We start from the raw sequence: 42,753 nt of genomic DNA on the forward strand, positions 1-42,753 counted from the left end.
TGCTGCTGAAAAGCAACCTAATGGTTTCTCTCAACTGCAAAGAGCGTCAATTGTAGCAGAGCAATTTTGAATTGTGAATCCCCCAGACGCTCAATTGCACTCCTGGCCAGGGCGGCTTCACGCACCGCCCGCTCGCGCGCGTGCTCCAAGGCACCGCTGCCGCGGATCGCTTCGAGCACAGCGGGGAAATCGTCCCGCCCGCCTTCCTCGATCGCTTTGCGTACACAGGCCGCCTGCTCCGGCGTGCCATGCTGCATGACGTAAATCAGCGGCAGGGTCGGCTTGCCTTCGGCCAGGTCATCACCAAGGTGCTTGCCGGTATCGGCTTCCTGGCCTGAATAGTCGAGGACATCGTCGACCAGTTGAAAGGCGGTGCCGAGGTGCATGCCGTAAGCCGCCAACGCCTGCTCGATCTCCGGACTGGCCTGGCCGAGAATGGCACCCAGTTGCGCCGCCGCCTCGAATAGCTTGGCCGTCTTGTAATGGATGACCTGCATGTAACGCGCTTCATCGACGTCGGCATCGTGGCAGTTCATCAACTGCAGAACCTCGCCTTCGGCAATGATGTTGGTCGCATCGGACAGGACGCGCATCACGCGCATATCGTCGACCGCCACCATCATCTGGAAAGCGCGCGAGTAGAGGAAATCGCCAACCAGGACACTGGCAGCGTTACCGAACATCGCATTGGCCGTATCACGACCACGGCGCAAGGCCGATTCATCGACCACGTCATCGTGCAGCAAGGTGGCGGTATGAATGAATTCGATGACCGCCGCCATTTCATGGTGCCGGACACCCTGATAGCCCATAGCCCCAGCGGCGAGCAATACCAGCGCCGGGCGCATGCGTTTGCCACCGCTGTTGATGATGTATTCGGCCACCTGACGGACCAGGACGACGTCGGAGTGGAGGCGGTCGCGGATGACCGCATCAACGGCCTTCATGTCAGGCCCGATCAGGGCGTAAAGCTGTTCCAGTGTCACGGTAGGGAATTCTTTGAATAAGCGCGGAATCTTAGGTGGCGAAGAGGGGGCAGTCAAGGCCGACAAATCAAGGATAGGCTCTGATTTGACGGGACTTTGGGCTAAACTCGCCAGATCAAAAATACACAGGGGGAGACAGGCATGGACATTCGCTCGATCATAGCGCCGGTCATTCAGGACCGCGAGGCGCTGGAAGAGTTTGCCGATGCCCTCAGCGACCGCGCACCACAGATTGAAAACGACGTTGCCCGCCTGAAGAAAACCCCGGCCGATCGCGAGATAACTGCCGATCTCTTTCGCGCCATCCATAACATCAAGGGCGATGCCTCGCTCTGCAAATTCGAATTGGGCGCCGCCATCGCCCACCCGATCGAATCGATGATGTCCCGCTTCCGGGAAGGCGAAATCCCTTTCTCCGATCTACTGGCCGAACTGATCCTGCTGACCATCGATCGCCTCGAGTTGGCGACCGATGCGCTACTCGCCCGTAAGTCACTTGAGAACCTGCATCTTGGCGAGCTTGTTGAGGGACTGGAAAAGCTGGCCCAGATCCCGGCCGCCGAGGTCGACCACCATTGTGCCGACCTGATTGAACTCGTTACCGGATTCGCATCGGTGATCGGCGACATTTCCAGTCGCCCGCCGCGTGTTGCCACCCCGAAAAGCGAACAAAAAAACGCCAGTACCGACCTGCATTTTTTCAGGTCGCTCGCCCTGCAACTGGAAAGCCGCTCGCCGCTCTTCAAAGGACGGACGATGCGCATCCTCCGCCTGGCCTTGGAAACCAACAAGGCAGCCCATCTTGCGGTAGATCCGGTGCAACTGGAGGCCGCAGTCTATCTGCACGATATCGGCATGATGCTGCTCCCGGAAGCCGTCTGGCTCAAAGTCGGCAAAATGACCGACGAGGACAAGCTGGCGCTACGCAACCACCCGGGTTTCGCGGCTGGCATTCTGCAGCGGATGCCGGGCTGGGAGGCGGCTGCGGAAATGGTCGCCCAGCATCATGAGATGCCCAATGGTGGTGGCTATCCCAAAGAGTTGCAAAGCTCCGAGATTTGCCCGGGAGCCAAAATCCTCTCCATCGTCGATGCCTTCGAAGCCGTGATGCTCAAGCATATCCACCGCGGCAAGAACCGCTCGGTATTGCGGGCCATCGCTGAAATCAACGCCTGCGACACGCAATTCGCCCCGGAATGGATTGCCCCGTTCAATAGCGTCATCCGAAAAACCATAGAAAGCTGATGTCAGTCGATCACGAACGCCGTTTTGGCGGTGTCGCTCGCCTTTATGGCGCAGAAGGCGCCGAGCGTCTACGTAACGCCCATGTCTGTGTCGTCGGCATCGGCGGCGTCGGCTCATGGAGCGTCGAAGCCCTGGCCCGAACCGGCGTCGGCCGGATTACTGCGGTCGACCTCGACATGGTGGCCGAATCCAACACCAACCGCCAGATTCAGGCGCTAGGAGAGATTTATGGCATGGCCAAAGTCGATGCGATCGCCGAGCGCGTGCACGCCATCAATCCGGATTGCCAGATCAGTCGCATCGAGGACTTCGTCACCCCTGACAACGTTGAGCAAATACTCGGCCAAGGCTTTTCGGTAGTCATTGACGCCATCGACCAAGTGCGCGCCAAGGCGGCGATGATCGCCTTTTGTCGGCGCCAGAAACTGCCCATCGTGGTCGCTGGCGCGGCCGGCGGCCAACTCGACCCCACCCAGATCCGCACCACCGATCTCAGCCAGACGGTGCAGGACCCGCTACTCGCCAAAGTTCGCTCGGTGCTACGCCGGGAGTATGGCTTCCCAAAGGACGGCAAGAAAAAATTTGGCGTATCGGCCGTTTTCTCGACCGAGCCCCTGCGCTACCCCAGTAGCCCAGCCACTTGCGCCACCGACCAGGGGCCAACCGGCCTGAATTGCGCCGGTTTTGGCTCGTCGGTCTGCGTCACCGCGGTCTTTGGCATGGCAGCGGCAGCCCAGGCAATCAACAGGATCGCCCTCGCTCAATGAGCAAGCCGCGCAAACTGCGCTCGCGCAAGGCCGGCCTGCCACCGGGCTCGCTGGTGCACATTGGCGAAGTCAAAGTCAGCGCGCCGAGCTACTCGATCATTGACTATGACGAGTATGGCCTCAGTGAGGAAAAGTTCGCCGATGCGAACAGTTTCGGGCTGTTGCCAAGAAAGTTCGCAACCCGCTGGGCGAATGTCTATGGCGCCAAAAGCCCGGCCGATCTGGCGGCCGTCGGTACCACCTTCTCGCTCCACCCACTGGTTCAGGAAGATATTCTGAACAATGCCCAGCGCCAGAAAATAGACGCCTACGATGACTATCTTTATCTTGTTCTGCACCGTTACGAATTAACGCCCGGACCACTTGAACTGAGCCAGGACCAGATCAGCCTGGTGATTGGCCGAAACTACGTCCTGAGCTTCCAGGAGCGACAATCCAAGACCTTCGAGCCGGTGCGTCAGCGCCTGCGCGCTGAGCATGCCAGTCTGCGCAAGGGCGGCGTCGACACCTTGGCATACTCCCTGATCGATTCGGTTGTCGACAGCTATTTTGGCGTCATCGAGCAACTCAACGAATATGCCGAAGAACTGGAAACAGACATTCTGGGCAAGCCAACACCGGTCACACTGGAGCGAATTCACCAGTTCAAGCGCTGCGTTTCCCAGCTCCGGCGCAATCTTCATCCGTTGCGCGAAGTGCTCGGCAGCCTGCACCGCGATGCGGGTGATTTTTTTCGCCCGGACATTCAGATCTATTTACGCGACGTCTATGACCACACGGTGCACATTCTTGAGTCGCTGGAAGATCTGCGCGACCAGGCCACCGGCTTGCTCGACGTCTATCTATCGACCATCAGCCACCGGGTAAACCTGGAAGTTCGCACCCTGACGGTGGTTGCCACGATATTCATGCCGGCAACCTTGATCGCCGGCATCTTCGGCATGAATTTCCATGAAATGCCCTGGCTAGGCCTCGCCAACGGCTTCAACTACGCCCTCAGCCTGATGGGCCTGATTGGCGTGATCATGCTGATCCTCTTTTGGCGTCGACGCTTCGTCTGAGCCTAAGTATCCAGCCATACACCCAAACCTTGGGCGTTCAGTTCAAGATCAGTTTCCCATATTTCCAGCAAGGCATCGTCTGACAAGCGACAGCCATGGGCACGAATTTGCTGGAAAAGATAATCGCTGATCGCAACCTTGATCCGTTGGTGACGTTCAGCCCCGGCACTCTTTTCAGCCAGCGCCAACTCAACCAGAACATCCAGATGCCGTAGCAAATCAGCCGCCTTTTGCTGCGGTTCATCGATCTGGCTGTAGTGCGTCAGATACATCGCTTCGGGCTCAAACGACAGGAGCCGCTGGATCGACATCCGCATTTCCTCCGGCTCGAACTGGGTCGGCGTGGTGGTCGGGAAAATAAACTGACGACCATCGACATCCAACTCGCGGTAGGAAAGACCGAACATGTCACCGGTAAATATTCCCTTCGTTTTTCTGTCGACAATACAGATGTGATGGCGTGCATGGCCCGGCGTATCCAGGCACAGCAGTTCACGACCGGCCAGCGAAACAACCAGCCCGTCGGGCGCTTCGATAATCCGCTCGGCCGGGATCGGCACGATCTCGCCATAGACGCGCTGCACATATTCGGCACCATAAACGGCAGTCACACCGGCAACCAGCCTGGAGGGCTCCGCCATATGACGCGCCCCACGCGGGTGAACCACTAGTTGTGCATTGGGGAAGGCTGCCATCATGCGGCCGCCCCCCCCCGCGTGATCCAGATGAATATGCGTTAAAAAAACATAGTCCACCGCAGCGGTGTCCAGGCCCAGAAGCTCAAGCGCCGCCAGAGCATTGGGCAGGGAATCATTGCTTCCAGTATCGACAATGGCGACCCTACCCGCCTCAACAATCATGTGAATTGCAGCCAGGATTGGACGCACATAGCCGGAATCGAATGCCACAATCCCGTTTTGATAATCTCGCCAGTCAAACATCGCCTTGCCTCTAGATATTGATGGCCGGATTATACTTTGTGCATCTCAACACACCCGGCCGCCATGACCCACTTCCTCGCCGATGACGGCACCAAAATTCACGTCAAAGTTTCAGGCGAGGGATCTCCGCTCGTACTCCTCCACGGCTGGACATCCAGCCATGAGGAATGGCTTCCATTTCTCCCGGTGCTCCAGCAAAAACATCGGGTATATCGCTGGGATGCGCGCGCTCATGGCGGCCATCCCAGCGCTGATCAAACACCAGCCACTGCACAGCGCATGGCGCGAGATCTGCAAAACCTGCTCGAACATTTCAATTTGGAAAATGTCTGTGCCGTTGGCCATTCGATGGGCGCCTTGACCCTCTGGCAATACATCCGCGACTTTGGCACCGAACGTTTGTCCCGACTTTGCATCATTGACCAGTCACCCAAACTGCTGACTGATGGCAGCTGGGAACACGGCATCTATGGCAAGTTCGATCAGAGCCAGGCGAACGAACTGTTGAATTTGCTACGAGAAGACTTTGCGGAAGGCGTACTCAAGCTCACCGCATTTGGCCTGAATCGTCGGGCGCGTGACAAGTACCTGGCGAATGCCAGCGGCTGGGAACGCTCAAGGCTAGCCCTTCGCACCCAAAATCCGGAACCGCTTATCGCCTGCTGGAACAGCCTGACAGCCGCCGACTATCGGGATGTCCTGAACCAAATCGATATCCCGGCCATGCTGGTGTATGGCGGCGAAAGTAATTTCTATCGGGTAGAAACTGCGCACTATGTCGCCAGCCAGATACCGAACGCTGTGCTGCATATCTATGAAGGAACAGATCACTCCCCGCATCAATGGCAACGCGAGCGTTTCGCCAAAGAGCTAATGGAGTTTATTGATCCACTGCCTTGAGCAGTCGAGAAAACACAGCATGTGCTTTCGCCACTTTGGGCGCCACAACAAAGGCACAATACCCTTGTTCCGGATTCGCTCGAAAATACCCTTGGTGATAGCTCTCGGCTGGAAAGAACGCTCCGGCCATTTGCACAGTTGTCACGACCGGCGAAGCAAATACTGCCCCAGCATTCAACTTTTTTATCAAATTCTGGGCGATATCCAACTGTTCGGCCGAACAAGCAAATATCGACGAACGATACTGCGTTCCGTGGTCCGCACCTTGTCGATTCAAGGTCGTTGGATCATGAATGGCGAAAAACACATCGAGTAACTGGGCATAGGAAATCTTGGCCGGATCAAACTCGATCCGAACTACCTCGGCATGCCCCGTCAAGCCTGAACACACCTGCTCATAGGTCGGATCAAGCTGGGTGCCGCCAATGTATCCGGAAACCACACGTTCAACGCCAGTCAACTGCTCGAAAACCGCCTCCAGGCACCAAAAGCAACCACCACCAAGAATCGCCACGGCCATTCAGCCCCCCAGAAATAGTACTCAACGGATTGAGCCTATATCGTATTTCTAAAAGCCGAAAGCCCCGCCTGCGTAAGCAGAAGGGGCTTTGGGTATTGGGAGCCTGGCGGTGACCTACTTTCGCGAGCGGAAGCTCACTATCATCGGCGCTCATCTGTTTCACGGTCCTGTTCGGGAAGGGAAGGGGTGGGTCCAGAGGGCTATAGCCGCCAAGCGTAACTTGTGTGTTTGTCGCGGGTTGAATCGCGCCAAACGCAAAATAGGAGAAGGTTGTTTGTTGTGACTGCTATGAGTTGCTGCAGTATTACAAGGTTATAGGATCAAGCCACACGGGCAATTAGTATCAGTTAGCTTAACGCATTACTGCGCTTCCACACCTGACCTATCAACGTCGTGGTCTTCGACGACCCTTTAGGGAGTTCAAGACTCCGGGAAATCTCATCTTAAGGCAAGTTTCACGCTTAGATGCTTTCAGCGTTTATCTCTTCCGAACATAGCTACCCGGCGATACGACTGGCGTCATAACCGGTACACCAGAGGTTCGTCCACTCCGGTCCTCTCGTACTAGGAGCAGCCCCCTTCAAATTTCCAGCGCCCACGGCAGATAGGGACCAAACTGTCTCACGACGTTTTAAACCCAGCTCACGTACCTCTTTAAATGGCGAACAGCCATACCCTTGGGACCGGCTACAGCCCCAGGATGAGATGAGCCGACATCGAGGTGCCAAACACCGCCGTCGATATGAACTCTTGGGCGGTATCAGCCTGTTATCCCCAGAGTACCTTTTATCCGTTGAGCGATGGCCCTTCCATACAGAACCACCGGATCACTATGACCTGCTTTCGCACCTGCTCGACTTGTGGGTCTCGCAGTCAAGCACGCTTTTGCCATTGCACTTTATGGACGATGTCCGACCGTCCTAAGCGTACCTTCGTACTCCTCCGTTACCTTTTGGGAGGAGACCGCCCCAGTCAAACTGCCCACCATGCACGGTCCCCGATCCGGATTCACGGATCAAGGTTAGAACCTCAAATAAATCAGGGTGGTATTTCAAGGTTGGCTCCACCGAAACTAGCGTCCCGGTTTCACAGCCTCCCACCTATCCTACACAGACCGATTCAAAGTCCAATGCAAAGCTACAGTAAAGGTTCATGGGGTCTTTCCGTCTTGCCGCGGGGAGATTGCATCTTCACAAACATTTCAACTTCGCTGAGTCTCAGGAGGAGACAGTGTGGCCATCGTTACGCCATTCGTGCAGGTCGGAACTTACCCGACAAGGAATTTCGCTACCTTAGGACCGTTATAGTTACGGCCGCCGTTTACCGGGGCTTCGATCAAGAGCTTGCACCCCATCACTTAACCTTCCGGCACCGGGCAGGCGTCACACCCTATACGTCCACTTTCGTGTTTGCAGAGTGCTGTGTTTTTATTAAACAGTCGCAGCCACCATTTCACTGCAACCCCATCGGGCTTTCGTCGCGAGGACTTATACCCTACCGGGGCACACCTTCTCCCGAAGTTACGGTGTCAATTTGCCGAGTTCCTTCTCCTGAGTTCTCTCAAGCGCCTTAGAATTTTCATCCTGCCCACCTGTGTCGGTTTGCGGTACGGTCGAATCTAGACTGAAGCTTAGTGGCTTTTCCTGGAAGCTTGGTATCAATCACTTCAGTGCCGTAGCACCTCGTTATCACGCCTCAGCTTAGCCCCCCGGATTTGCCTAAGGGGCACGCCTACACGCTTGAACCACCTATTCCAACAGATGGCTGACCTAACCTTCTCCGTCCCCACATCGCATCTAGAATCGGTACAGGAATATTGACCTGTTTCCCATCGACTACGCATTTCTGCCTCGCCTTAGGGGCCGACTCACCCTACGCCGATGAACGTTGCGTAGGAAACCTTGGGCTTTCGGCGAGGGAGCTTTTCACTCCCTTTATCGCTACTCATGTCAGCATTCGCACTTCTGATATCTCCAGCATCCTTTACAAGACACCTTCACAGACCTACAGAACGCTCCCCTACCATATCTTTCGATATCCGCAGCTTCGGTGCACAGTTTGAGCCCCGTTACATCTTCCGCGCAGGACGACTCGACTAGTGAGCTATTACGCTTTCTTTAAAGGATGGCTGCTTCTAAGCCAACCTCCTAGCTGTCTATGCCTTCCCACTTCGTTTCCCACTTAACTGTGTCTTGGGGACCTTAGCTGGCGGTCTGGGTTGTTTCCCTCTTGACAATGGACGTTAGCACCCACTGTCTGTCTGCCTTACTCGCACTTGACGGTATTCAGAGTTTGCCATGGGTTGGTAAGTCGCGATGACCCCCTAGCCATAACAGTGCTTTACCCCCGTCAGTGATATAAGACGCACTACCTAAATAGTTTTCGGGGAGAACCAGCTATTTCCGGATTTGTTTAGCCTTTCACCCCTATCCACAGCTCATCCCCTAATTTTTCAACATTAGTGGGTTCGGACCTCCAGTACCTGTTACGGCACCTTCATCCTGGCCATGGATAGATCATCCGGTTTCGGGTCTACGCCGTGCTACTAAACGCCCTTATCAGACTCGCTTTCGCTACGCCTCCCCTATTCGGTTAAGCTCGCAACACAACGTAAGTCGCTGACCCATTATACAAAAGGTACGCAGTCACCGAACAAGTCGGCTCCCACTGTTTGTATGCATGCGGTTTCAGGTTCTATTTCACTCCCCTCCCGGGGTTCTTTTCGCCTTTCCCTCACGGTACTAGTTCACTATCGGTCGATCACGAGTATTTAGCCTTGGAGGATGGTCCCCCCATGTTCAGACAAGGTTTCACGTGCCCCGCCCTACTTTTCGCTAACTTAGTACCACGGATTGGTTTTCATGTACGGGGCTATCACCCACTACGGCCGGACTTTCCATTCCGCTCCATTAACCATTCCGCTATCACTAGCAGGCTGCTCCCCGTTCGCTCGCCACTACTTGGGGAATCTCGGTTGATTTCTTTTCCTCCGGCTACTTAGATGTTTCAGTTCGCCGGGTTCGCCTCCCACACCTATGTATTCAGTGTGGGATACCTCAAAAGAGGTGGGTTTCCCCATTCGGATATCGGGGGATCAAAGCTTCATTGCCAGCTCCCCCCCGCTTTTCGCAGGCTTGCACGTCCTTCATCGCCTGTGATCGCCAAGGCATCCACCACATGCACTTAGTCGCTTGATCCTATAACCTTGTGTTCTCGTCAGAGAACGGCTACAGGCAAACTCATATTTGTGCTGTCTTGTCCGGGCTAAGGGACAAGAACAGATGCAATCACAACGTGTTGCCAACGCCTCATCAGCGCTGCAACACAACCTTCTTCCATTTTGTTAAAGAGCGTAGCAATTGATTGCTCAAAAGCTAAAGATAAACAACCCTGCTTATCTTTAGGTTTTGGTGGAGGATGACGGGATCGAACCGACGACCCCCTGCTTGCAAAGCAGGTGCTCTCCCAGCTGAGCTAATCCCCCTTGATTTTGACGTTGGTGGGTCTGGTTGGAATCGAACCAACGACCCCCGCCTTATCAAGACGGTGCTCTAACCGACTGAGCTACAGACCCTCGTCTGTTTGCTACTACTGAACAACCGATAGGTTGTGGGTGCCAGAGATGCTTTCTCTAGAAAGGAGGTGATCCAGCCGCAGGTTCCCCTACGGCTACCTTGTTACGACTTCACCCCAGTCACGAACCCCGCCGTGGTAAGCGCCCCCCTTGCGGTTAGGCTACCTACTTCTGGCGGAACCCGCTCCCATGGTGTGACGGGCGGTGTGTACAAGACCCGGGAACGTATTCACCGCGACATGCTGATCCGCGATTACTAGCGATTCCGACTTCATGCAGGCGAGTTGCAGCCTGCAATCCGGACTACGATCGGCTTTCTGGGATTGGCTCCACCTCGCGGCTTGGCAACCCTCTGTACCGACCATTGTATGACGTGTGAAGCCCTACCCATAAGGGCCATGAGGACTTGACGTCATCCCCACCTTCCTCCGGTTTGTCACCGGCAGTCTCGTTAAAGTGCCCAACTAAATGATGGCAATTAACGACAAGGGTTGCGCTCGTTGCGGGACTTAACCCAACATCTCACGACACGAGCTGACGACAGCCATGCAGCACCTGTGTTCCAGCTCCCTTTCGGGCACACCCAAATCTCTTCGGGCTTCTGGACATGTCAAGGGTAGGTAAGGTTTTTCGCGTTGCATCGAATTAATCCACATCATCCACCGCTTGTGCGGGTCCCCGTCAATTCCTTTGAGTTTTAACCTTGCGGCCGTACTCCCCAGGCGGTCAACTTCACGCGTTAGCTCCGGTACTAAATGGTTTTACCCACCCAACACCTAGTTGACATCGTTTAGGGCGTGGACTACCAGGGTATCTAATCCTGTTTGCTACCCACGCTTTCGTGCATGAGCGTCAGTATCGACCCAGGGGGCTGCCTTCGCCATTGGTGTTCCTCCACATCTCTACGCATTTCACTGCTACACGTGGAATTCCACCCCCCTCTGCCGTACTCTAGCCTTGCAGTCACAAGCGCAGTTCCCAGGTTGAGCCCGGGGATTTCACGCCTGTCTTACAAAACCGCCTGCGCACGCTTTACGCCCAGTAATTCCGATTAACGCTCGCACCCTACGTATTACCGCGGCTGCTGGCACGTAGTTAGCCGGTGCTTCTTATGCCGGTACCGTCATCCGCACAGGGTATTAACCCATGCGATTTCTTCCCGGCCGAAAGAGCTTTACAACCCGAAGGCCTTCTTCACTCACGCGGCATGGCTGGATCAGGCTTGCGCCCATTGTCCAAAATTCCCCACTGCTGCCTCCCGTAGGAGTCTGGACCGTGTCTCAGTTCCAGTGTGGCGGATCATCCTCTCAGACCCGCTACAGATCGTCGCCTTGGTGAGCCTTTACCTCACCAACTAGCTAATCTGATATCGGCCGCTCAATCAGCGCAAGGCCCGAAGGTCCCCTGCTTTCCTGCGCACAGAATATGCGGTATTAGCGTAACTTTCGCTACGTTATCCCCCACTGAAAGGTACGTTCCGATACATTACTCACCCGTTCGCCACTCGCCACCAGGATTGCTCCCGTGCTGCCGTTCGACTTGCATGTGTAAGGCATGCCGCCAGCGTTCAATCTGAGCCAGGATCAAACTCTTCAGTTCAATCCAACTAATACTCACAATTCACTGACGGTAGATAATTAAATCTACCTCGATGGATCTCTCCATCCGTGTGATTGCCTTTAATACTTTTGTGCAACTTGCGTTGCTAGCATCAAGACACCCACACCTATCGGTTGTTCAAGTTGTTAAAGATCAATTCCGCCGCGCCGTCGTTTTCACTTCGTCTGCAGCAGAGAGGCGAGATTATGAAGAACTTCTTACAAACCGTCAAGCTTTTCTTCAAACCTTTTTTGCCGCTCTTTACTTCCACTTCCTTCTCCAACCACCCCGAAAAGCCCGGCGCCGCTGAAGAGGTGCGCATTCTATAGATTTGTCGGAAGCCGTCAACGTCTTTTTGAAAACTTTGTATTTCCAAAAAGGCAGCATGCCTTCGAAGCCCATACAGAACCACCTCTCCTGCACTTAGCAAGCACAATTAGGTAAAAAAACAGGCAACAAAAAGCCGATCAGGAAAATCCGATCGGCTTTTTGTCATTGAGGCAAAATAAGCGCCCCAAATATCTACCCTAGACTATTTGGCTTCCAAGGCAGCCTGGTTGATCTCAACCTTGTAGCGATTACGCAAGGCGGCAAGGTAAACCTGCACGTCTTCCTGCGCGCTCAGCTGCCCCAACTGGCGAAGCATGGCCTGCTGGCGCGCATCATCCAGTTTTGCCCCTGCCTCCAAGCGAGAAAGCTTGAATAGCGTAAACCCGCTACCCGGCAACTCAACCCCTGCGTAAGCCGGCAGCTTACCTGCATCCATTTTGAACACGGTCGCAACAGCCACTGGCGGAATCAGGCGAGCATCAAGACGCGATACGCTCTTCGGTGCCCCCCAGGCCAACTTGTCCTCGCCTTTCTTAAGGGATTCAAGGCGTGCCTCGCCATCCTGGACCGCCAGTGCTTGCGCCTCTTTGCGCTTGAGCAGGGTTTCAATGCTGCCCTGAACACCTTCAAAAGCCTGCAATGCAGCTGGCTTGTATTCCACCAGGCGTGCCGCGACAAGCGTGTTCTGGGCAATTTCGACGGCTTCGGTATTGCGCTTGCTCTTGACCGAATCGTCAGAGAACAGGGCGGCCAGCAATTTCTCATTACCCAAGGGGCCGTTGGCGGGATTCGGTTGACGACCAATCCACTCGGATTGCTTGACCGTCAGCTTGAACTTCTCGGCCGCCGGCTTCAGGCTATCAGGCTGCTCATAAACGATATTACTGAACGACTCGGCTGCTTCGGCAAATTTGCGCGAGGCAGCAGCCTTCTTCAGCTCTACTTCGATCTCTGCCTTGACGTCGGCCAACGGCTTTTCCTTGGCTGCATGAACACCGGTCAGCTTGATGATGTGAAAACCGAAGTCTGATTCGACGATCCCTGAAATCTCGCTCTCCTTGAGGGCATAAGCGGCTTCCTCAAAGGGTTTGACCATCATGCCCTTGCCAAAGAAGCCCAGGTCGCCCCCCTTGGAGGCCGAGCCCGGATCATCCGAGTTTTTCTTGGCCAGATCGCTAAAGCTGGCCGGATTTTTCCGGATTTCCTTGAGCAGATCTTCGGCCTTCGCCTTGGCTTTATCCTTGCCGAGTTTTTCCGAGGCGACCAGAATATGGCTGGCGCGACGCTCCTCCGGCTGCTGGAAACGCTCCTTGTGACCATCGTACCAGGACTTGATTTCAGCCTCGGTTACCGCCAGTTGGGCACCAATGGTTTCCATTGAAAGCACGACATATTCGACTCGAGCCTGTTCCGGCAATTCAAACTGCTTGCCGTTTTCGTCGTAGAATTTTTTCGCCGCATCGCCAGCCAACTTGACCTTGTCAAGATAAGCATCAAGCGGCAGGCGGTATTCCATGACTTCGCGCTTTTCCGTTTGCAGCGCCAGCACACGCTCGGCAACCGTACGTGCCATCAAGCCTGACTGGCCGACAGCCCCGGCCAGTTGCTGAAGGGTCAGATCCTGACGCAACTGCGCCTCGAAACCGGCCGGGGTCATTCCCTGAGCGCGCAAAGCTGCCTCATAACGCTCGGTCGAAAACCTCCCGTCCACCTTGAAAGCATCGATGCCACCGATGGTGCGGCGAATCGCCTCGTCACTGGCAAACATGCGCTTCTTGCCGGCTTCCAGCATCAGCAAACGCTGGTCGACCAAGTCATCAATGATTGCCTTGCGCGCTTCCGGCGTATCCAGAAGCTTGGGATCAACCTGCCCCATTTGCGCCCGCAAACGCTCCTGCTGCTCACGCAGCGCCTGCTGAAACTGCTGCTGGGTGACTTTGATATCGCCAATGGTGGCCACATCATCGCCAGAGCCAACACTGCGGACGTAGGACTCGACACCGAAAAAGGCGAACGGCAGCGTAATCAGCGCCAGAAATATCTGGACGATCTTCTTGTTATTCCGGACTGCGTCAAACATGAGAGGAAAAACCCTTTGGATGCAAAATTAAAGCGAACCCTTGTTCGCCTTCAATCAAAACACGGCCAAGTCGACCAAACGTAAATGATACCGTAGTTTGGACAAGGTCCATTTGATGTAGTCAGCCCTTTGCCATCAACGCCCCGAGACGACGAATGGCATCCTCGATTTCCGGCGTATGCGGGTTGCCACAATTCAGACGCAGGCAGTTTCGGTACATGCCGCTGGCGGAAAATAGCTCGCCGGGCACAAAAGCCAGATTCTCTGCGATCGCCCTATCGTAGAGTGCCGTCGCATCGATCTCTTCCGGCAGCTCCACCCACAACACATAGCCGCCCTGCGGCTGGGCGATCCGGGTGGTGGCGGGGAAATACCGGGTCGCCGCAGCCCGCATGCTATCGACCTGTCGCTCATAACTGCGCCGCAAGCCGCGCAAGTGACGCTCATACGAACCTGATTCAAGATACTCGGCCAACACATGCTGGGTAATCGGATTGGTGGCACCACTGGTGATCGTTTTCTGCAAGGCAATCGCCGAACGATAACGCCCCGCCGCCACGAAGCCGATACGCAAGGAAGGCGACAAACTCTTGGAAAAGGACGAGCACAACATGACATTTCCGGTCTTGTCGAAGACCTTGAGCGGCCAGGGGCGCTGACTACCGAAATGCAGGTCGCCGTAAATATCGTCTTCGATGACCGCCACCCCTCTTGCCGCGGTCAACGTCGCCAAAAGGCGCTTTTTCTCATCAGGCATCGCACTACCCAAGGGATTGCTGCCATTGGGCACCAGCAAACAGGCCGCCACACCACCATTACGGGTCGCCAAGTCAAGGGCTTCGACCGACATGCCATCCCTCGGGTCGGTCGGAATCTCCAGCGCCTTCAAGCCCAGGGTTTCGAGCAACTGCAGCATCAAGTAATAAGCCGGCGACTCGACGGCTACCGTATCTCCCGGCTTGGTGACCGCACGCAGGCAAAGCCCGAGTGCTTCGGTACACGAATTGGTGATGACGATGTCCTCAGCTGCCAGCGGCCCGCCCCAAGCCAGAGAGCGACGCACCAGCTGCCGAACCAGTGCCGGCTCATCCATATTGATATGACTGCCGCCGGCCAGCAGTTTCGGATGTCGTCGAGCGACGCCGGCATAGAGCCGCTGCAGCGCCGCCAGAGGTAACAACTCTGGCGCCGGCAAGGCTGCGGCAAGGGGTGCCACCCCGGGCTTCATCCCGGCCTGCAAGACCCGCACGAGACGTTGCGAAATATCGACCGGCATCGGCGCCTCAGGCGTTGACCGCAGACGGGGCTCCGCGCGGAGCATCATCGGCCGCTTAACAAAGCAGCCTGACTGCGGCCGCATTTCGATCAGGCCACGATCCTCGAGCTGGCGCAACGCCTGCACCACGGTCGACACCGAGAGCCTTTTCTCCTCGGCGAGGCGACGTACCGAAGGCAAGCGGTCGCCGTACGACAAAATACCGTTCGCAATCATGCCAGCCAGTTCGCCAGCCAAGCGCTCGTAACGCAACAAGTCTTCAGACATGGACACCAATACAGTTGAGGGCAAGCATAAGCAGCACAGTTGTAAAAACTCACAACTGTGCCGATCACAATATATCTCTATTGCAACTGTATTGGCAATTAACCGCGTTCTAGACTCTCCTCTAAAGCAAGTCTGGAGAGAGCCATGAAAATCAATTTGCAATCAGGTGAGTACGAGCTCAGCGACAACACGCCGATCCGGCTGAAAAACGCCCGTGGCATCAGCGTTCAATGCACGGCCGGCACGATCTGGATCACGCTGACCGGTGAGGCCGGCGATGTATTTCTGCAGGCCGGAGAGTGCTGGGCAATCAAAAGCAACGGCCTGGCATTGATCGAAAGCATCGGCACTGGCTGCATCCGTCTTGAAAAACCAGCCAGGTTAACGCTGGCGAACCTGGGCAAATCGATCAAGCGGCTGCGCCAGACGACTCTTGCTCAAATCGGCAACACTCAACGACAGCAACGTCTGTCGTAAACACTTGGGCACATCGCGCCCCAAACACTACCCCAGATCGAACAAGCCCGGCGGCAAGGGCCTGAGGTTTTCCTGCTTGACCGTCAGGCGAACCGGAAAACCCTTGCGCCCGATGGCCTCAACCACCATTCGCCCGGCCGATGCCTCGGCCAGCACCCTGACATTGCGGGCCATTTTCGGATTCCGGCCAACATAGGCGGCCACGGTGCCGGCACAAGGCAGCCATGAAGATTGGGCACGGAGCATAGCGTTTCTTTCCATCGCGATCAGGAGCCTGAAGGCTAACGCGAGCGCTAAAATTTTCGAATACTGTACATTTATACAGTATTCGATTAATCTGTCCACTCACTAAAGCGTCAGACACCAATTCAGCCTCGACAACAGGAGCACTGATCATGAAACGCCTTCAGAAATGGTTTGAGCAAATTACCGGCGTCACCCAGGACGAACTGGAGCGACTGGCCCGGGCCAGAGAAATCTTCGGCGACACCGCACCGGATATTTCCGAACTGGAAAAACCGGCCTGCTGGCGCCGGAAACGCCGCATCGGCGCCTGAAACCCCCGTTACGCCGTTTTCCTTCCATAATGAAAACCTCGTATTTGTCACTGCATGGAAATGACATCAGCCAAACACGTATTCATGGCAGGCCGCATACGGCTTTACCTGGGTGACCTCACGGAGCAGGCGGTCGACGCAATCGTCAATGCCGCGAACGCCTCCCTGCTCGGCGGCGGTGGTGTCGATGGGGCCATCCATCGCCGCGGCGGCCCGGCCATTCTGGAAGCCTGTAGACAAATACGGCGTACACGCTGGCCGGAAGGCCTGCCTACCGGCGAGGCCGTAATCACCATTGCCGGGCAGTTGACCGCCGGCTTCGTAATCCATACGGTCGGGCCCATTTATGGCGAGCACGGCGGGAAAGAAGCGCAACTGCTGGCCAACTGCTATCGCAACGCGCTGCTCCTGGCCAATCAGCATGCGCTGGCCAGCATCGCCTTCCCGGCCATCTCGACCGGTGTTTACGGCTACCCGGCTAACGAAGCGGCCGAGATAGTCTCCCAGACTTTGCAAGAATCGTTGCAGCGGGATACTTCAATTAGCGAAGTCAGGCTGGTGTTTTTTGCCCAGCACGACCTGGACACCTTTCTCCAGCACCAAAAATTTACCGGCTAGAAATGATAAAGGCGGCCGCAGCCGCCTTTGTTTATCCAGCAATTCGAGCGATTTAGCCGACCCAGCGCCGCGCGTTGCGGAACATGCGCAGCCACGGCGAATCCTCGCCCCAGTTTTCCGGGTGCCAGGACATCTGCACGGTACGGAAGACCCGTTCCGGGTGCGGCATCATGATCGTAAAGCGGCCGTCGGCTGTGGTTACTGCCGTCAAACCGCCCGGCGAACCGTTCGGGTTGTAAGGATAGACTTCGGTCGGCTCGCCCTTGTTGTCGACATAGCGTACGGCCGACAGCACCTTGGCCTGGTCGCCGGCATTGTCGAATACCGCCCGGCCTTCGCCGTGCGAGACGACGATCGGTACTTGCGAACCTTCCATGCCGGCAAAGAAGATCGACGGCGAATCGAGAATTTCCGTCATCACGAAGCGCGCTTCAAACTGCTCGACCTTGTTGCGACGGAAGGCCGGCCAGTGTTCGGCACCGGGGATGATCGACTTGAGGGCGCTCATCATCTGGCAACCGTTGCAGACGCCCAGCGCAAAAGTATCCTTGCGCTGAAAGAAAGCGGCGAATTCATCACGGCAACCGTCGTGCATCAGGATGGTCCGTGCCCAGCCCAGCCCGGCACCGAGCACGTCGCCGTAGGAGAAACCGCCACAGGCGACCAGGCCCTTGAAGTCCTTGAGGCTGACGCGGCCACTCAAAATGTCGCTCATATGGACGTCGACCGCAGCAAAGCCGGCCTTGTCGAAAGCGGCAGCCATTTCGTAGTGGCTATTGACGCCCTGCTCGCGCAGGATGGCGACGCACGGCCGGCCGCTGAGCTGAGCATAAACCTTGGTGAAATCGTCCTGCGGGTCGAAGGTCAGCTTCGGCGTCAGGCCAGGGTCGGTGACGTCGAGGATGCGGTCGAATTCCTGCTGGGCGCAGCTCGGGTTATCGCGCAGGGTCTGCATCTGGTAGCTGGTTTCGGACCAGGCCCGCTGCAGGTCGACACGCTTTTCGCGCAGCACGCGCTTGGCGTTACGGGTGACGCGAATTTCGTCCCACTCGTTCAAGGTGCCAACGAAGTGGTAGGGCACGCGCAGGGCGCGCAGCACCGGCGTGACCTTTTCGCGATCGGCGCGGCGAATCTGGATCAGCGCACCGAGCTCTTCGTTGAACAAGGCGCGGACGATATTCTCGAAATCGCGACCGGCCAACAAGTCCGGACGCTTCTCGGAACCATCAACATCGCCGGCGCCGGCGTCGTAACAGATGCCGTCGAGATCGAGCGACACGCCGCGACGGGTAGCGAAGGCCATTTCGCAGGCGGCGACAAACAGGCCACCATCGGAACGGTCGTGATAGGCAAGCAGCAGGCCATCGCGGTTCAGCTTTTGCACGGCATCGAACAGGCCCTTGAGCTTGGCCGGCTCGTCGACATCCGGCGCATCAGAGCCGGTGGCGTTGTACACCTGCGCCAGACAGGAGCCGCCGAGGCGGTTCTTGCCCAGATCAAGCAGCAGCAATTCAGTTTCGCCCTGATCGATTGCCAGTTGCGGCGTTTTGGTCTTCCGCACGTCGTCGACCGCAGCAAACGAGGTGACGACCAGCGACAACGGCGACACGACCTGCTTCTTCTCGCCTTGATCTTCCCAGGCGGTACGCATCGACAGCGAATCCTTGCCGACCGGGATCGAGACGCCAATCGCCTTGCACAGCTCGGAGACGGCCTCGACGGTGTCGAACAGGCGGGCATCTTCACCAGCGACGCCGCACGGCGCCATCCAGTTGGCCGACAGTTTGACCTTGCCGAGTTCGCCGACATCGGCGGCGGCCAGATTGGTCAGCGCTTCGCCGATCGCCATGCGGCCGGAAGCCGGGGCGTCGAACACGGCGAGCGGGGTGCGCTCGCCCATGGCGAAGGCTTCGCCGAGATAGCCCTGGTAGCCCATCGTCGTCACCGCAACGTCGGCGACCGGCACCTGCCACGGGCCGACCATCTGGTCGCGCGCCGTCATGCCGCCGACCGAGCGGTCGCCGATCGAGATCAGGAAGGTCTTGTCGGCGATGGTCGGCAGACGCATCAGGCGATAGGCGGCGTCTTTCAGTTCGATGGCGGTGGCTTCGAAGGAGACGAAGGTTTCCGGCTCGTGCTTGACGTCACGGGTCATGCGCGGCGGCTTGCCGAGCAGCGCTTCCATTTCCATATCGACCGGATTGACGCCGAAATGCGCGTCGGTGACGGTCAGGTGGCCGTCGCCGGTGGCTTCGCCGACTACCGCGAACGGGCAGCGCTCGCGCTCGCACATGGCTTGGAATTCGGCGATGCGGTTCGGCGGAATGGCCAACACGTAGCGTTCCTGCGACTCGTTGGACCAGATTTCGGCCGGCGACATGCCCGGCTCTTCGGTCGGCACTTTGCGCAGATCGAAAATGGCGCCGACACCGCCCGAGTGGGCCAGTTCCGGCAGCGCATTGGAGACACCACCGGCGCCAACGTCATGCACCGACAGGATGGGATTGTTCTTGCCCATCTGCCAGCAACGGTCGATGACTTCCTGGGCGCGGCGCTGGATTTCCGGGTTGCCGCGCTGCACGGACGCGAAATCGAGATCTTCGGCATTGGAACCGGCCGTCATCGACGAGGCGGCACCGCCACCAAGACCGATCAGCATGCCGGGGCCACCGAGCTGGATGAACTTGGTACCGACCGGGAAGGTTTCTTCCTTGAACGACTGCTCGGCCTGGATGGAACCGAGGCCGCCAGCGATCATGATCGGCTTGTGGTAACCGCGCACCGTGCCGGCAACATCCTGTTCGTAGGTACGGAAGTAGCCGGTCAGGTTCGGACGGCCGAATTCGTTGTTGAAGGCGGCAGCGCCGATCGGGCCTTCGAGCATGATGTCCAGCGCCGAGGCGATGCGCGACGGACGGCCGTAGGCGTGTTCCCACGGCTGCGGGGCATCCGGCAGATTCAGGTTGGAAACCGAGAAACCGCAGAGGCCGGCCTTCGGCTTGGAACCCTTGCCGGTGGCGCCTTCGTCACGAATTTCGCCGCCGCTGCCGGTCGACGCGCCCGGGAAGGGCGAAATCGCCGTCGGGTGGTTGTGCGTCTCGACCTTGGTCAGGATGTGGGTCAGCTCTTCCTTGTAGCTGTAGCCGCGGTCGGCATCCGGATAGAAACGCTGGATGGTCGCGCCTTCGATGATCGAGGCGTTGTCGGCGTAGGCCATGATCGTGCCTTGCGGCGCGGCAGCATGGGTTTCGCGGATCATGCCGAACAGGGTCTTATCCTTCTTCTCGCCGTCGATCACCCACGAGGCGTTGAAAATCTTGTGCCGGCAGTGTTCGGAATTGGCCTGGGCGAACATCATCAGTTCGACGTCGGTCGGATTGCGGCCGGCCTTGGTGAAGACGTCGAGCAGGTAATCGATTTCGTCGTCGGACAGGGCCAGACCGAGCGAGCCATTGGCGTCGACCAGAGCAGCCTTGCCGCCCTTGAGCACGTCGACCGTATTGAGCGGTTTCGGCTCGAAATGGCGGAACAGTTCGCCGGCGGCCTCGAAGCCGGGCAGTACGGAGTCGGTCATCCGGTCATGTAGCAGGCCGGCGACGGTTTTCTTTTCATCGGCGCTCAGGGCGCGGTTGTTCTTGGTAACGACATGGAAAGCAATGACCCGTTCGATGCGCTCAATGGCATCCAGATCGCAGTTCCAGGCAATGTCCGTGGCTTTCGACGACCACGGCGAAATGGTGCCGATGCGCGGTGCGACCAGGAACAGCTCGCCGGCATCGGAACCGGCGGCCTTCTCTTCCAGCAGCGTCGCCAGCTTGGCACGCTCATCGGCATTCAGGACGCGCTTTTGCGCCACGACATGCCAGTAATCGGCACAGACCCGTTCGATATCCGAGACGGCCGCGACCAGGCGGGCTTGCAGGCGTTGCAGACGGAAGGCGGAAAAGGCGGCGTCGCCCTTGAGGCAAAGAATGTCGGCCATTGGGAGTGGGGTCTGGTTAGGCGGAGAGGCGGGCATTATACCTGAGCCTGCTTGGCTGCCGGGATTTGGGATCGGATCCCGGCAGACCCAGAGGAAGCGGCGGGCGAGTCGCGGCGCCGGTCGCCCCCTCCTTCCCGATCAGCCCCCGGCAACCGCCTTCAGAATCAGCGGCAACAGCGCTTCCGGCAGCTTGATGCCGCCGCTGGTGGCGAAGGCTTGGGCGTCGGCCGACATCTTTTTCCAGGTCTTGCGGATGATGTCCAGCCACTTGTCTTCGCTGTATTCGGCGTGCTGGCCGGCGAAGCCGAGCATGTAGTGTTCGAGGAAAACGAGGCTGGTGACATCTTCCAGCATTTGCGTATCGGGGTTGGTCTTGATGCCCTGCTTGCCGACCGCCGCCTTGACCTGCTCGATCATCGCCGCGTCGTAGCCGGCCTGCTGCATCAGGGCGCCCGCCGTCTCGGCGTGAAAGCGGTAGAGACCGGTACGCCACGCGAAGTAGCCCGGCTTGCCGAGCGGATAGTTGCTGCGCGGCACGGTCCAGCGCTGGATGTGCTGGGCGCGCACGGCCAGTTGGGCGACTTCGCTGGCATCCGGCGCGAAACGGCCGATCATTTCGGTCATCCGTTGGGCGTAGAGCAACTCCTTGGGCTGCCCCTCTTCCTGATTCGGGTCCTGTGCATTGGCGGCATCGAACAGGGCGATGGCTTGCTTGAAACGTTCCTGGTTGGCGATCATCGGTCTTCTCATGACTATGGCTGGCTTAAGCCGAATAATAGCGGCGAAGCTCCTGTTGCAGCGACTTTCCGGCAGGCGCGACTTATACTGGAACGAAGCAGGCTACTGCCTGGGAGCATCGACCCGGCCACCCCGCATCGATACCAATGGCATGCTGACGATTTCTGTTAAGGTATTTGCAGCCCCAACCGCAGCGGACAGGAGGTTCAAATGTCACAAGCCACCATCGAGCTATGCGAGAAATTCCTTTACACACTGGAATGGCTGCTGGCCGTCACCAAGCGCTACACCAGCCAGGTTCACTTCGGCCTGGTGCACATCAACTTTTCCAATCCCCGCTTGCTTGGCGACACCTATGGCGCCCAGGAAGCAACGCACAAACTCGATCAGATTCTGATCAACCTGCAGGCCGCATTTCGCAAGACCGATCTGGTCGCGCGTGACGGGGTCGATTTCTGGGTGCTCGTGCCGTTTACCCCGACCGACGAGATCCTTGCCGACAAGATCCGGGAAATCATCGCCATCGCTTCGCAAAGCAGTCTGGAGATCGTCGAGCGCGATATTTCGATTTTCTCCTTGCCGTTTTGTGTGCCGGAATTGAACCAGGACTATACGGCTGCCGAGTTTCTGGCCTATCTCAAGAAAAACCATGTCCGGCTCGCCAGCCACAAAATCGTGTTGCCGCCGGTGACCTCGTAGGCTGGCCTGACACCGCTTGCCGGAGTCCGCCATGACCGCTCGTTCCGACCAGTTCATCCTTGCCCTCGACCAGGGCACGACCAGCGCCCGCGCCATCCTGTTTGATCGGGCCGGCGATATTCACGGTGTCGCCCGCCAGGAAATCACCCAGCACTACCCGCAGCCCGGCTGGGTCGAGCATGACGCCGATGAAATCTGGCAGGCGCAGTTGGCCGTGGCAAAAACCGTACTCCGCGAACACGACGTTACCGCGGCGCAGATTGCCGCCGTCGGCATCACCAACCAGCGCGAAACGACAGTCCTTTGGGACAGACGCAGCGGCCAACCGTTGCACCGCGCCATCGTCTGGCAGGACCGGCGCACCGCCGGCATCTGCGACGAACTGACGGCGGCCGGCGACGCCGAACTGTTCCGCCAGCGCACCGGGCTTGTTCTTGACGCTTACTTTTCCGGCACCAAACTGAAATGGCTGCTCGACCACATCCCCGGCGCCCGCGCCCGGGCCGAGCGCGGCGAACTGGCCTTCGGCACCATCGACAGCTGGCTGGCCTGGAAGCTCACCGGCGGGCGCGCCCATGTCACCGACCCATCGAACGCCTCGCGCACCCTGCTCTTCGATATCCACCGCCGCGGCTGGGACGAGGAATTGCTGGCCCGGCTCGACATTCCGGCCGCGCTACTGCCGCGCCTCGTCGACAGCAGCGGCCTGATTGCCGAGATCGATAGCGCCTGGCTGGGTGCGCCGATTCCGCTGGCCGGCATCGCCGGCGACCAGCAGGCTGCCACCTTCGGCCAGGCTTGTCTTGAACACGGCATGGCCAAGAACACCTACGGCACCGGCTGCTTCCTGTTGATGAACACCGGCCAACAACCGATGGCCTCCCGCCACCAACTGCTCACCACCATCGGCTGGCAACGCCAGGGGCGCACCACCTACTTGCTCGAAGGCAGCGTTTTCATGGGCGGCGCCACCGTCCAGTGGCTGCGGGACGGCCTTGGGCTGATCAGCAGCGCCGGCGAAGTCGAAGCGCTCGCCGCCTCTGTGCCGGACAACGGCGGGGTCTATCTGGTGCCGGCCCATACCGGCCTCGGCGCGCCCTACTGGGACCCGTTCGCCCGCGGCGCGCTGTTCGGCATGACACGCGGCACGACGCGCGCCCACCTCGCCCGCGCCGCACTGGAAGCCATAGCCTTTCAAAGCGCCGAGGTCCTGCAGGCGATGGCCAGCGATGCCGGCCAGCCGATCACGGAACTGCGCGTCGACGGCGGCGCCGCCCACAACGACCTGCTGATGCAGTTCCAGGCCGACCTGCTCGGCGTGCCGGTGGTCCGGCCGCAAGTCACCGAAACGACGGCGCTCGGCGCCGCCTACCTGGCCGGCCTGGCAGTTGGCTTCTGGCAGGACGAAGCCGAACTGACGACCCTCTGGCGGGCCGAACGCCGTTTTGAACCGGCCATGGCCGACGCCCGGCGAAGCGCGCTGTTCGCCGACTGGCGCCGCGCCGTCGAGCGCAGCCTGCACTGGGCCAGACCCGATGCCGAGAAAGGCCCATGATGGACAGCCCGGTCACGCGCGAAAGCAGCCTCGCCAGCCTGCGCGATAAGCGCGAGTGGGACATCCTGATCATCGGCGGTGGCGCCAGTGGCCTGGGGGCGGCGGTCGACGCCGCTGCCCGCGGTTATCGCACCCTGCTCGTCGAAGCGCGCGACTTCGCTTCCGGCACTTCGTCGTGCAGCACCAAGCTGATCCACGGTGGTGTCCGCTATCTGCACCAGGGCGACTTCGCGCTGGTCCGCAACGCCCTGCGCGAGCGCTCGCATCTGCTCGCCAATGCGGCGCACCTGGTGCATCCGCTGGCTTTCGTCATCCCCGCCTGGCGCAGCCTGGACCGCATTGTTTATGGTGCCGGCCTCAAGCTCTATGACCTGCTGTCCGGCGGGCACGCCTTGGCTGCCTCAAGCAGCCTGAGCCGGCAAGCGGTGATCGACGCCCTGCCCGGCTTGCGCCGCACCGGCCTGTGCGGCGGCATCCGTTACTGGGACGGCCAGTTCGACGACGCCCGGCTGGCCATCACTTTGATGCGCACGGCCAGCGAACTCGGCGCCACCTGCCTCAACTACCTGCCGGCGGTCCGCTTGCTGAAAGCCGGCGGCCGTACCGTCGGCGCGCTGCTGCGCGATGCGGAAAGCGGTGAGAAATTCGAGATCGCCGCCCGCGTCGTCATCAACGCCACCGGCGTCCATGCCGACAGCGTCCGCCGGCTCGACGAACCAGGCGCAGCGCCGCTGCTGACGCCCAGCCAAGGCATCCATCTCGTCGTCGATGCCGACTTTCTGCCCGGCCAGCAGGCGCTGCTCATCCCGGAGACCGAAGACGGCCGCGTCATGTTCGCCATTCCCTGGCAAGGCAAACTACTGCTCGGCACCACCGACACGCCGCGCCCCGATTTGCAACAACTGGACGATCCGCAGCCGCTGGCCGAGGAAATCGACTTCCTGCTGCGCACCGCGGCCGGCGTGCTGAGCCGGCCACCAACGCGCGCCGACATCCGCAGCGCCTTCGCCGGCCTGCGCCCGCTGATCCATCCCGACAACACCGACGAAAAAAACACCGCCGCCCTGTCGCGTGAACACGCCGTGCTGGTCAGCGCCAGCGGCCTGATCACCGTCGCCGGCGGCAAATGGACAACCTACCGATTAATGGCCGAACAGGTCGTCGACCGTGCCGCCGAAGTCGGCGGCCTGCCGAGGGAACGCTGCACAACCCGGCTGCTGAAACTGCACGGCTGCCCGGCCAAGCCCGGCAGCGACGTGTACGGCACCGAGGCACCGCTGCTCGTCACACTTCCCGGCCACGACCGGCCGCTGCATCCAGCACTCCCCTACACCGAGGCGATGGTGCGCTTCGCCTTCCGCCACGAAGCGGCGCGGACGATCGAGGATGTCCTGGCCCGCCGCACCCGCGCCCTTTTTCATGATGCCGCGGCGGCCGAAGCGAGTATCGGGCGCATCGCCGAAATTCTTGACGAGGAACTGCAGCCAGCACCGGAACGGCTGGCTGCGATGATCGCAGCGGCACACGCCGCCGCCCGGCGCTTCAGGCCCGGAGCCTAGCTGGACAAACCAACCGCCTAGGCCGTCGGCTTGCCGCCGAAACAGGCCTTGCAGGAATTCGAATTGAAGCCAAACACGGCGTAAGCCGGGCAGAAGCTGAACGCTGCCGTCGCCAGCGGGATCAGGCCAATCCAGCCCCACATGCCGATGACGCCAGTCAGGGTCGCCACAATCAAAGCCACGCCCAGCACGGCACGGGCGATGCGATCCATGTTGCACATATTCGATTTCATCTGATTCTCCTCAACGATGCCAGCGGAACGCTCACTTACCGAGAGTTCTCCAAGGAGAGTAGATGAACTGCAATCAACACTGAAACAGCTTGGCCGGACTACTGATGCATGAGCTATTCGCTCAATGACTAAGACCCGACGCAGGGTCGATGGTTCGCTGCCCGGCAACGGCATAGCTGGCGACAGATCGAATGGGTATAGTGCGCGCTCGACCACGGCCGGCAGCTTCCCGATGCCTGCGGTCGACACCCTGTTTTCACCCTTTTTCAGCCCCTTGAACCGATGCGCATCCTCCACACCTCCGACTGGCACCTCGGCCAGCACTTTATGGGCAAGAGCCGGCAGGCCGAGCATCAGGCGCTGATCGACTGGCTGCTAACGCAGGTCGACGAACAGGCCGTCGATGCCGTGCTGATCGCCGGCGACATTTTCGATACCGGCACGCCGCCGAGCTACGCCCGCGAGCTGTACAGCCAGTTGGTCGTCCGCCTGCACGCAGTCGGTGTCGCCCTGCTGCTGCTCGGCGGCAATCACGATTCGGTGGCGACGCTGGGCGAGAGCCGCGCACTGCTGGCCCGGCTGGATGCGACGGTGGTCGCCGCCGCCGACAATCCGCCGGCCCAGGTCGTCGTCCTGCCCCGGCGCGATGGCGAAGCGGGCTGCATCGTCTGCGCCATACCCTTCATTCGCCCGCGCGACGTGCAGCAAAGCCAGGCCGGGCAAAGCGCCGAAGACAAGCTGCTGTCGCTGCAATCGTCGATCCAGGCGCATTACCAGGCCGTTTATGCGGCCGCCAGCGCCCGCCAGCGCGAGCTTGAACAGCAACTCGGCCGCCCGCTGCCGCTGATCGCCACCGGCCACCTGACTACCGTCGGCGCCAGCAGCAGCGAATCGGTCCGCGAAATCTACGTCGGCGCGCTGGAAGCCTTTCCGACCAGCGCCTTCCCGCCGGCCGACTACATTGCGCTCGGCCACATCCACCGGCCGCAGCGGGTCGGCGGCCTGGAACACATCCGCTATTGCGGCTCGCCGATCCCGCTCAGTTTCGACGAGGCGAAACATCAGAAGGAAGTGCTGCTCGTCGATCTCGTGGCCGGCGGCCCGCCGACCGTCACCCCCTTGCCGGTGCCGCGCTTTCAGGGGCTGGTCGCGGTCAGCGGCAATCTCGACACCCTGCGCGGCGCGATTGGTGCCGCAGCCGCCGAAGGCACGCGCGAACGGCCGGCCTGGCTGGAAATCACGGTGGCCGAAGACGACTACCTGGCCGACCTGCCGGCCCGCATCGAGGCGCTGACCGAAGGCTGGCCGGTCGAGGTGCTGCGCATCCGCCGCCAGCGCGGCAACGCCGCCGCCCGCCTGGCCGCCGAAGCCCGCGAGACGCTGGACGAACTCAGCCCGCACGACGTCTTCGCCCGCCGCCTGCAACAGGAAGAACTCAGCGAAGCGCTGCAGCAGGCGCTCAACGAACGCTACCGCGCCATCGTCGCCGGCCTGCAGGGAGAAACTGAAGGGGAAGCAGCATGAAAATTCTCAGCCTGCGCCTGAAGAACCTCAATTCGCTGAAAGGTGAATGGCGCATCGACTTCACCCGGCCGCCCTTCACCGACAACTGCCTGTTCGCCATCACCGGCCCGACCGGCGCCGGCAAATCGACGCTGCTCGACGCCATCTGCCTCGCCCTCTACCACCAGACGCCGCGCCTGAAAACCATCTCGGCCAGCGACAACGACATCATGACCCGGCACACCGCCGACTGCCTGGCCGAGGTCGAGTTCGAGGTCAAGGGCGCCGTCTACCGCGCCTTCTGGAGCCAGCGCCGCTCGCGCGACAAGATCGATGGCGCACTGCAGGCGCCCAAGGTTGAGTTGGCAACCGGCGACGGCACCATCCTCAGCACGCAGACCAACGACAAGCTGAAGCGCGTCGCCGAGATCACCGGCCTCGATTTCCCGCGCTTCACCAAATCCATGCTGCTCGCCCAGGGCGGCTTCGCCGCCTTCCTCAACGCCAGCGCCAACGAGCGGGCCGAACTGCTGGAAGAACTGACCGGCAGCGAAATCTACGGCGACATTTCGCGCAAGGTATTCGAGCAGGCCCGCGACGCCAAGGGCCAGCTCGACCAACTCAAAGCCCGCGCCGAGGGCATGGAACTGCTCACCGACGACCAGCGCCAGGAAATGCAACAGGAAGTCGGCCGCCTCGATCGCCAGTTGAGCGACATCCAGCGTCAGCACCAGCATGCCCAGGCGCAACGCCAATGGCGGATCGACCTCGCCCAGAGCGAGCAGGAACACAAGGCCGCTGCCGCCAGACAGGAAGAAGCCAACACCGCACTCGCTGCCGCCGCGCCCGAACTGCGCCGGCTGGCCGACAGCGAACCGGCCGAAGCCCTGAAGCCATTGCACCAGAACTGGCAACAGGCGGCCGCCGCCTGCCGGCAAAGCGAAGGCGAACTGCAGGCCCTGCACACCCAGCGCACCACGCTGCATGGCGAACAGCGCCAGCAACACAATCAGGCCCGCTACCTCGCCACCGGCCTGGCCGAACAGGCGCAAAGCCGCTGGCAGCAACTCCAGCGCGAAGGCAAGCAGATCGACGATTTCTGCGCCGCCCACCCGCAGCGGGCCCAACTCGGCGAACGCCTCGGCGTCTGGCGCCAGCAGTTCGAACAGCGCGCCAAGCTGCAGCAGGAGATCGCGGCGCAGCAGCAGGCACTGCAAAAACTCGAACAGGAACAGGCGGAACAGGGCCGTCGGCTCGGCGCGCAGAGTGCAGCGGTCGACGCCGCCGAAAAGGCAAAAACCGCCGCCGAGAGCGCGCTGCAAACGGCGCAGACCGAGCAGAACCAGCGCCTGGCCGGCCAGACGTTGGCCGAACTGCGCCAGCACTGGCAAACCGAACAAACCGCCCTCGCCCGCTGGCAGCAACTCGATAATCTCGCCCGCCGCCAGCGCGAACTGGCCGCCCAGCAGACGACGCAGGCCGCGCTGTTACAGCAGGGCCGACTCAAGATCGAAGCCCAGGAAAAAGCCCTGGTCGCGCTGCGCGAGCAGCACAAGGAACTGAACGGCCAGGTCGCCGACAAGCAGAAGCTGCTTGAGCAGGAACGCCGCATCCAGAGCCTGGAAGCGCATCGCCAGAAACTGCAGCCGGGCGAGGCCTGCCCGCTGTGCGGCTCGGCCGAACACCCGGCGATCGGCGCTTATCAGGCGCTCGATGTCTCGGCCACCGAAGCCGCCTTCCGGGAAAAACAGGCAGCACTCGAAGCGCTCACCCAGAAAGGCCTGCAAGCCAAGGCCGAGCAGGCCGCCAGCCAGGCGACGCAGCACGAACGGCAAACCCAGTTCGACAAGAACCAGCAGGAAATCGAGCGCAACCAGACCGAATGGCAAGAGCGCAGCGCTGCACTGAACACGGTGCCGGTGCTCGGCGCCAGCGACTGGCAAAACCCCGACACCGTGCAGGCCGGCCAGCGTGCCGCCGAGCAGGCCATCGCCCGCCTGGCCGAGCGCCTGCAGGCGGCCGACCGCGGCGAACAGGCGCTGACCCAGGCCCGCAAAACCGCCAACGACAGCGCCCTGGCGCTGCAAGCCGCCCGCAACCAACTGACCCAGCTACAACAGGCCGTGCTCAGCGGGCAAGCCCGGCAGGCCGAACTGAAACAAGCCGAACAGACCCGCCGCCTGGAACTGGCCGACCTCGACAACCGCCTCGCCGGTACGCTGGCCGCCGCCGGTTTCGAGCCACCCGCCGACCCCGCTCCCTGGCTGCAGGACCGCGATGGCGAATGGCAGCACTGGCAGCAGACCCAGCGCCGCCGACAGGAACTGGGCGAAGCGCTTACCCGCCAGCAAGGCCTGTGCGAAACCGCGCAGGCGCAGGCCGCCTTGTGGGAAGAACGCTGGCAGGCGCTGCCGGCCGAAGCAGTCCTGCGGTCGACCGATGAAAAAGGGCAAAATCCGCCCGCCGACCTGGCCGCCGCCCTCGCCCGCTGCGCCGACGAAGTAGCTCGCCTCGGCCAGGCGCTGGCCGCGCTGCGCGGCCGGCAGACGCAACTGGAAAGCAACCTCGCCCAGCAGAAAAAAGCCCTGGCCGAGGCGTCGACCGCCTGGCAGACCGCGCTCGACGCCAGCCCCTTCGCCGATCTCGCCGCCTTTGTCGGCGCGCTGTTGCCGGCCGAGGAACGCCAGCGCCTGCTACAACTGAAGGAACAACGGCAGCAGGCGACACAGCAGGCCGCCGCCCTGCTCAAGGCCACCAAGGAAAAACTGCTGCGCCTGCAGGCGACGCCGCCGGCAAGCAACGAAGGCCAGGCCGCCGTGCCCGGCTTGCCGGAACTGGACGAGCGACTAATAACACTCGACACCGCCCGCCGCAGCATCAGCGAGCAGCTCGGCGCCCAGCGCGCCCTGCTCGCCAGCGACGAGCAGCGCCGCCAGAACCAGCAGGCGCTGTTCGCCCAGATCGCCGCCCAGACGGCCGAAGTCGATATCTGGCAGCGCCTCGACAGCCTGATCGGCTCGGCCAAGGGCGACAAGTTCCGCAAGTTCGCCCAGGGCCTGACCCTCGACCACCTGCTCCACCTCGCCAACCGCCACCTCGGCCGGCTGCACGGCCGCTACCTGCTACGGCGCAAATCGACCGGCGAACTGGAACTCGACATCATCGACAGCTGGCAAGGCGAAGCCGCCCGCGACACGCGCACCCTGTCCGGCGGCGAAAGCTTCCTGGTCAGCCTGGCGCTGGCCCTGGCCCTCTCCGACCTGGTCAGCCACAAGACCTCGATCGACTCGCTGTTCCTCGACGAAGGCTTCGGCACACTCGACGGCGACACCCTGGAAATCGCCCTCAACGCGCTGGACAGCCTGAACGCCAGCGGCAAGATGATCGGTGTGATCAGCCACGTCGAAGGCATGAAGGAACGCATCTCGGCGCAGATTCGCGTTGAAAAGGGCGGCGGGGTCGGCTATTCGCGGTTGAGTATTTAGGCGGGGGAACGGCTGCGGCAGACCTGAATCAGTTGTGCTCAGCCGGTGGCAAATGCCGTTCCAAGTCCATGCTGTCATGCAGCAGTCGGAGTACATCAATGACGTCATTCCCCTCAATGCTCCCGATGCGAAACATCACGAAGTGTCGGCCCTTGCGCCCGTTTCGCGCCACATGGAGTGTCCTGATATTGTTGCCGATGTCCGACCGCTCCTTGACCCCGATGATGGCGGGGCCGGCGCTTAGCGCATTCAGTGCAGATGACAGGGTATCGGCATAACTCCGCACCTGCGCCGAACCGAAATTCTCCATTGTCCAGCGCAGAATTTGACGGTAATCCGCCTCGGCAGCAGCCGATAGGCGAACCGTCCAGGAATTCCCACCCACTATGCGTCGATCACTTCGGCAGTCAGCGCTGCCAGATGCCGACCAAGCATGTCGGCAGAGTCAAAGCTACGGAAATTACCTGCTTCAATGTCAGCAATGCCTACTTTGGCTGCATCGCGCAGTGCCGACAGGCGCATTTCATCTTCGGACTCCCGGCGCTCGATCAGTCTCAGTCCTTCGCGCAAAACCTCACTGGCGTTCTGGTAACGCCCGGAGCTGACTAGCTGCTCAACAAAGTGGGCCTGATGGTCAGTAAGGACAACGTTTCGGGTTGGCATGTGGGGGCCTCCTGAGCCAAGTTTTCATATTGGCATACTATGCCATGACCTCGAAGGTAACAAGAAGTTGCTGACTGGCTGAATAGGCTTGATCACCCAAATTTCATCCACGCCCCTCTCCTGGCTGAATGGCATCGTCGAGAGCTGGCAAGTGGAAGTTGCCCGCGACACCCGCCCCCTCTCAAGGCGGCGAAAGCTTCCTGCTCAGCTTGGTGCTGGCCCACTCCGATCTGGTCAGCCAAAAGACTTCGATCGACTCGCGGTTCCTCGACGAAGGCTTCGACACGCTCGACGGCGGCCCCCTGGAAATCGCCCTCAACGCGCTCGATCAAGCCGGACCTTGAAACATTGATTTGTCACACTAGACTGACATCTCCAATGCATATTTTTAGAGGGGCCACGAGAATTACGGCTTACCTCAACAGTGATTGGTCGCCAGCGACCAACAGCCCACGGAGACAAATCATGCCGCATCCGCTTATTGCCCCCACCCCGCCCGGCCTGGCGCGGCGAGCCGGCATTTTTGCCGTGCTCGTCACGCTGGCCAATCTGGCCATCGCGGCCCCGCCGCTGCCGGCCCTGAATATCGACGTCAAACAAACCTCGGTTTCCGGCATTTCCTCGGGCGGCTTCATGGCCGTGCAGTTCCAGATCGCCCATGCCTCGACCGTCAAGGGCGCCGGGGTGATCGCCGGCGGGCCTTTTTACTGCTCAAGGGACGATGTGCTGACCGCCGTTTCCAGATGTTCGTGCACCGGCGAACCCAGCGTCCCCTGCAGCGTGACGGACAGCAGCGCCGATGTGCCCGGCCTGCTCGCAGCGACCCGTGAACTGGCCAACCGGGGCTTGATCGACCCGCCCAGTCATGTCGCGACGCAAAAGGTGCTGACTGTTTCCGGCGCCCGGGACACCCTGGTGCCGCCGCCCATCGCCCGCCAGTTGTCGAATTTTTATAGCGCCCTCGGCCTGCCGGCCGCCAATCTGTCCGCTGTCACGCTGGCCAATGCCGCCCACACCATGCCGACGGCGAATTTCGGTATCGCCTGCGGCAAGGAAGATGCCCCGTATATCGGCAAATGCGGCTTCGACAGCGCGAAAAACATCCTGAGCTGGATCTACGGCCCGCTCAAGGCGGCGCCCACCGGCCAACCCAAGGGGCGCTTCATCGAATTCGATCAGCGTACCTACCTACCGTCGACCGCCCAGAGTGGCGCCTCCTGGAAGACGGGACTCGACAGCACCGGCTGGCTCTATGTTCCGAACAATTGCGCCAAAGGCGAGCCATGCCGCCTGCACATCGCGCTGCACGGCTGCAAGCAGGGTCAGAACTTCCTGCCGCTGCACCCGCCCCCCGGCGGCGGCCTGTACAACGGCACCACCTTCGTTAAGAACACCGGCTACGACCGCTGGGCCGACAACAACCACCTGGTGATCCTCTACCCGCAGGCCGTCTCGATTCCCATGCTCAACCCGAATGGATGCTGGGATTGGTGGGGCTATAGCGGCGCCGACTACGCGACGAAGAATGGCGTGCAAATCCAGACGCTGAAGGCCATGGTCGACCGGTTGGGCTCGGCCCGCCACTGACCCCGGTGCGGATGCAGGTTGCAAAAGGCGGCGGCATCGGCCATTCGCGGCCGGGCATCTGATATCGCCGCCAGCGTGAGAAAATGGCGGCATGCGACCCTTAGCCTTTGTTGACCTGGAAACCACCGGCGCCACCGCCACCCACGACCGCATCACCGAAATCGGCATTGTCGAAGTCGATGCCGACGGTGTGGTGCGCGAATGGCAGCAGCTGGTCAATCCGGGCATGTCCATCCCGCCTTTCATCGAACAACTGACCGGCATCAGCAACGCCTTGGTGGCCGACGCGCCGCCCTTCGAAAGCGTCGCCAGCGAAGCCCTGCGCCGCCTCGAAGGCCGGCTGTTCATCGCCCACAACGCGCGCTTCGACTACGGTTTCCTGAAAAACGAGTTCAAACGGCTCGGTATCCCCTTCCGGGCGCCGGTGCTGTGCACCGTCAAGCTGTCGCGCGCCCTGTTCCCGGAGCATCACCGACACAACCTCGACTCGCTGATCGAACGGCACGGCCTGCAGGCCGCAGCCCGCCACCGGGCGCTGGCCGATGCCCAGCTGATCCACCAATTCTGGCAAAAAATCCACGTCGACCGCAGCCCCGAGGCTATCGAGACAGCCATCCAGGCACAGAACGGCAAGCTCAGCCTGCCGCCCCAGCTCGATGCCCGCCTAATCGACGAACTGCCGGAAACGGCGGGCGTCTACCTGTTTTACGATGCCGACGGCCTGCCGCTGCATATCGGCCCGGCCACCGATCTGCGCAAGGGCGTCCTCGCCCACTTCAAGCACAAGCGTCCGTCGGCCAAGGAGGCCCGGCTGGCGCAACAGGTCAGTCGCATCGACTGGGTCGAGACGAGCGGCGAGATCGGCGCCCTGCTCACCGAAGCGCGCCTCGTCCGGCAACTGCGGCCCGGGCGGCCGCAGACGCCGGAGCAGCCCGACGAAATCTGTACCTGGATGCTGGTCGACGAAGGCAACGACTGGCTGCGACCGCAACTGCTGCCGGCCCGCGATCTCGAATTCAGCTTGCGTAGTGCGTGTTACGGCCTCTACCGCAATGCGAAGGAAGCCCATTCCCGACTGCGGGCGCTGGCCGATAGCGAAAAGCTGTGCCGCAGCCTGCTCGGGCTGGAAAAGCACGCCCCCGGCCAGCCCTGCGCCGGCTACTCGAGCAAATCCTGCAAAGGCGCCTGTTGTGGCAAGGAAAGCCTGGCCCGGCACACGGTCCGCCTGCTTTCGGCACTGACCCAGCAGAAGCTGGTTTCCTGGCCTTTCCCCGGCCCGGCGCTGATTCGCGAAGGCGACGAAGGCCACCTGCTCGACGGCTGGCGTTACCTCGGCACAGTGCGCCGCGACGAGGAAATCGACGCCCTGCTCGCAGCCGGCCGGCCGCCTTTCGACCGCGACACTTACAAGATCCTGGCCAAATACGTTGGCAAGATGACGCCGCTCGCTGTCCAACGCACCGCCTCACCGGAGTAAACCGATGAAACGCCTTCTCCCCCTGCTCCTCGCCGGCCTCGCCCTGCCCGTCATGGCCGAGGAAATCAGCTGCGTGACAACCGCCTGGATGTTGATCGGCGCCAACCACCGCGTCTGCGTCTATGCCTTCGACGACCCGAAAATCCCCGGCGTCACCTGCCACGTCAGCCAGGCCAAGACCGGCGGCGTCAAGGGCAGCTTCGGGCTGGCCGAAGACCCGTCGCAATTCTCGCTGGCCTGCCGCCAGACCGGCCCGATCACGCTGCCGGAAAAGCTGCGCAAGGACGAAATCGTTTTCAGCGAAGACACCTCGCTGATGTTCAAGGAAACCTCGATCCACCGCTCTTACGACGAAAAGCGCAAGGTGCTGATCTATCTGGCGATCAGCCGCAAGATCATCGAAGGCGCCCCGGCCAACTCGATCTCGACGGTACCGATCCAGCCCTGGAACAAGTAGCAATGCAGAAGACTGCACGGGCGGAAATCACGCCCTACATCACCAAGGACGGCTCGAAAATCCGCGAACTGCTGCACCCGAGCCAACACGCGCTGCACCAGCAGAGCCTGGCCGAAGCCGTCGTCGCCATCGGCGCCCGCACCGAACTGCACCGGCATCATGTCACCGAAGAGATCTACCACGTGACACGCGGTCAGGGGCTGATGACACTGGGCGGGGAACGCTTTGCCATCGCCGCCGGCGACAGCATCGCGATTGCGCCGGGCACGCCACATTGTGTCGAGAACACCGGCAGCGAAGCGCTGCACATCCTTTGCTGCTGCGCGCCGGCCTATGCTCATGAGGATACTGAGCTGCTTTAGCGGGCTGCTTCGAAAATCTCGGTGCTGTCTGAGAGGCTGCCGTCATCCCCGCGTAGGCGGGGATCCATAGATCGCCTGGATTCCCGCCTGCGCGGGAATGACCGGGTAGTTTTCGACAGTTTTAGCAATTCGAAAGCACAGCAGCACCTGCAGCCCGGCCCCGCTCAGCCGCGCGGCTTTGCCGGCAACTGCGCCAGCGCCTCGGCCAGCCCGCCGATCACAATCTGCGCCGGCACCGCCAGCATCAGGTTGAGCGGCAGGCCGAAGTCCTCGACATGCAGACCCCGGCGGTCGACCGGTCGCCCGGCCCGATTTTCCAGCGGCCCGCCTTCGATCCGGGCAACGCGCTCGATCGTGTTCTCTTGCTCGGCGAGATAGCCGATCACCGGTTTATCGAGGGCCAGGGCGAAGCCGACCTCGACGCAGGTGCCGGAATCCGGCTCGCAGCCGCGGAAGGGATTGAGATTGGCGAGCACCGCGTCGGCGCTGCGGATCAGCTCGATATTGGCGTGGTAGATGCCCGGCGCCGTCGTTTCGACGCCATCGAGCGGAATCAGCGCCGTGTGGCCGAAGCGCGCGCACGACTGGCGGGCTGCGTCGGCCCAAGCCATGGCATCCGGGCGAAAAACATCGGGACCGGCCAGGTAGAGTTTCATGGGAGTTGCTCGTCGAAACGGGGCCGGCCCGGCCCCGGTGAATCTCAGTTCAGCTTTTCGGGCGAGCCGCAGCACTGCTTGAACTTGCGACCGCTGCCGCAGGGGCACGGGTCATTGCGACCGGATTTCGGCTCTTCGTGGCGGACCGTGCCGCCGCTGCGCTTGTTACGCCAGAAGTTGTACAGGGTCTGGATGATGACCGGCAGGTTTTCCTCGATATCGGCGACCAGGCGGGCTTCCTCGGCCGGCGCGAACCAGCGCTCGCCGCTCTTTTCGACGTCTTCCTTGAGCATGCCGTTGAGCATGAACATCGGTTCGAGCAGTTCGGACAGATCTTCGGCATGCTTGCCGGCCAGCTCGAACCAGTCGCCGGCCAGGCCGGCGCCATAGACATAGGAGTCGGCCCAGGCGGCGTAATCGTATTCCTCGCCGTTTTCGTCGAGCGGATAAAGCACCGGCGCCACCGTTTCGTCCGCCAGCAGCGCGGCGGCGATATCGTTGTTGAGGCGCATCAGCAATTCCATGCACTCGGCGACGACCGGATGGCTGGCGTTCTCCATGCCCTTGCCCAACACATCCGGCAGCCAGACCGACGGCAGGACCGGCTCCGGGCCGCTGACGATGGCGCAAAGGATGGCCTGGATTTCGTCCAGGCGCATCGAGTCTTCCTGGAAAACATCGTCTTCGAGCAGTTGTTCGAGGCGGTCGAGATCGGCGTCGGTCAGCGGGTTCGCATTCATGGTTCGTGTTCCTGTTGCAATTCCCGAATCATAGCCGAGGCCAGGCCCGACGTCAGGCCGGACGAGGGGTGATTTTTGCCATTTTTTCCCAGTCGACCGCAGGCATGGCCGCCAGATCGGCCGGCGTATCGATATCGGCCAGGATGCCCGGGTCGTCGAGCGTGACGAACTCGATTTCAGATGGCGCCCCCTGCAGCAACTGCCGTGCGCCGTGGTCGCCCTGCACGGCGGCCAGTTCGGCCCGCCAGCGCGCCGCAAAACCGACCGGGTGGCCGCGCTGGCCGGCAAAAGTCGGCACGGCGATGCTCGCCCCACGGCGCAAGGCCTCGGCGACCGCAACATGGCTGGCCGGCGCAATGGCCGGCATGTCGGCCAGCGCGATCAGCCAGCCGGCGGCCGCCGGGCTGGCCCGCACCCCGGCCGCCAGGCTATGGCCCATGCCCTGCTCGGCCTCGGCGCAATAAATCACCCGGCAATCGGCGGCTATCAGCAAGGCGGCCAGCGCCGCATCGCCCGGCCGCAACACGACCAGCACTTCGTCGCAGCCGGCCCGCAAGCTGCGCGCCGCCGCCAGCGCCAGCGGCGTGCCGTCAGCCAGCGGCTGCAGGCGCTTGTCGCTGCCGAAGCGCCGGCCCAGCCCGGCGGCGAGCAGCACACCGACGATCTTGCCGGCAGCCGTCATCGCTCAGCCGACTCGGCAGGCGTAGGGATCGGCTTCCATCGCCATGCCCACGGTCCGCGGATTGACCGCATTCTTGACCGCCGTCATCTCGGCCAGGATCGACACGGCGATTTCGGGCGGCGTCCGGCTGCCGATCGGCAGGCCGACCGGGCCGTGCAGGCGATCCAGCTCGGCTTGCGAGAGGTCGAAATACTCGCGCAGCCGTTCCCGGCGCTTGGCATTGTTGACCGCCGAACCGAGCGCCCCGACGTAAAAGGCCGGCGACTTCAGGGCTTCGAGCAGCATCATGTCGTCCAGCTTGGGGTCGTGCGTCAGCGCCACCACGGCGCTGTGCGGGTCGAGGCGCAGTTCGAGCACCACGTCGTCCGGCATGCCGGCCAGCAGCGTCGTCCCCGGCACATCCCACTCGCTGGCGTATTCCTCGCGCGGATCGCAGATGAAGACCTGGTAGCCGAGGGCCTGCGCCATCGACGCCAGAAAGCGCGAAATCTGCCCGGCCCCGACCAGCAGCAGGCGCCAGGCCGGGCCGTGCTGAGTGAGCAGCGTTTCACCGTCCCAGGAGAGCGCATTGCCGGCTCGCCCGCCGTCGATCTCGACGCTGCCTTGGGACAGCAGCAGGCGGCGCTGGACCAGTTGCCCGGCCGCGATGCGCTCGGCCATCTGGGCCAGCGCGCCGAGATCGGGCGCCTCTTCGATGACCAGTTCCAGCGTTCCGCCACAGGGCAGCCCGAAGCGGTGCGCCTCGTCCTGCGTCACGCCGTAGCGAACCAGTTGCATGCCGCTGCCGCTGAACTCGCCGGCCCGCATGCGATAGATCAGGTCGTCCTCGATGCAGCCGCCGGAGACCGAGCCCTGCACCAGCCCGTCGTCGCGCAGCGCCATCCAGGCGCCCGGCGGGCGCGGTGCCGAGCCCCAGGTACGGGCCACGGTGACCAGCGCGAAGCGATGGCCGGCCGCCGCCCAGCGTTGGGCCGCGGCCAGCACCTGCGTATCCAGGTTATCCATGGCGGTCTCCTCAGGTGACCAGATCGCTGCTGCGCAGCGGCAGCCGATGCAGGTACTTGCCGGTGGCGGCGGCAATCGCATTGGCGACGGCCGGTGCCAGCGGCGGCACGCCGGGTTCGCCGATACCGGTCGGCGCCGCGGCCGAGGGCACGATATGGACTTCGACGGCAGGCATTTCGTTGATGCGCAGCGGCGCGTAGCCATCGAAATTGCCCTGCTCGACCTTGCCGTCCTTCAACGTGATTTCGCCATGCAGCACCGCCGACAGCGCGAAGCCGATACCGCCCTCGACCTGCGAACGGATGTTGTCCGGGTTGATCGCCGTGCCGCAATCAACGGCACAGACGACGCGGTCGACCTTCAGACTGCCGTCGCGCGCCACCGTCACCTCGGCGACTTGGGCCACCACGCTGCGGAACGATTCATGCACCGCGATGCCGCGCCCGCGCCGCTCGCCGGCCTTGCCGGCCTTCAACGGGCTGCCCCAGCCGGCCTTCTCGGCGGCCAGCTTGAGCACGCCGGCGTGCCGGGGGTGGGCCGTGAGCAGGCTCATGCGCAGTTCGTAGGGGTCCTTGCCGGCGGCAGCGGCCACTTCATCAAGGAAAGCCTCGGTCGAAAACGCCGTGTGCGACGAACCGACCGAACGCCACCACAGCACCGGCACGCCGATATCAGTCGGCGTATGCAGGTCAACCGTCAGGTTGGGGATGGCATAGGGCAGATTGGACGCCCCTTCGACCGAGGTCGCATCGACGCCATCCTTGACCATCATCTTCTCGAAGGGCGAGCCGGTGATGATCGACTGGCCGACCAGGCGATGCTGCCAGCCGACGATATTGCCCGCCTCATCCAGCCCCGCTTCCAGCGCATGGTGGTAGAGCGGCCGGTAGTAGCCGGCCCGCATGTCGTCCTCGCGCAGCCAGACCAGCTTGACCGGCGCCTTGCCGCCAATCGCCTTGACGATCTGCGCGGCCTCCAGCACGTAATCGGAATCCTTGCAGGCGCGGCGGCCGAAACTACCGCCGGCGTACAGCATATGAATATTGACCTGCTCCGGCTTCAGGCCGAAAAGCTGAGCCAGCGCGTACTGGTCGCCGGTATGCAGTTGCTCGCCATTCCACACCTCGCACCCGTCGCTGCTCAGCCGGATGACGCAATTCATCGGCTCCATCGCGGCATGCGCCAGGAAGGGGAAATCGTAGCTCGCCTTGACCACCTTGGCCGCCTTGCCGAGCGCCGCGGCGGCATCGCCGTCCTTTCTTGCGGTCAACCCCGGTTTTTTGGCCATTTCCTTGTAGCGGGCCAGAATCTCGTCACTGCCCAGCTTGAAGGCGGCGCTCTCGTCCCAGCTCACTTGCAGCGCATCACGACCTTTCTTGGCGCTCCACGTATCGGTCGCCAGCACGGCAACCCCCTGCGGAATCTGCACGACATCGACGACGCCCTTCACTGCCCGTGCCCGCGTTGCATCGAAAGAGGCGACCTTGGCGCCGAACAGCGGCGGATGGGCGACCACGGCGACCAGCATGCCCGGCAGCTGAATATCTTGCGTGAACTTCGCCTTGCCGTTGGTCTTCTCCAGCGTGTCCTTGCGCCGCGCCTGCTTGCCGATCAGGCGGAAGTTTTCCGGCTTCTTCAGCGCCACCTCGGTCGGCACCGTCTCTTGCGCGGCGGCTTCGGCCAGGGCGCCGAAATGGGCGCTCCGCTTCGACGCGGCATGGCGCACGACGCCCTGACTGACCTCGATTTCAGCGGCCGGCACCTGCCAGCGCTTGGCGGCGGCGGCGACCAGCATGGCCCGCCCGGCCGCCCCGGCCTTGCGCATCTGCTCCCAGGAATTGGCCATCGCCGTGCTGCCGCCGGTGCCCTGGGCCGGCCCCCAGAACAGGTTGTTGTAGCGCTTGGCATCGGCAGGCGCCCCTTCGACGCGAACCTGCGCCCAATCGGCGTCCAGTTCCTCGGCCAGCATGGTGGCCAGGCCGGTGTAGGTGCCCTGCCCCATTTCCAGATGCTTGGAGATGACGGTCACCGAGTTGTCGGCGCCGATGCGCAGGAAGGCATTCGGCTCGAAGCTGACCGGTGCGGCCAGGCCCTCGCCCGCCTTGCCCGGTCCGGCTGCAGCCGCCGCCGCGGCAATGCCCGGCAGGCAAAAGCCCAGCGTCAGGCCGGCCCCGCCCTGCAGAAAACGGCGACGACTCAGGTCTTCAATCGCGATCTCGTTCATGTCGGTTCTCCTTAGGCCAGCGACTTGGCAGCTTCGTGGATGGCCGCGCGGATGCGGACGTAGGTGGCGCAACGGCAGAGGTTGCCGGACATCGCATTGTCGATGTCGGCATCGGTCGGCTTGCGGTTCTGCGTCAGCAGCGCCACGGCGCTCATCACCTGGCCGGACTGGCAGTAGCCGCACTGCACGACATCGAGCTTTTGCCAGGCCGCCTGCACGGCCTTGCCGACGCGCCCGGCATCGACCGTTTCGATGGTCGTGATCTTCTTGCCGACCACCGCCGACACCGGCAGCGCGCACGAGCGCATCGCCGTCCCATCGACATGCACGGTACAGGCGCCGCACAGCGCCTGGCCGCAGCCATACTTCGTCCCGGTCAGCTGCAGCGTATCGCGCAAGGCCCAGAGCAATGGGGTATCGGGGGCGACATCGAGTTTCTGCAGCTTGCCATTTACGTTGAGTTGGATCATCAGCAGCTCCTGTTGAGGTTGGGGTCGATCGGCGATGCGTGCCGCCGATGCAGGGCCGGAGAGATCCGGCTGATGGCGGCCAGTTTGTCTGCAGCAATGCCCGCTGCGGTAACCCAAAGCTGCAGACTTATTGCCTGATCCTCCAGAAATGCAGATGGAGGACTCGTCGCTCGCCAGCAAAACGGCTACCCTGCGGCCTATGGATACCCGCGTTCAGACCATCGTTCCGCCAAATGATTCCGTCATCTCCCCTGAGCGGCTGCTGAGCAGCCAGCGCGAGGAAATGGCCGACATCATTCGCCGCCACTGCCCGACCGACGGCATCACGCCGACCGCCATCCCCGGCCTCCAGCTGGTACGCGGAACCAGCACCAGTGCGCCCAATTGCGCTGTGACCAGCTCCTTTTTCGCGATGATGGCGCAGGGTGCCAAACGTATTCAGGTCGGCGACGACACCTACGACTACGACACCCGGCACTACCTGATTTCCTCGGTCGACCTGCCGATCTTTTCGCGCCTGACCCGCGCCTCGATCCTCGAACCCTATCTCGGCTTCGGCCTCGGCCTCGACCCGCTGAAAATCGAAGAACTGTCGGCCGCCATGCCTAAAAATCGCCTGCTGGAACCGGTCGACCGCGGCATTGGCGTCGGCCGCCTCAGCCCGGCCATCCTCGACAGCGCGCTGCGCCTGGCCCGCCTGCTCGACACGCCGGCCGACATCCCGGTACTGGCCCCGATCATCGAACGCGAACTGCTCTACCGCCTGCTCAGCGGCGAACTCGGCTCACGTCTGCGCCAGGCGGTGGCCAGCGGCAGCCACAGCCACCAGATCGTGCGCACCATCGCCGCCCTCAAGACACGGCTGGCCGAAGCAGTCAGCATCGACGACCTGGCCGACCTCGCCAACATGAGCAAATCCTCGCTGCACCATCACTTCAAGGCGCTGACCGGGATGACGCCGCTGCAATACCAGAAGCAGTTACGCCTGCACGAAGCCCGCCGCCTGCTGCTGGCCGACGACGGCGACGCCGCCTCCGCCGCCCACCGCGTCGGCTACGAAAGCCCCTCGCAATTCAGCCGCGAGTACCGGCGGATGTTCGGGGCGCCGCCGAGGAAAGATATTGCGTTGGTGCGGCAGAGCGAGGGAGAGTAAACTGCAGACTGGCACCCGGCCAAGACGCCCACCAGCCGCCGCATGGCGGCTTTTTGTTGCCAAAAAATCTCATTGCCAACAACGATGAGGCCAAAAACAGATCATTCGTTGGACATATAAATGCTTGGCACTAATGCTCTGCAATTTGAAACGAACCCGCCTGAAAACGCGACCCAGCAACTTGGGCGGCTGCATCATGGTCGGATAAAACCAGTCGTTTGGGAGGCCTAATTTCAGACCATCCCAATGATTCAACGAATTTTTGTATATATTTATTGATAGAAAAGCCTGCTGGTTTGGAGCGTGTCCGGAATTTTGTGTAAAC

The 42,753-nt window shown here is 61.4% G+C and carries 37 protein-coding genes, 2 tRNA genes and 3 rRNA genes; 19 read left to right on the forward strand and 23 right to left on the reverse strand.

Going from position 1 to position 42,753, the window contains the following annotated elements:
• Positions 1–17: 17 nt before the first annotated feature.
• On the reverse strand, positions 18–986 hold the full coding sequence (gene ispB / locus AT959_RS10650) for an octaprenyl diphosphate synthase (RefSeq protein ID WP_066882946.1): 969 nt from the start codon (positions 984–986) through the stop codon (positions 18–20).
• Between the two features lie 141 nt (positions 987–1,127).
• On the opposite strand from ispB, the gene AT959_RS10655 reads away from it, so the two are divergent.
• Genes AT959_RS10655 through corA form a run of 3 tightly spaced genes read left to right on the forward strand, consistent with a single transcriptional unit; the run spans position 1,128 to position 4,059 of the window.
• Entirely contained in the window at positions 1,128–2,231 is a 1,104-nt protein-coding gene (locus AT959_RS10655; protein WP_066882947.1) for an HD domain-containing phosphohydrolase, read from the forward strand.
• On the forward strand, positions 2,231–2,998 hold the full coding sequence (gene tcdA / locus AT959_RS10660) for a tRNA cyclic N6-threonylcarbamoyladenosine(37) synthase TcdA (RefSeq protein WP_066882948.1): 768 nt from the start codon (positions 2,231–2,233) through the stop codon (positions 2,996–2,998). Before AT959_RS10655 ends, tcdA begins: the two co-directional genes overlap by 1 nt.
• Positions 2,995–4,059 (forward strand): magnesium/cobalt transporter CorA, encoded by a 1,065-nt coding sequence (corA, locus tag AT959_RS10665; RefSeq protein WP_066882949.1) that lies wholly within the window; start codon positions 2,995–2,997, stop codon positions 4,057–4,059. Before tcdA ends, corA begins: the two co-directional genes overlap by 4 nt.
• A gap of 2 nt (positions 4,060–4,061) precedes the next feature.
• Here corA and AT959_RS10670 read toward each other — a convergent pair whose 3' ends face one another.
• Complete coding sequence (locus AT959_RS10670; RefSeq protein ID WP_066882950.1) at positions 4,062–5,000, reverse strand: MBL fold metallo-hydrolase; 939 nt, start codon at positions 4,998–5,000, stop codon at positions 4,062–4,064.
• Positions 5,001–5,063: 63 nt separating this feature from the next.
• Between AT959_RS10670 and AT959_RS10675 the strand changes: the two genes are divergently transcribed.
• Positions 5,064–5,900 carry an alpha/beta fold hydrolase gene (locus tag AT959_RS10675; protein WP_066882951.1) on the forward strand — a complete coding sequence of 279 codons (837 nt, stop codon included), beginning with the start codon at positions 5,064–5,066 and terminating at the stop codon, positions 5,898–5,900.
• Here AT959_RS10675 and msrA read toward each other — a convergent pair.
• From msrA to AT959_RS10705, 6 genes are all read right to left on the reverse strand, one after another.
• Positions 5,881–6,420: a peptide-methionine (S)-S-oxide reductase MsrA gene (gene msrA, locus AT959_RS10680; RefSeq protein WP_066882952.1), complete on the reverse strand. Its 540-nt coding sequence runs from the start codon at positions 6,418–6,420 to the stop codon at positions 5,881–5,883. The genes AT959_RS10675 and msrA overlap by 20 nt on opposite strands.
• A 101-nt stretch (positions 6,421–6,521) precedes the next feature.
• Positions 6,522–6,634: ribosomal RNA gene (gene rrf / locus AT959_RS10685) — 5S ribosomal RNA — on the reverse strand.
• A gap of 102 nt (positions 6,635–6,736) precedes the next feature.
• Positions 6,737–9,617 (reverse strand): 23S ribosomal RNA (locus AT959_RS10690).
• Positions 9,618–9,828: 211 nt separating this feature from the next.
• Positions 9,829–9,904: transfer RNA gene (locus AT959_RS10695), tRNA-Ala, on the reverse strand.
• A gap of 13 nt (positions 9,905–9,917) precedes the next feature.
• Positions 9,918–9,994: transfer RNA gene (locus AT959_RS10700), tRNA-Ile, on the reverse strand.
• Between the two features lie 61 nt (positions 9,995–10,055).
• Positions 10,056–11,593, reverse strand: a 16S ribosomal RNA gene (locus tag AT959_RS10705).
• The 16S, 23S and 5S rRNA genes sit together here with 2 tRNA genes alongside, the layout of an rRNA operon.
• 52 nt (positions 11,594–11,645) lie before the next feature.
• On the opposite strand from AT959_RS10705, the gene AT959_RS10710 reads away from it, so the two are divergent.
• Entirely contained in the window at positions 11,646–11,903 is a 258-nt protein-coding gene (locus AT959_RS10710) for a hypothetical protein (protein WP_157651272.1), read from the forward strand.
• Between the two features lie 222 nt (positions 11,904–12,125).
• Here the strand turns inward: AT959_RS10710 and AT959_RS10715 are convergent, their stop codons facing one another.
• The gene (locus AT959_RS10715) at positions 12,126–14,003 is read right to left on the reverse strand and encodes a SurA N-terminal domain-containing protein (protein WP_066882954.1); all 1,878 of its coding nucleotides are present in this window, start codon (positions 14,001–14,003) and stop codon (positions 12,126–12,128) included.
• A gap of 121 nt (positions 14,004–14,124) precedes the next feature.
• Positions 14,125–15,516, reverse strand: a complete 1,392-nt coding sequence (locus tag AT959_RS10720; protein ID WP_240481806.1) for an aminotransferase-like domain-containing protein — start codon at positions 15,514–15,516, stop codon at positions 14,125–14,127.
• Positions 15,517–15,690: 174 nt separating this feature from the next.
• On the opposite strand from AT959_RS10720, the gene AT959_RS10725 reads away from it, so the two are divergent.
• On the forward strand, positions 15,691–16,023 hold the full coding sequence (locus tag AT959_RS10725) for a DUF2917 domain-containing protein (protein ID WP_066882956.1): 333 nt from the start codon (positions 15,691–15,693) through the stop codon (positions 16,021–16,023).
• Between the two features lie 27 nt (positions 16,024–16,050).
• On the opposite strand, the gene AT959_RS10730 is transcribed toward AT959_RS10725, so the two are convergent.
• A complete protein-coding gene (locus tag AT959_RS10730; protein ID WP_066882957.1) occupies positions 16,051–16,269 on the reverse strand; it encodes a hypothetical protein in 219 nt (72 codons plus the stop codon).
• Between the two features lie 149 nt (positions 16,270–16,418).
• On the opposite strand from AT959_RS10730, the gene AT959_RS21390 reads away from it, so the two are divergent.
• Positions 16,419–16,580: a hypothetical protein gene (locus AT959_RS21390; RefSeq protein ID WP_169795463.1), complete on the forward strand. Its 162-nt coding sequence runs from the start codon at positions 16,419–16,421 to the stop codon at positions 16,578–16,580.
• Positions 16,581–16,640: 60 nt separating this feature from the next.
• A complete protein-coding gene (locus AT959_RS10735; RefSeq protein WP_240481807.1) occupies positions 16,641–17,198 on the forward strand; it encodes an O-acetyl-ADP-ribose deacetylase in 558 nt (185 codons plus the stop codon).
• A 52-nt stretch (positions 17,199–17,250) separates the two neighbouring features.
• Here AT959_RS10735 and purL read toward each other — a convergent pair whose 3' ends face one another.
• Both purL and AT959_RS10745 read right to left on the reverse strand, forming a co-directional pair.
• Positions 17,251–21,180 (reverse strand): phosphoribosylformylglycinamidine synthase, encoded by a 3,930-nt coding sequence (gene purL / locus AT959_RS10740; protein ID WP_066882959.1) that lies wholly within the window; start codon positions 21,178–21,180, stop codon positions 17,251–17,253.
• A 138-nt stretch (positions 21,181–21,318) separates the two neighbouring features.
• Positions 21,319–21,918 carry a DUF4202 domain-containing protein gene (locus AT959_RS10745; protein WP_066882960.1) on the reverse strand — a complete coding sequence of 200 codons (600 nt, stop codon included), beginning with the start codon at positions 21,916–21,918 and terminating at the stop codon, positions 21,319–21,321.
• Positions 21,919–22,128: 210 nt separating this feature from the next.
• Between AT959_RS10745 and AT959_RS10750 the strand changes: the two genes are divergently transcribed.
• The 3 genes from AT959_RS10750 to AT959_RS10760 are packed head-to-tail and all read left to right on the forward strand — an operon-like array spanning position 22,129 to position 25,731.
• Positions 22,129–22,617: a diguanylate cyclase domain-containing protein gene (locus AT959_RS10750; protein ID WP_066882961.1), complete on the forward strand. Its 489-nt coding sequence runs from the start codon at positions 22,129–22,131 to the stop codon at positions 22,615–22,617.
• Positions 22,618–22,648: 31 nt separating this feature from the next.
• On the forward strand, positions 22,649–24,172 hold the full coding sequence (gene glpK, locus AT959_RS10755) for a glycerol kinase GlpK (protein WP_066882962.1): 1,524 nt from the start codon (positions 22,649–22,651) through the stop codon (positions 24,170–24,172).
• Positions 24,169–25,731 carry a glycerol-3-phosphate dehydrogenase/oxidase gene (locus AT959_RS10760; RefSeq protein WP_066882963.1) on the forward strand — a complete coding sequence of 521 codons (1,563 nt, stop codon included), beginning with the start codon at positions 24,169–24,171 and terminating at the stop codon, positions 25,729–25,731. Before glpK ends, AT959_RS10760 begins: the two co-directional genes overlap by 4 nt.
• A gap of 17 nt (positions 25,732–25,748) precedes the next feature.
• Here the strand turns inward: AT959_RS10760 and AT959_RS10765 are convergent, their stop codons facing one another.
• The gene (locus AT959_RS10765; RefSeq protein WP_066882964.1) at positions 25,749–25,964 is read right to left on the reverse strand and encodes a YgaP family membrane protein; all 216 of its coding nucleotides are present in this window, start codon (positions 25,962–25,964) and stop codon (positions 25,749–25,751) included.
• Positions 25,965–26,246: 282 nt separating this feature from the next.
• Between AT959_RS10765 and sbcD the strand changes: the two genes are divergently transcribed.
• Both sbcD and sbcC read left to right on the forward strand, forming a co-directional pair.
• Positions 26,247–27,488 carry an exonuclease subunit SbcD gene (gene sbcD, locus AT959_RS10770; RefSeq protein ID WP_066882965.1) on the forward strand — a complete coding sequence of 414 codons (1,242 nt, stop codon included), beginning with the start codon at positions 26,247–26,249 and terminating at the stop codon, positions 27,486–27,488.
• Entirely contained in the window at positions 27,485–30,952 is a 3,468-nt protein-coding gene (gene sbcC, locus AT959_RS10775; RefSeq protein ID WP_066882966.1) for an exonuclease subunit SbcC, read from the forward strand. Before sbcD ends, sbcC begins: the two co-directional genes overlap by 4 nt.
• 28 nt (positions 30,953–30,980) lie before the next feature.
• Here the strand turns inward: sbcC and AT959_RS10780 are convergent, their stop codons facing one another.
• Together AT959_RS10780 and AT959_RS10785 are read right to left on the reverse strand one after the other, a co-directional pair.
• Positions 30,981–31,337 (reverse strand): type II toxin-antitoxin system RelE/ParE family toxin, encoded by a 357-nt coding sequence (locus AT959_RS10780; protein WP_066882967.1) that lies wholly within the window; start codon positions 31,335–31,337, stop codon positions 30,981–30,983.
• Positions 31,337–31,615, reverse strand: a complete 279-nt coding sequence (locus AT959_RS10785; protein WP_066882968.1) for a type II toxin-antitoxin system ParD family antitoxin — start codon at positions 31,613–31,615, stop codon at positions 31,337–31,339. The genes AT959_RS10780 and AT959_RS10785 overlap by 1 nt, the downstream gene beginning before the upstream one ends.
• A 158-nt stretch (positions 31,616–31,773) precedes the next feature.
• On the opposite strand from AT959_RS10785, the gene AT959_RS21110 reads away from it, so the two are divergent.
• The 5 genes from AT959_RS21110 to AT959_RS10805 all read left to right on the forward strand — a co-directional run bounded on the left by AT959_RS21110 (position 31,774) and on the right by AT959_RS10805 (position 35,498).
• Positions 31,774–31,959: a hypothetical protein gene (locus AT959_RS21110; protein WP_157651273.1), complete on the forward strand. Its 186-nt coding sequence runs from the start codon at positions 31,774–31,776 to the stop codon at positions 31,957–31,959.
• Positions 31,960–32,080: 121 nt separating this feature from the next.
• Positions 32,081–33,202: an extracellular catalytic domain type 2 short-chain-length polyhydroxyalkanoate depolymerase gene (locus AT959_RS10790; protein WP_066882969.1), complete on the forward strand. Its 1,122-nt coding sequence runs from the start codon at positions 32,081–32,083 to the stop codon at positions 33,200–33,202.
• 91 nt (positions 33,203–33,293) lie between these two features.
• Positions 33,294–34,679, forward strand: coding sequence for a 3'-5' exonuclease family protein (locus AT959_RS10795; protein ID WP_066882970.1), 1,386 nt, complete (start codon positions 33,294–33,296; stop codon positions 34,677–34,679).
• A gap of 4 nt (positions 34,680–34,683) precedes the next feature.
• Entirely contained in the window at positions 34,684–35,136 is a 453-nt protein-coding gene (locus tag AT959_RS10800; protein WP_066882971.1) for a CreA family protein, read from the forward strand.
• A 2-nt stretch (positions 35,137–35,138) separates the two neighbouring features.
• Positions 35,139–35,498, forward strand: coding sequence for a cupin domain-containing protein (locus AT959_RS10805; protein ID WP_066882972.1), 360 nt, complete (start codon positions 35,139–35,141; stop codon positions 35,496–35,498).
• 164 nt (positions 35,499–35,662) lie between these two features.
• On the opposite strand, the gene AT959_RS10810 is transcribed toward AT959_RS10805, so the two are convergent.
• From AT959_RS10810 to AT959_RS10835, 6 genes are read right to left on the reverse strand one after another with little or no spacing between them, the layout of a single operon-like run.
• Complete coding sequence (locus tag AT959_RS10810) at positions 35,663–36,154, reverse strand: nucleoside 2-deoxyribosyltransferase (protein ID WP_066882973.1); 492 nt, start codon at positions 36,152–36,154, stop codon at positions 35,663–35,665.
• Positions 36,155–36,198: 44 nt separating this feature from the next.
• Positions 36,199–36,894 (reverse strand): YecA/YgfB family protein, encoded by a 696-nt coding sequence (locus AT959_RS10815; protein ID WP_066882974.1) that lies wholly within the window; start codon positions 36,892–36,894, stop codon positions 36,199–36,201.
• A gap of 52 nt (positions 36,895–36,946) precedes the next feature.
• Entirely contained in the window at positions 36,947–37,576 is a 630-nt protein-coding gene (locus AT959_RS10820; RefSeq protein WP_066882975.1) for a nucleotidyltransferase family protein, read from the reverse strand.
• 3 nt (positions 37,577–37,579) lie between these two features.
• Complete coding sequence (locus AT959_RS10825; protein ID WP_066882976.1) at positions 37,580–38,581, reverse strand: XdhC family protein; 1,002 nt, start codon at positions 38,579–38,581, stop codon at positions 37,580–37,582.
• A 10-nt stretch (positions 38,582–38,591) separates the two neighbouring features.
• A complete protein-coding gene (locus tag AT959_RS10830) occupies positions 38,592–40,805 on the reverse strand; it encodes a xanthine dehydrogenase family protein molybdopterin-binding subunit (protein ID WP_066882977.1) in 2,214 nt (737 codons plus the stop codon).
• Positions 40,806–40,816: 11 nt separating this feature from the next.
• Positions 40,817–41,275, reverse strand: a complete 459-nt coding sequence (locus AT959_RS10835; protein ID WP_066882978.1) for a (2Fe-2S)-binding protein — start codon at positions 41,273–41,275, stop codon at positions 40,817–40,819.
• Positions 41,276–41,474: 199 nt separating this feature from the next.
• Between AT959_RS10835 and AT959_RS10840 the strand changes: the two genes are divergently transcribed.
• Positions 41,475–42,428, forward strand: coding sequence for an AraC family transcriptional regulator (locus AT959_RS10840; protein ID WP_083518335.1), 954 nt, complete (start codon positions 41,475–41,477; stop codon positions 42,426–42,428).
• 130 nt (positions 42,429–42,558) lie between these two features.
• Here AT959_RS10840 and AT959_RS21615 read toward each other — a convergent pair.
• Positions 42,559–42,753 (reverse strand): hypothetical protein (locus AT959_RS21615; protein WP_205629884.1); only part of this gene is annotated, 195 nt, incomplete at its 5' end.

This window comes from Dechloromonas denitrificans, from assembly GCF_001551835.1.
Lineage (GTDB): Bacteria > Pseudomonadota > Gammaproteobacteria > Burkholderiales > Rhodocyclaceae > Azonexus > Azonexus denitrificans.

Coding starts and splice junctions, on each gene's coding strand:
- tcdA (WP_066882948.1), top strand. CDS start 2,231: ATGTCAGTCGATCACGAACGCCGTTTTGGCGGTGTCGCTCGCCTTTAT.
- AT959_RS10735 (WP_240481807.1), top strand. CDS start 16,641: ATGACATCAGCCAAACACGTATTCATGGCAGGCCGCATACGGCTTTAC.
- corA (WP_066882949.1), top strand. CDS start 2,995: ATGAGCAAGCCGCGCAAACTGCGCTCGCGCAAGGCCGGCCTGCCACCG.
- AT959_RS10805 (WP_066882972.1), top strand. CDS start 35,139: ATGCAGAAGACTGCACGGGCGGAAATCACGCCCTACATCACCAAGGAC.
- AT959_RS10675 (WP_066882951.1), top strand. CDS start 5,064: ATGACCCACTTCCTCGCCGATGACGGCACCAAAATTCACGTCAAAGTT.
- AT959_RS10820 (WP_066882975.1), bottom strand. CDS start 37,576: ATGACGGCTGCCGGCAAGATCGTCGGTGTGCTGCTCGCCGCCGGGCTG.
- AT959_RS10800 (WP_066882971.1), top strand. CDS start 34,684: ATGAAACGCCTTCTCCCCCTGCTCCTCGCCGGCCTCGCCCTGCCCGTC.
- AT959_RS10810 (WP_066882973.1), bottom strand. CDS start 36,154: ATGAAACTCTACCTGGCCGGTCCCGATGTTTTTCGCCCGGATGCCATG.
- AT959_RS10790 (WP_066882969.1), top strand. CDS start 32,081: ATGCCGCATCCGCTTATTGCCCCCACCCCGCCCGGCCTGGCGCGGCGA.
- AT959_RS10840 (WP_083518335.1), top strand. CDS start 41,475: ATGGATACCCGCGTTCAGACCATCGTTCCGCCAAATGATTCCGTCATC.
- AT959_RS10750 (WP_066882961.1), top strand. CDS start 22,129: ATGTCACAAGCCACCATCGAGCTATGCGAGAAATTCCTTTACACACTG.
- AT959_RS10670 (WP_066882950.1), bottom strand. CDS start 5,000: ATGTTTGACTGGCGAGATTATCAAAACGGGATTGTGGCATTCGATTCC.
- sbcC (WP_066882966.1), top strand. CDS start 27,485: ATGAAAATTCTCAGCCTGCGCCTGAAGAACCTCAATTCGCTGAAAGGT.
- AT959_RS10730 (WP_066882957.1), bottom strand. CDS start 16,269: ATGCTCCGTGCCCAATCTTCATGGCTGCCTTGTGCCGGCACCGTGGCC.
- AT959_RS10745 (WP_066882960.1), bottom strand. CDS start 21,918: ATGATCGCCAACCAGGAACGTTTCAAGCAAGCCATCGCCCTGTTCGAT.
- AT959_RS10815 (WP_066882974.1), bottom strand. CDS start 36,894: ATGAATGCGAACCCGCTGACCGACGCCGATCTCGACCGCCTCGAACAA.
- AT959_RS10765 (WP_066882964.1), bottom strand. CDS start 25,964: ATGAAATCGAATATGTGCAACATGGATCGCATCGCCCGTGCCGTGCTG.
- glpK (WP_066882962.1), top strand. CDS start 22,649: ATGACCGCTCGTTCCGACCAGTTCATCCTTGCCCTCGACCAGGGCACG.
- AT959_RS10825 (WP_066882976.1), bottom strand. CDS start 38,581: ATGGATAACCTGGATACGCAGGTGCTGGCCGCGGCCCAACGCTGGGCG.
- AT959_RS10830 (WP_066882977.1), bottom strand. CDS start 40,805: ATGAACGAGATCGCGATTGAAGACCTGAGTCGTCGCCGTTTTCTGCAG.
- purL (WP_066882959.1), bottom strand. CDS start 21,180: ATGGCCGACATTCTTTGCCTCAAGGGCGACGCCGCCTTTTCCGCCTTC.
- AT959_RS10835 (WP_066882978.1), bottom strand. CDS start 41,275: ATGATCCAACTCAACGTAAATGGCAAGCTGCAGAAACTCGATGTCGCC.
- AT959_RS10710 (WP_157651272.1), top strand. CDS start 11,646: ATGGATCTCTCCATCCGTGTGATTGCCTTTAATACTTTTGTGCAACTT.
- msrA (WP_066882952.1), bottom strand. CDS start 6,420: ATGGCCGTGGCGATTCTTGGTGGTGGTTGCTTTTGGTGCCTGGAGGCG.
- AT959_RS10725 (WP_066882956.1), top strand. CDS start 15,691: ATGAAAATCAATTTGCAATCAGGTGAGTACGAGCTCAGCGACAACACG.
- sbcD (WP_066882965.1), top strand. CDS start 26,247: ATGCGCATCCTCCACACCTCCGACTGGCACCTCGGCCAGCACTTTATG.
- AT959_RS21390 (WP_169795463.1), top strand. CDS start 16,419: ATGAAACGCCTTCAGAAATGGTTTGAGCAAATTACCGGCGTCACCCAG.
- AT959_RS10715 (WP_066882954.1), bottom strand. CDS start 14,003: ATGTTTGACGCAGTCCGGAATAACAAGAAGATCGTCCAGATATTTCTG.
- AT959_RS10795 (WP_066882970.1), top strand. CDS start 33,294: ATGCGACCCTTAGCCTTTGTTGACCTGGAAACCACCGGCGCCACCGCC.
- AT959_RS10785 (WP_066882968.1), bottom strand. CDS start 31,615: ATGCCAACCCGAAACGTTGTCCTTACTGACCATCAGGCCCACTTTGTT.
- AT959_RS10655 (WP_066882947.1), top strand. CDS start 1,128: ATGGACATTCGCTCGATCATAGCGCCGGTCATTCAGGACCGCGAGGCG.
- AT959_RS10760 (WP_066882963.1), top strand. CDS start 24,169: ATGATGGACAGCCCGGTCACGCGCGAAAGCAGCCTCGCCAGCCTGCGC.